51 protein-coding genes and 1 riboswitch (1 of these 52 only partly in view) are annotated in these 56,271 nt (G+C 63.6%); of the genes, 29 read left to right on the top strand and 22 right to left on the bottom strand.

The window, feature by feature from the left end:
• From H5P29_RS28970 to H5P29_RS28960, 3 genes are all read left to right on the top strand, one after another.
• Nucleotides 1-186, top strand: the end of a protein-coding gene (locus H5P29_RS28970) for an urease accessory protein UreD (protein ID WP_067967430.1). The gene continues 693 nt to the left of window position 1, outside the view; 186 of the gene's 879 nt are visible here — the last part of the coding sequence; its start codon lies off the left edge, out of view; it ends in the stop codon at nt 184-186.
• A gap of 45 nt (nt 187-231) precedes the next feature.
• A complete protein-coding gene (locus H5P29_RS28965; RefSeq protein ID WP_067967433.1) occupies nt 232-834 on the top strand; it encodes a HupE/UreJ family protein in 603 nt (200 codons plus the stop codon).
• 68 nt (nt 835-902) lie between these two features.
• Nucleotides 903-1,616, top strand: a complete 714-nt coding sequence (locus H5P29_RS28960; RefSeq protein WP_067967436.1) for an XRE family transcriptional regulator — start codon at nt 903-905, stop codon at nt 1,614-1,616.
• Nucleotides 1,617-1,643: 27 nt separating this feature from the next.
• Here the strand turns inward: H5P29_RS28960 and pta are convergent, their stop codons facing one another.
• The 8 genes from pta to tauA all read right to left on the bottom strand — a co-directional run bounded on the left by pta (nt 1,644) and on the right by tauA (nt 10,282).
• Entirely contained in the window at nt 1,644-2,642 is a 999-nt protein-coding gene (pta, locus tag H5P29_RS28955; protein ID WP_067967440.1) for a phosphate acetyltransferase, read from the bottom strand.
• Entirely contained in the window at nt 2,642-3,673 is a 1,032-nt protein-coding gene (locus H5P29_RS28950) for a YeiH family protein (protein ID WP_067967443.1), read from the bottom strand. The genes pta and H5P29_RS28950 overlap by 1 nt, the downstream gene beginning before the upstream one ends.
• A gap of 74 nt (nt 3,674-3,747) precedes the next feature.
• Nucleotides 3,748-5,523, bottom strand: coding sequence for a sulfoacetaldehyde acetyltransferase (gene xsc, locus H5P29_RS28945; protein WP_067967446.1), 1,776 nt, complete (start codon nt 5,521-5,523; stop codon nt 3,748-3,750).
• Nucleotides 5,524-5,591: 68 nt separating this feature from the next.
• On the bottom strand, nt 5,592-6,992 hold the full coding sequence (locus tag H5P29_RS28940; protein ID WP_067967449.1) for an FAD-binding oxidoreductase: 1,401 nt from the start codon (nt 6,990-6,992) through the stop codon (nt 5,592-5,594).
• A gap of 23 nt (nt 6,993-7,015) precedes the next feature.
• Nucleotides 7,016-7,402 carry a nuclear transport factor 2 family protein gene (locus H5P29_RS28935; protein WP_154384476.1) on the bottom strand — a complete coding sequence of 129 codons (387 nt, stop codon included), beginning with the start codon at nt 7,400-7,402 and terminating at the stop codon, nt 7,016-7,018.
• Between the two features lie 144 nt (nt 7,403-7,546).
• On the bottom strand, nt 7,547-8,374 hold the full coding sequence (locus H5P29_RS28930; protein WP_154384477.1) for an ABC transporter permease subunit: 828 nt from the start codon (nt 8,372-8,374) through the stop codon (nt 7,547-7,549).
• Nucleotides 8,367-9,179 (bottom strand): taurine ABC transporter ATP-binding protein, encoded by an 813-nt coding sequence (locus H5P29_RS28925; protein WP_067968425.1) that lies wholly within the window; start codon nt 9,177-9,179, stop codon nt 8,367-8,369. The genes H5P29_RS28930 and H5P29_RS28925 overlap by 8 nt, the downstream gene beginning before the upstream one ends.
• Before the next feature lie 83 nt (nt 9,180-9,262).
• Nucleotides 9,263-10,282: a taurine ABC transporter substrate-binding protein gene (gene tauA / locus H5P29_RS28920; RefSeq protein WP_067967457.1), complete on the bottom strand. Its 1,020-nt coding sequence runs from the start codon at nt 10,280-10,282 to the stop codon at nt 9,263-9,265.
• Between the two features lie 155 nt (nt 10,283-10,437).
• Between tauA and H5P29_RS28915 the strand changes: the two genes are divergently transcribed.
• Nucleotides 10,438-11,922, top strand: a complete 1,485-nt coding sequence (locus H5P29_RS28915; protein WP_067967460.1) for a PLP-dependent aminotransferase family protein — start codon at nt 10,438-10,440, stop codon at nt 11,920-11,922.
• A gap of 16 nt (nt 11,923-11,938) precedes the next feature.
• Here H5P29_RS28915 and H5P29_RS28910 read toward each other — a convergent pair whose 3' ends face one another.
• On the bottom strand, nt 11,939-12,235 hold the full coding sequence (locus H5P29_RS28910; RefSeq protein WP_154384478.1) for a hypothetical protein: 297 nt from the start codon (nt 12,233-12,235) through the stop codon (nt 11,939-11,941).
• A 169-nt stretch (nt 12,236-12,404) separates the two neighbouring features.
• On the opposite strand from H5P29_RS28910, the gene H5P29_RS28905 reads away from it, so the two are divergent.
• The 12 genes from H5P29_RS28905 (at nt 12,405) to H5P29_RS28850 (ending at nt 26,198) form a co-directional block, all read left to right on the top strand.
• On the top strand, nt 12,405-13,565 hold the full coding sequence (locus H5P29_RS28905; protein WP_067967465.1) for a mandelate racemase/muconate lactonizing enzyme family protein: 1,161 nt from the start codon (nt 12,405-12,407) through the stop codon (nt 13,563-13,565).
• A gap of 36 nt (nt 13,566-13,601) precedes the next feature.
• Nucleotides 13,602-14,774 carry a Xaa-Pro peptidase family protein gene (locus H5P29_RS28900; RefSeq protein WP_067967471.1) on the top strand — a complete coding sequence of 391 codons (1,173 nt, stop codon included), beginning with the start codon at nt 13,602-13,604 and terminating at the stop codon, nt 14,772-14,774.
• A gap of 153 nt (nt 14,775-14,927) precedes the next feature.
• Entirely contained in the window at nt 14,928-16,367 is a 1,440-nt protein-coding gene (locus H5P29_RS28895) for an amidohydrolase family protein (protein ID WP_154384479.1), read from the top strand.
• 66 nt (nt 16,368-16,433) lie between these two features.
• A riboswitch (glycine riboswitch) is annotated at nt 16,434-16,536 on the top strand.
• A gap of 145 nt (nt 16,537-16,681) precedes the next feature.
• Nucleotides 16,682-17,935, top strand: a complete 1,254-nt coding sequence (locus H5P29_RS28890; protein WP_067967483.1) for a D-amino acid dehydrogenase — start codon at nt 16,682-16,684, stop codon at nt 17,933-17,935.
• 10 nt (nt 17,936-17,945) lie between these two features.
• A complete protein-coding gene (locus H5P29_RS28885; RefSeq protein WP_371818664.1) occupies nt 17,946-20,150 on the top strand; it encodes a malate synthase G in 2,205 nt (734 codons plus the stop codon).
• 265 nt (nt 20,151-20,415) lie between these two features.
• Nucleotides 20,416-20,847, top strand: coding sequence for a heme-binding protein (locus tag H5P29_RS28880; protein ID WP_154387570.1), 432 nt, complete (start codon nt 20,416-20,418; stop codon nt 20,845-20,847).
• A gap of 164 nt (nt 20,848-21,011) precedes the next feature.
• Nucleotides 21,012-22,100 carry an NAD/NADP octopine/nopaline dehydrogenase family protein gene (locus H5P29_RS28875; RefSeq protein WP_154387569.1) on the top strand — a complete coding sequence of 363 codons (1,089 nt, stop codon included), beginning with the start codon at nt 21,012-21,014 and terminating at the stop codon, nt 22,098-22,100.
• On the top strand, nt 22,097-22,984 hold the full coding sequence (locus tag H5P29_RS28870) for a dipicolinate synthase subunit DpsA (protein WP_154387568.1): 888 nt from the start codon (nt 22,097-22,099) through the stop codon (nt 22,982-22,984). Before H5P29_RS28875 ends, H5P29_RS28870 begins: the two co-directional genes overlap by 4 nt.
• Nucleotides 22,984-24,330: a dihydroorotase family protein gene (locus tag H5P29_RS28865; RefSeq protein WP_154387567.1), complete on the top strand. Its 1,347-nt coding sequence runs from the start codon at nt 22,984-22,986 to the stop codon at nt 24,328-24,330. The genes H5P29_RS28870 and H5P29_RS28865 overlap by 1 nt, the downstream gene beginning before the upstream one ends.
• Nucleotides 24,327-25,010 (top strand): resolvase, encoded by a 684-nt coding sequence (locus H5P29_RS28860; protein ID WP_067967491.1) that lies wholly within the window; start codon nt 24,327-24,329, stop codon nt 25,008-25,010. The genes H5P29_RS28865 and H5P29_RS28860 overlap by 4 nt, the downstream gene beginning before the upstream one ends.
• Before the next feature lies 1 nt (nt 25,011).
• Nucleotides 25,012-25,209, top strand: a complete 198-nt coding sequence (locus tag H5P29_RS28855) for a 2-hydroxymuconate tautomerase (protein ID WP_018431063.1) — start codon at nt 25,012-25,014, stop codon at nt 25,207-25,209.
• A complete protein-coding gene (locus H5P29_RS28850) occupies nt 25,209-26,198 on the top strand; it encodes an isochorismatase family protein (RefSeq protein WP_115734576.1) in 990 nt (329 codons plus the stop codon). Before H5P29_RS28855 ends, H5P29_RS28850 begins: the two co-directional genes overlap by 1 nt.
• A gap of 77 nt (nt 26,199-26,275) precedes the next feature.
• Here H5P29_RS28850 and H5P29_RS28845 read toward each other — a convergent pair whose 3' ends face one another.
• Nucleotides 26,276-27,625 carry a cytosine deaminase gene (locus H5P29_RS28845; RefSeq protein WP_154387566.1) on the bottom strand — a complete coding sequence of 450 codons (1,350 nt, stop codon included), beginning with the start codon at nt 27,623-27,625 and terminating at the stop codon, nt 26,276-26,278.
• A 252-nt stretch (nt 27,626-27,877) separates the two neighbouring features.
• Between H5P29_RS28845 and H5P29_RS28840 the strand changes: the two genes are divergently transcribed.
• The 9 genes from H5P29_RS28840 (at nt 27,878) to H5P29_RS28800 (ending at nt 36,551) form a co-directional block, all read left to right on the top strand.
• Nucleotides 27,878-28,621: a GntR family transcriptional regulator gene (locus H5P29_RS28840; protein WP_154387565.1), complete on the top strand. Its 744-nt coding sequence runs from the start codon at nt 27,878-27,880 to the stop codon at nt 28,619-28,621.
• A gap of 25 nt (nt 28,622-28,646) precedes the next feature.
• Nucleotides 28,647-29,114, top strand: a complete 468-nt coding sequence (locus H5P29_RS28835; protein WP_067967501.1) for a RidA family protein — start codon at nt 28,647-28,649, stop codon at nt 29,112-29,114.
• Nucleotides 29,115-29,116: 2 nt separating this feature from the next.
• Nucleotides 29,117-30,115, top strand: a complete 999-nt coding sequence (locus H5P29_RS28830) for a GTP-binding protein (protein WP_154387564.1) — start codon at nt 29,117-29,119, stop codon at nt 30,113-30,115.
• Nucleotides 30,116-30,459: 344 nt separating this feature from the next.
• Nucleotides 30,460-31,452 carry an ABC transporter substrate-binding protein gene (locus H5P29_RS28825; protein WP_154387563.1) on the top strand — a complete coding sequence of 331 codons (993 nt, stop codon included), beginning with the start codon at nt 30,460-30,462 and terminating at the stop codon, nt 31,450-31,452.
• A 7-nt stretch (nt 31,453-31,459) separates the two neighbouring features.
• Nucleotides 31,460-32,290: an ABC transporter permease gene (locus H5P29_RS28820; RefSeq protein WP_246765459.1), complete on the top strand. Its 831-nt coding sequence runs from the start codon at nt 31,460-31,462 to the stop codon at nt 32,288-32,290.
• Nucleotides 32,291-32,361: 71 nt separating this feature from the next.
• A complete protein-coding gene (locus H5P29_RS28815; RefSeq protein ID WP_067967511.1) occupies nt 32,362-33,162 on the top strand; it encodes an ABC transporter ATP-binding protein in 801 nt (266 codons plus the stop codon).
• Nucleotides 33,163-33,362: 200 nt separating this feature from the next.
• Nucleotides 33,363-34,730, top strand: a complete 1,368-nt coding sequence (locus H5P29_RS28810; protein ID WP_185910443.1) for a Re/Si-specific NAD(P)(+) transhydrogenase subunit alpha — start codon at nt 33,363-33,365, stop codon at nt 34,728-34,730.
• Nucleotides 34,730-35,152 (top strand): proton-translocating transhydrogenase family protein, encoded by a 423-nt coding sequence (locus H5P29_RS28805; protein ID WP_067958142.1) that lies wholly within the window; start codon nt 34,730-34,732, stop codon nt 35,150-35,152. The genes H5P29_RS28810 and H5P29_RS28805 overlap by 1 nt, the downstream gene beginning before the upstream one ends.
• Before the next feature lies 1 nt (nt 35,153).
• Nucleotides 35,154-36,551 carry an NAD(P)(+) transhydrogenase (Re/Si-specific) subunit beta gene (locus tag H5P29_RS28800; RefSeq protein WP_067967517.1) on the top strand — a complete coding sequence of 466 codons (1,398 nt, stop codon included), beginning with the start codon at nt 35,154-35,156 and terminating at the stop codon, nt 36,549-36,551.
• A 99-nt stretch (nt 36,552-36,650) separates the two neighbouring features.
• On the opposite strand, the gene H5P29_RS28795 is transcribed toward H5P29_RS28800, so the two are convergent.
• From H5P29_RS28795 to H5P29_RS28760, 8 genes are all read right to left on the bottom strand, one after another.
• Complete coding sequence (locus tag H5P29_RS28795) at nt 36,651-37,889, bottom strand: phenylacetate--CoA ligase family protein (RefSeq protein ID WP_154384267.1); 1,239 nt, start codon at nt 37,887-37,889, stop codon at nt 36,651-36,653.
• A 67-nt stretch (nt 37,890-37,956) separates the two neighbouring features.
• Nucleotides 37,957-38,793: an ABC transporter ATP-binding protein gene (locus H5P29_RS28790; RefSeq protein WP_182574300.1), complete on the bottom strand. Its 837-nt coding sequence runs from the start codon at nt 38,791-38,793 to the stop codon at nt 37,957-37,959.
• A 62-nt stretch (nt 38,794-38,855) separates the two neighbouring features.
• Nucleotides 38,856-40,184 (bottom strand): ABC transporter substrate-binding protein, encoded by a 1,329-nt coding sequence (locus H5P29_RS28785; RefSeq protein WP_067967526.1) that lies wholly within the window; start codon nt 40,182-40,184, stop codon nt 38,856-38,858.
• A gap of 47 nt (nt 40,185-40,231) precedes the next feature.
• Nucleotides 40,232-41,308, bottom strand: a complete 1,077-nt coding sequence (locus tag H5P29_RS28780) for a branched-chain amino acid ABC transporter permease (RefSeq protein ID WP_154384268.1) — start codon at nt 41,306-41,308, stop codon at nt 40,232-40,234.
• A 4-nt stretch (nt 41,309-41,312) separates the two neighbouring features.
• The gene (locus H5P29_RS28775; RefSeq protein WP_067967535.1) at nt 41,313-42,287 is read right to left on the bottom strand and encodes a branched-chain amino acid ABC transporter permease; all 975 of its coding nucleotides are present in this window, start codon (nt 42,285-42,287) and stop codon (nt 41,313-41,315) included.
• A gap of 107 nt (nt 42,288-42,394) precedes the next feature.
• Entirely contained in the window at nt 42,395-43,174 is a 780-nt protein-coding gene (locus H5P29_RS28770) for an ABC transporter ATP-binding protein (RefSeq protein ID WP_067967538.1), read from the bottom strand.
• Nucleotides 43,171-45,057 (bottom strand): AMP-binding protein, encoded by a 1,887-nt coding sequence (locus H5P29_RS28765; RefSeq protein WP_246340743.1) that lies wholly within the window; start codon nt 45,055-45,057, stop codon nt 43,171-43,173. Before H5P29_RS28765 ends, H5P29_RS28770 begins: the two co-directional genes overlap by 4 nt.
• Before the next feature lie 307 nt (nt 45,058-45,364).
• The gene (locus H5P29_RS28760; protein WP_246765458.1) at nt 45,365-46,039 is read right to left on the bottom strand and encodes a Crp/Fnr family transcriptional regulator; all 675 of its coding nucleotides are present in this window, start codon (nt 46,037-46,039) and stop codon (nt 45,365-45,367) included.
• A 508-nt stretch (nt 46,040-46,547) separates the two neighbouring features.
• Here H5P29_RS28760 and H5P29_RS28755 point away from each other — a divergent pair.
• From H5P29_RS28755 to H5P29_RS28745, 3 genes are all read left to right on the top strand, one after another.
• The gene (locus H5P29_RS28755; RefSeq protein WP_246670704.1) at nt 46,548-47,231 is read left to right on the top strand and encodes an antitoxin Xre/MbcA/ParS toxin-binding domain-containing protein; all 684 of its coding nucleotides are present in this window, start codon (nt 46,548-46,550) and stop codon (nt 47,229-47,231) included.
• Between the two features lie 314 nt (nt 47,232-47,545).
• Nucleotides 47,546-48,586, top strand: coding sequence for a porin (locus H5P29_RS28750; RefSeq protein ID WP_067967547.1), 1,041 nt, complete (start codon nt 47,546-47,548; stop codon nt 48,584-48,586).
• Nucleotides 48,587-48,747: 161 nt separating this feature from the next.
• A complete protein-coding gene (locus H5P29_RS28745; RefSeq protein ID WP_067967550.1) occupies nt 48,748-49,512 on the top strand; it encodes an IclR family transcriptional regulator in 765 nt (254 codons plus the stop codon).
• 49 nt (nt 49,513-49,561) lie between these two features.
• Here H5P29_RS28745 and H5P29_RS28740 read toward each other — a convergent pair whose 3' ends face one another.
• The 3 genes from H5P29_RS28740 to H5P29_RS28730 form a co-directional block, all read right to left on the bottom strand.
• Nucleotides 49,562-50,746, bottom strand: coding sequence for a Rieske 2Fe-2S domain-containing protein (locus tag H5P29_RS28740; protein ID WP_154384269.1), 1,185 nt, complete (start codon nt 50,744-50,746; stop codon nt 49,562-49,564).
• 7 nt (nt 50,747-50,753) lie between these two features.
• Nucleotides 50,754-51,719 (bottom strand): PDR/VanB family oxidoreductase, encoded by a 966-nt coding sequence (locus tag H5P29_RS28735; protein ID WP_154384270.1) that lies wholly within the window; start codon nt 51,717-51,719, stop codon nt 50,754-50,756.
• Between the two features lie 70 nt (nt 51,720-51,789).
• The gene (locus H5P29_RS28730; RefSeq protein ID WP_210252500.1) at nt 51,790-53,457 is read right to left on the bottom strand and encodes a thiamine pyrophosphate-binding protein; all 1,668 of its coding nucleotides are present in this window, start codon (nt 53,455-53,457) and stop codon (nt 51,790-51,792) included.
• 316 nt (nt 53,458-53,773) lie between these two features.
• Between H5P29_RS28730 and H5P29_RS28725 the strand changes: the two genes are divergently transcribed.
• Complete coding sequence (locus tag H5P29_RS28725; RefSeq protein WP_067967554.1) at nt 53,774-54,958, top strand: amino acid aminotransferase; 1,185 nt, start codon at nt 53,774-53,776, stop codon at nt 54,956-54,958.
• 128 nt (nt 54,959-55,086) lie between these two features.
• On the opposite strand, the gene H5P29_RS28720 is transcribed toward H5P29_RS28725, so the two are convergent.
• Complete coding sequence (locus tag H5P29_RS28720; RefSeq protein ID WP_067967557.1) at nt 55,087-56,259, bottom strand: 4-hydroxybenzoate 3-monooxygenase; 1,173 nt, start codon at nt 56,257-56,259, stop codon at nt 55,087-55,089.
• Between the last annotated feature and the right edge of the window lie 12 nt (nt 56,260-56,271).

Here is a 56,271-nt window from a genome sequence, read left to right as displayed (position 1 = left end):
GAGCTCGCCGGTCTCGGTCGAGCGGAACGCCAGGTCGCCGGCATCACCGCGCTGCCCAATGGAGCAGGCTGGGGCGTGCGCTGCCTGGCGGCGGACGCGATCGCGGCGCGCGGCATCGCCAACGATCTCTTTGCGCTCGCAGTGGTTGCGGCCTTCGGCCAGCAACCTGCGCGGCGGCGCAAATGACGACCAATTCGCATCTGATCTGTGAATGATGAAAGGAACAGGATCATGAACAGCAAATCTCTCATTCGGACAGCGGCACTGGCCGCCTTCTTACTGGCGCCCGGTCTCGCCAGTGCCCACACCGGCATCGGCCATGTCGAAGGTTTCGCCCACGGCTTTGCCCATCCGCTCGGCGGGCTCGACCATGTGCTCGCCATGGTGATGGTTGGGCTCTTTGCCGCCCAGCTGGGCGGCCGGGCCCGCTGGCTCGTTCCGGCAAGCTTCGTGTCCGTGATGATCCTGGGTGGCGCACTTGGTCTTGCCGGCATTGCCGTGCCGTTCGTCGAACTCGGCATCGGCCTGTCGATCGTCGTTCTCGGTGGTGTCGTCGCCTTCAACCTGCGCGCCGGAGTGGCGGCGGCCATGGCGCTGGTCGGCTTCTTCGCGGTCTTCCATGGCTATGCCCACGGCGCCGAGATGCCCGAAAGTGCTAGCGGTCTGGCCTATGGCGCAGGCTTTGTGCTGGCGACGGCGATGCTGCACGCGGCCGGACTTGGCTTCGGCCTGGCTCTCGACGGCAAGGCCGGCGTACGTGGAGCGGTCGTGGTCCGTTCGCTTGGCGCGCTCGCCGCTTTCGCCGGTATAGGCGTGGTGACCGGCCTCGTCTGAGACAGGCAGTTTCAGCGGCCGCCCCCACAGGGCGGCGGCTGCAGGCTTAAAAGCAACGAGGTGCCAGGATGAGCAGTTCAGTTCTCACGCGTCCGGCTCGCGCCGCGGGCTTCCTTGCGCGCGGAGCTACGGCATTCGCCAGGACGGCCGCGCCGGCTGCGCTTCAGCAGGATCCGCACGCGGTCCGGGCACCCAGCGAGAACGAACTGCAGGCCGCGATCGGGCGCGAGGTACGGGCCTGCCGCAAGCGCCGCGGCATGACGGCAACCGAGCTTGCGGGGGCGGCAAACATCTCGGTCGGTATGATGTCGAAAATCGAAAACGGTGTCATCTCGGCGTCGCTGACCACGCTGCAGGCCCTGTCCCAGGCGCTTGGCGTCCCGATGACCGCGCTGCTCAGAAGCTTCGAGGACGAGCGCAGCGCGGTCTTCGTCCGGGCGGGCACAGGCGTCGAGGTGGAGCGGCGCGGCACCCGCGCCGGCCACCATTACAATCTGCTCGGCTACATCGGCTCGTCATCCAGCACTGTCTCCGTCGAGCCCTATCTCATCACCTTGACCAGCCACACCGACACCTTCCCGCTGTTCCAGCACGCGGGTATGGAATTCCTCTACCTGCTCGAGGGCGAGATCACCTATCGCCACGGCCCAACGCTCTATCACATGTCGCCCGGCGACAGCTTGTTCTTCGAAGCCGACACCCCACACGGTCCCGAACAACTGACAAAGCTGCCGATAAGGTTTCTGTCGATCATCTCTTACCCGCAGGGCGGAGAAGACTGACTTGCCACATGGCTGGTGTCGGTCCCCTTACCGGACCTGCGCCTGAACCACCGTCACCGCGATCATGTGAAAGGCGTCCTCTGCCGTGCAGCCGCGAGAGAGGTCGTTGGCCGGCTTGGCCAGGCCCTGGAGGATCGGGCCGATGGCGTCGGCGCCGCCGATGCGCTGGGCGATCTTGTAGCCGATGTTGGCGGCGTCGAGATTGGGGAAGACGAAGACATTGGCTTCGCCATGCAGCGCCGAATTGGGCGCCTTGGAGGCGCTGACGGCTTCGACGAAGGCAGTGTCGAACTGCAGCTCGCCGTCGATGACAAGGTCGGGATCGGCGGCGTGTGCCAGCCGGGTTGCCTCGACCACCTTGGAGACGCGCTCGTGGGCAGCACTGCCATTGGTCGAGAACGACAGCATCGCCACCTTGGCCGGTGCGCCGGCGAGCGCCTGGTAGGAGCGGGCGGACATGCGGGCGATGTCGGCGAGGCCGGCGGCATCGGGATCGACCACCAGGCCGCAGTCGGCGAAGACGAAGGCGCCCTTCTTGGCGTGATGGGGTTGGCACAGCATCATCAGGAAGAAGCTCGACACCAGCCCGACGCCCGGCGCCTTGCCAATCGTCTGCAACGCCGCCCGCACGGTATCGGCAGTGGTGGCGACAGCGCCGCCCACTGTGCCGTCGGCCTCGCCTTCGCGCACCATCATGGCGGCAAAGACAAGGGGGGAGCGCAGCGCCTCGACAGCCGAGGCTTCGTCGACACCCTTGGTCTTGCGGAGCTCGAAATAGGCATTGGCGAGGCGCGACGCCAGCGCGGAGGAAACAGGGTCTTCGATACGGAGATCGAGCTGGCTCGCGCCGGCGTCCGCAAGTGCCTGTTCGATGATGCCGCGGTTGCCGACCAGAGTGATCTCGGCGACGCCCTCGTGGCTGGCCCGGATCGCAGCTTCGACGATACGCGGGTCCTCGCCTTCGGGGAGAACGATGCGCCTGGGGGCCTGTTTCGCCGTGGCGAGGATGCGTTCCAGCGGTTTCATCAGGCGTGCCCCAGATAATAGATGCCAGCGAGGATGAAGAGGCCGATGAAGATGGTCTCGGCGACGATAAGGGCGACCGCGTCGCCGCCGACGTCGAGCACACGGCGTAATGAGGTCTTCATGCCGACGGCGACGATACCGGCGAGCAGGGCCCAGCGCGACGTCTCCATGCCGACCTTCGACACCGCCTCCGGAATGAGGCCGAAGGAGTTGATGGCGGCGAGAATGAGGAAGGCGATGACGAAACCGGGCAGCAGCGGCGGGCGCTTGCCGCTCTCGCCGACCGAGCCGACATTGCGGGTGGCGAGCGAAAAGATCAGCACGACCGGTGCCAGCATGGTGACGCGGATGAGCTTGACCAGCGTCGCCGTCTCACCCGCCTCTGGCGAGACCGAAAAACCGGCGCCGACGACCTGGGCGACGTCGTGGATGGTGCCGCCGAAGAAGATGCCGGTGGCGCGCGCGTCGAGGCCGATGGCCTGGGCGATCATCGGGTAGAAGATCATGGCGAGTGTCGACAGCACCGTCACCGACAGCACGGTGAAGATCAGGTTGCGCTCGGAGAACTCGTTCTTGGGTAATACTGCGGCGATTGCCATGGCGGCCGAGGCGCCGCAGATGGCGACCGAGCCGGAGGTAATGAGGGCAAGGCGCCAGCCGCGGCCGAGAAGTTTGGCGGCGGCGAGGCCGAACAGGATGGTCGCGGCGATGGCGGCAACCAGAAGCAGGATGGTGCTGGCGCCAAGCCCGATCAGCAAATCGACGCTGATGCGCATGCCGAGCAGGGCGACACCGATTCGCAACACTTTCTTGGCGCAGAAGTCGATGCCGGCGACGCAGCGGCCTTCCTCGGACAGGAAGTGGAAAGCGATGCCGAGCAGCAGTGCCATCAGCATCGCCGGTGCACCGTAGTGATCGGAGAGGAACTGTGCCGCGATCGCCACCGCAGCGGTGACGGCAAGGCCGGGCCAGTAGACCTGCACCACCGAAGGCAGGCCATTGAAACGTTGTGTCGCAGCGGCGGTGTTCATTCAATCATTCCCGGTCAAGAAGGTGTTGGCAGACCGCCCGCCCGGCGAACCGGGCGGACGCTTTTGCAGCGAGGTCAGGCGCGCTTCTGGGGGCGCATGTCGGCGCGGTCGATGCCAGCCACCGGCACCGGCTTCTTCATCGCGTCGCGGCGGAAGGGCTCGCCGAGTTCCTGGTTAAGCACGACCTCGACGAAGGTGGTGATGCCCTTGGCCTGGTCGTCGATGGCCTTGGCCAGCGCCTCGGTCAGCTTGGCCGTGGTGTCGACGACGACACCCTTCAGGCCGCAGCCCTCCGCCACCTTCGCGTAGCTGAGGTTGGGGTTGAGTTCGGTGCCGACGAAGTTGTTGGAATACCACAGCGTGGTGTTCCGCTTCTCTGCACCCCACTGGTAGTTGCGGAAGATCACCATGGTGATCGCCGGCCAGCCTTCACGGCCGATCGCACCCATCTCGTTCATCGAGATGCCGAAAGCGCCATCTCCGGCGAAGCCGACCACCGGCACGTCGGGGCAGCCGATCTTGGCGCCGACGATCGACGGGAAGCCATAGCCGCAAGGGCCGAACATGCCCGGTGCGAGATATTTCCGGCCCTGTTCGAAGCTCGGATAGGCGTTGCCGATGGCGCAGTTGTTGCCGATGTCGGTGGAGATGATCGCTTCCTTGGGCAGGGCCGCCTGGATCGCACGCCAGGCCTGGCGTGGCGACATGCGGTCGGCCTCGCGCAGGCGGGCGGTGGCGTTCCATTCGGTGCCGACGTCGTCCTCTTCGTGGTCCATCGACGACAGCTGCTGCAGCCAGGCCGAGCGGTTCTGGTGGATCGCCGCCTTGCGCTGCTCGCGGCCTTCATTGCCGGCCGAGGGCGTCAGTTGCTCGAGGATCTGGCGGGCGACCTGCTTGGCGTCGCCGCAGATGCCGACGGAAACCTTCTTGGTCAGACCGATGCGATCGGCATTGATGTCGACCTGGATGATCGCGGCATTCTTCGGCCAGTAGTCGATGCCGTAGCCGGGCAAGGTCGAGAACGGGTTGAGGCGGGTGCCGAGCGCCAACACCACGTCTGCCTTGGCGATCAGCTCCATCGCTGCCTTCGAGCCGTTGTAGCCGAGCGGTCCTGCGGCGAGACGGTGGCTGCCGGGGAAGGCGTCATTGTGCTGGTAACCGCAGCAGACCGGCGCGTCGAGACGCTCGGCCAGCGCCATGGATTCGTTGATGGCGTTGCCGATGACGACGCCGGCTCCGTTCAGGATGACCGGGAACTTTGCTTCCGACAGCAGGCGCGCTGCTTCCGTGATCGCCTGCGGGCCACCGGCGGGGCGCTCGAAACGCACGATAGAGGGCAGGTCGACGTCGATGACATGGGTCCAGAAGTCGCGGGGGATGTTGATCTGCGCTGGGGCGCAACCGCGCCAGGCCTTCTCGATGACGCGGTTCAGCACCTCGGGAATACGTGAGGGATCCCGCACCTCTTCCTGGTAGCAGACCATCTCCTCGAACATCGCCATCTGGTCGACTTCCTGGAAGCCGCCCTGGCCGATGGTCTTGTTGGCTGCCTGCGGCGTGACCATGAGCAGCGGCGTGTGGTTCCAGTAGGCCGTTTTCATCGCGGTGATGAAGCCCGTCACACCCGGGCCGTTCTGGCCGATGGCCATGGACATGGTGCCGGTGGCGCGGCTGAAGCCGTCGGCCATCATGCCGGCATTGGTCTCATGCGCGCAGTCCCAGAACTTGATGCCGGCCTTGGGGAACAGGTCCGACACCGGCATCATGGCCGAGCCGATGATGCCGAAGGCATGCTCGATGCCGTGCATCTGCAAGACTTTGACGAAAGCTTCTTCGGTGGTCATTTTCATTTTCTGGGTTCCTTTCGATGGGGGCAGGTCTGGTCTTGGGAGTCGGGTCCGATTTTTGGGCCGATGCGCTAGAGGATTTCGTCCTTGAGGTAATACCAGCGGTACATTCCCCACTGGCCGAGGCGCCGAAACGGTGTCAGCAACCCGTGGCTGGGCAACGGGGAGGTGAAGATCGGCAGGTCGAGTTCGCCGCCCTTGCCGGCGACCATCTGGGCCATGCGGCGGCCGGCCTGGGCCGAGTACATGACGCCGTTGCCGCCATAGCCCATGGCGTAGAACAGCTGTTGCTTAGGATCGGGCCGGAAGATGCGGGGCATCATGTCGTGGCTGACGTCGACCCAGCCCCACCAGGAGTAGTCTACATCGATGCCGCGCAGGATCGGAAACTTGCGGTAGAGCCCTTCGAGCAAACGGTCGAGGTGACTTGCATTGACTGCGTCCCGCCCCGTAATGGCGCTGCGGCTGCCGATCTGCACACGCCCGTCGGGCAGCATCCGGTAGTAGTGGCGCAGCGTGCGTGTGTCGGTGAGCGGGATGCGGGTCTGGAAGTTCAGCGTCTCGCGCTCGCTGTCCGTCAGCGGCCGCGTCACGATCGAGTTGGACAGGATCGGCATCAGCCGGTGGCGCGTCAGCTCGTGCAGGCCGGGCGAGGTGTAGCCGGCGGTGGCGATGCAGACTGCGCGCGCCCTGACGATGCCGCCCGGCGTGCGCAGGTGATGTATGCCGCCCTTGATTTCGCTGCCGAGGACTGGGCTTGAGGTGTGCACTTTCGCACCCAGCTTGCGGGCGAGCCTGAGATAGCCGAAGGCGAGCTTGGCGGCATGAATGCCCATGCCGTCGGGCTCGTACATCGCGCCCTTGGCTTCGGCGTCGCGAACGAAATCGCTGTGGACCTCGTCGCGGCCGACCATGCGGGCGCGGTAGCCGAAGATGTCGTTGAGCAGGCGCGTTTCCTTTTCCAGCGCCGGCAGAACCTTGTCGCGATGGGCGATGTAGAGATGGCCGCCATCCTGAGGATCGCAGTCGATCTCGGGCTGGCTGATCAGGTCGCGAAACAGGTCGAAGGCTTCCGCTATCTCGACATGCATTTTTCTGGCGACGTCGACGCCCCAGCGCTCGATCCACTGCGAACGCTTGAGCCGGCCGGCCGAAATCTGCGCCTGGCCGCCATTGCGGGTCGAGCAGCCCCAGGCGACGCCATTTGCTTCCAGCACCGTCGCCTTGATGCCGTGCTCCTTGGCCAGATGAATGGCACAGGACAGGCCGGTATAGCCCGAGCCGATGATGGCGACATCGACGTCGATGTCCTGCGTGACGGGGCCGTCGTCTTCCGGCTGCGGGCCGGCGGTGGCGATCCAGTAGGTCGGCGCGTAGTCCTTGCCGGCGCCCGGGTTTTGTGCATGGACCGGGTCATAGGCCGGATCGAACGGCAGACGTTGTGCCGCGGACCTCAAGAGTTGATGTTCCATTGACGTGGTCCTCCCGAGACCGCTCAGGCACCAGCCGCAATCAGCGGCCGGTTCTTGCGGAAGGCCTGCTTGCGGACGATCTTGCCGTCATCGAGCGTGAACAGATCGCAGCCCTCTGCTTCGACGCGGCTGCCGTCGACGTTGGTGCCGGTGAACGTCCATTCCGAGACGGCGCGGTCGCCATGGACGAAGTGGCCATGATGGGCCCAGTGCGCGTCCGGCATCGCTTTCCAGACGCCGCTGAAAGCAGCGGCGATCGCCTCGGTACCTTCGAAGCGGGTGCCGTAGGCCTCTGGGCCGGCGACGCCGTTGAAGACGCAGTTGCCGGCGAAGAACTCCATGACGCCGTCGATGTCGTGGCGGTTGAAAGCGTCGAAGAGGCGAGCCAGGCCGTCGGCGGTGAGTGACATGTCGTGGTCCTCGTATCTGTACGGCAGAGCCTTTGGGCATGGCTTCGCCGTGGCCGGACAAGCCGGCGGATTGGTCTGTCTGTTGGTAAGATCAGGTTTGGCGTCAGCCTGGTGGCGACGTCGCCGGGTGTGCAAGTTTTGGCATCAGATCTTGCCCTTCCAGGGGATCATCGCCTTTTCCAGGTAGCGCAGCATGAGGTCGAAGGCGAAGGCGAAGATGCCGATGACGATGATGCCCATGATGACCGTATCGCTGGCGAGATACTCGGCGGCGTTCAGCACCATGAAGCCGAGACCGCGGTGGGCGGCGACCATTTCGGCGGCGACGAGCGTGGTCCAGCCGACGCCGATGCCGATGCGCATGCCGGTGAAGATCTCGGGCAGGGCGGCCTTCAGGATCACCTGGGAGATGACCTGGGCGCGGGTGGCGCCCATGGCATAGGCGGCATGGATCTGTTCGGTCGACACCGAGCGGACGCCGGCACGGGCGGCGATCGCCATGGGCGCGAAGATGGCGAGATAGATCAGGAACACCTTCGGGAATTCACCGATGCCGAGCCAGATGATGATCAAGGGCAGATAGGCGAGCGGCGGCAGTGGCCGGTAGAACTCGATGATCGGGTCGAACAGGCCGCGCACCGTGCGGTTGACGCCCATCAGGATGCCGACCGGAACGGCTGTGACCAGCGCCAGGAAGAAGGCGCCGAGCACACGGCCAAGGCTGGCCAGCGTGTGCTGGATGAGCGTCGAGTTGGAAACGCCATCGGTCATGGCGACGACGAACTTGTCCCACACGGCAAGCGGCGAGGGCAGGAACAGCGGCTGGACCCAGCCCATCTCGGTGATCAGCAGCCAGAGACCGAACAGCACAAGCGCCGTGATCAGGCTGATATGGCCGCTCATGCCGTCGCCCGGCGCGCCATAGATCTTGCCCGGGCGTACGGACTTGGCCCGTGAGAGGCGCTCAAGCATGGAGGTGTTCCGGATTGCCGGACTGGCGCTCGTCGCCGTAGATGATGCCGAGGATCTGCTCGCGCATGTCGATGAAATCGCGGCTGGATTTGATTGCACGTGCGTTGCCCTCCTCAAGGAAGCGCCGATTGAAATCGAGCTCATAGGTGTGGGTGATGCGGCCCGGGCGCGGCGACATGACGATCAGCCGGGAGCCGAGGAAAAGTGCTTCTTCGACGCTGTGCGTGATGAAGAAGAACATCTTGTTGGTCAGCTGCCAGACCTTGAGCAGCAGCTCCTGGATGGTCTCGCGGGTGAGCGCGTCGAGCGCCGCCATCGGCTCGTCCATCAGAAGCATCGCCGGGTCGCAGGTCAGCGCACGGGCGATGCCGACGCGCTGCTGCATGCCGCCGGACAGGTGGTAGATCATGTGGCGGTGAAAATCCTGCAGGCCGACAAGGGCGAGATTCTTGGTCGCCAGCTCGCGCCGGGTCGCCTTGTCTATGCCACGCAGCTTGAGCCCGAATTCGGTGTTGTCGATGACATTCAACCAGGGCAGCAGCGCGTGCTTCTGGAAGACGACGCCACGGTCGGCGCCTGGGCCGACGACTTGACGTCCGCCAAGTGTGATATCACCGTCGGTTGGTGTCATGAAGCCGGCCATCAGGTTGAGCAGTGTGGTCTTGCCGCAGCCCGAGGCACCGAGGGCGACGACGAAATCGCCGCTCTTGACCTCGAGGTTCACGCCCTTGAGCGCAATCACCGCCTGGTCGGAGTAGAGGCCTGGATAGGTCAGGCTGACATTGCTGACGTTGAGGGTTTCCATCGCGTCGAGCCTTTCGAAGAAAATGCAATCGAGTGGTGGAGAAAGTGCCGCCGACCGGCATCCGACCGGCGGCACGTCCAATGTTACTTGGATGCGTCCTTGGCGTAGCTACTGTTGACGAAGGGCGCGTAGTCGTCGAGCGCCTTGTCGATCTGCTTCTGGGCAACGAGGAACTTGGCGCTTTCATTCAATGCCTTGATGGCGCCTCCGCCGAGCCATGTTTCGGATGCCTGTTCGTCGGCATTGGGGAACGACAGCAGGTTGAGCGCTTCGACCGCACCTGCGCCGTCACCGCCGATCAGCTTGACGATGCCCTGCACCTGAGGCGAGTCCGCCGTCCAGCTTGCCTTGTTCTTGTTGTAGTCGGCGTAGGATTCAGACAGCACCTTGGTGAAGGCGGCCATGAACTTCGGGTTCTCGGCGGCCCACTTCTTGTCGGCGACAAGGCCGTCGAAGGTCGGTACGCTGGCAGCACCGATGGTCTCTGAATCGGCGATGGTCTTGCCGTTCTTGAGCAATTCGGTCAGTGCCGGCGGCCAGACATAGGCGGCGTCGATGTCGCCACGCTGCCAGGCGGCGATGATCTGCGGCGGCTTCATGTTGAGGATGTTGACCTCGCGCGGATCGATCTTCCACACCTGCTCGAGGCCGACAAGAAGATGGAAGTGCGAGGTCGACACGAACGGTACGCCGACATTCTTGCCCTTCAGATCCTCGGGCTTTTCGATGCCCGAGCCGTTGCGGACGGCGAGCGCCTCCGACTTGCCGATATTGTCGAGGATCCAGAACAGTTCGAGATTGACGCCGCGCGTGGCGGCGGCGGTGGTGCCGGTCGAGCCGATCACGCCGATCGGCACGCTGCCGGAGGCGAGAGCCGTCGAGATGTCGCCGCCCGAGCTGAACTGGCGCCAGTCGACGGTGTAGCCCGCTTCCTTGGCGGCGGCGTCGAAACGTCCGTCGGCGATGGCCGTGACGAACGGCCCGACGATCTGCTGATAGCCGACGACGACCGTCGTTTCGGCATAAGCGAGACAGGAGGTGAAGACGCCGGCCGCTATGGTTGCGGCGCCGGCCAAATGCTTGAAATGCTTAAAGTGTATCATCGTTACCCTCTTGTTTTGTTAGCCACCGGTTATTCCGGGAACTTGCCGGCTTTGATGCCGGTCTTGGTTCTGGACATAGGGTTAAATGGAACCTTTGAATTGCCTTATATCCAGATTGGAAGTTGAATGACTCCAGATTGAACCTGCGTGGGACCATGGCACAGGCGACAGTTTCGGAGACGATCTTCTTTCTCGACCGAGCGAGCCGCATCGGCCTGCAGGCGCAGATCCGCGAGACCGTGGTCTCGGCGGTGCTGTCTGGCCGGCTGCAGCCTGGCGCTCAGCTGCCCTCGACCCGCAAGCTTGCTGAATATCTGAACATTTCGCGCATCACGGTGACGCTTGCCTATCAGGAACTGGCGTCTCAGGGTTATGTCGAAACCGCCAGCCGAAGCTCCTATCGTGTTGCCGGCAACCCGCCGACGACCGTGCTCGAAGCGGCGGTGTCCGGCGTCGGCGCAGACGAAATCGACTGGTCGATGAAACTGCGGTCGAGTTTCATCGTTGCCAAGCAGATGCGCAAGCCGCTCGACTGGCGCCGCTATCCTTATCCGTTCCTCTACGGCCAGATGGACCCGTCGCTGTTCGATCTCGGCGCCTGGCGCGACTGTGCCCGGCGTGCGCTGGCGCGCGAGGATTTTGAACTGATGGCCGGCGACTTTGCCGCTGCCGACGACGTGCAGCTTGTCAACTACATCTGCTCCAGGACGTTGCCCAGTCGCGGCATTCGCGCCACGCCTGATGAAATCCTCGTCACGGTGGGAGCGCAGAATGCACTGTGGATCGTCACCCAGCTGCTGCTGCGGCAGGGCGCGCACGCCGTGTGCGAGAACCCCTGCCACCCTGACATGAGCGCATCGCTCAAGCTGAGCGGTGCAGACGTGACGGCCATCGACGTGGACAAGGAAGGCCTGCCGCCCGAGGTCCTGCCTGCCAAGGTCGACGCGGTCTTCGTCACGCCGAGCCACCATTCGCCGACCGGCGCCACCATGCCCGTCGAGCGCCGCGCAGCACTCCTGGCAGCTGCCGCCAGCAGGGACTTCATCATCGTCGAGGACGACTATGAGTTCGAGATGAGCTTTCTCGCGCCGCCGTCTCCGGCGCTGAAGTCCTTCGATCGCAGCGGTCGGGTGTTCTACATCGGCAGCTTTTCCAAATCGCTTTTTCCGGGCCTGCGGCTGGGCTATCTCGTGGCGCCGGCGCCGGTCATCCGTGAGGCGCGAGCGTTGCGTGCCCTGATGCTGCGTCATCCACCCGGCCATCTCCAGCGCACTGCAGCCTACTTCCTCGCGCTCGGCCACCACGATGCGGTGCTGCACCGCATGCGTGGCGAATACCACAAGCGCCACATCGTCATGGCCGAAGCGCTGAAGCGCGAAGGCTTCACCATCGCCGGATCGTCAGCCTTTGGCGGCACCTCGTTCTGGGTCGAGGGGCCCGATGGGCTGGATGCGGACCTTTTGATGAACGAACTCAAGCAGGACGGCGTGCTGATTGAATCCGGCTCGCCGTTCTTTCCCGATGCGGACGGGCCGTGCCGCTTCTTCCGCATGGGGTATTCGTCGATCCCGCGCGACAATATCGCCGAGGGTGTTGTCCGTGTGCGGGCAAGGATGAATCGGCTGCTGGCACAGGCTTAGATCGGGACCTGCCGCTCTATTCGACCACTTCGTAGACGTGGCGCTCAAAGCGCTCGAGCAGCGTGTGCATCCGCTTGCGTGCGGCTTCGAAGTCGGGCGATGCTGCGCGTGCAGCCCGGTCGGCGTCATAAGCTTCCCTTGAGGCGAAGCTGCATTCCCAGCGTATGTCAGGTCCGTTTCCTTCCGTCCGCACAAGGATGCGCCCGGGATCCAGGCCGAGTTGGCGCCTGATCTCTGTCGCCTTGCGGCGCTGCTTCAGAACCTCATCCGCCTGATCCTCTTTGGCGAAATAATTGGTCGCTTCGACAATCATCTTTTCCTCCGCTGCCTTCCTACCATGCATCACGGCCGTTTCGGTCGGCCATGAAAAATCGATCCCGGGATCGCTTGACATCCAAAAATATGATCATAAAGTGTGATCACACTAGATGATCGCATCGTACAGAGATGCCTCCGCGGTGACAAGGAAAAGGTAGAGACCGGTGCCCACGATCAAGTCCATCGAAACGCTCATTGTTCAACTGCCGACGCGGCGCGAGCACAAATGGGCCGGCCTGACCGAGGTCATCGGTCGCTATGTCATGGTCAAGATGACCGACAGCGACGGCCGGGTCGGCTGGGGCGAGGCGCCGGCGCTGAAGGACTGGGGCGGTGAGTTCGGCCGCTACTTCGGCGAGTCCGCCATGATCACCCGCAGCGTCATCGAGACCTACCTGGCGCCTGCCGTCATCGGTCTCGAACTCGGCAATTTTGCCGAGCTTCATGCCCGCATGGATGCCATCATCCGCGGCTATCCCTATTCCAAGGCGGCCGTCGAGTTCGCGGCCTATGACCTCGCCGGCCGCTGGCTGAACGTTCCCGTTCATACGTTGCTCGGCGGCAAGGCGCGCGACAAGGTCGCCATCACCCATTCGATCGGCCTGATCTCGATCGAAGAGGCCAAGGTCGAGGCAGCCAAGCTTGCTGCCGAAGGCATCAAGACGATCAAGGTCAAGATCGGCGTCGACCCGGCGCGCGACGTCAAGATGGTCGCGGCAGTCCGCGAGGCTGCAGGCGAGGCGATGGAAATCTGCGTCGACGCCAATGAGGGCTACAAGACGCCTGGCGAGGCGGTGCAGACCGTGCGCCAGATGGAAAAGTACCGGCTCAAATATGTCGAGCAGCCGGTGATGGGCATCGAGCGCATCGCCGAAGTTGGCCGCCGCATCGACGCGCCCGTCATGGCCGACGAGTCGGCATGGAACGCCCATGACGCCATCCAGATCATCCAGAATGGCGGTATCCAGATCGTCTCGATCTACACCACCAAGGCCGGTGGCTTGTACAAGGCGATGGAAGTCGGCGCGGTCTGCCGCGCCGCCGGCATCATCTGCAACGTCAACGGCTCGATCGAAACAGGCATCGGCAACCTCGCCAACGTCCAGGTCGCGGCTGCATCGCCGGCAGCGACGTTGTCCTGCGTCATCCCGATCTCGACACCGGCCGAGGCGCAGCATGGTCAGGTCGGCGGCATCTATTACAAGGACGACCTTTTGGTCGAGCCGATGCAGGTCGTCGACGGTGCGGTCGTCGTGCCGTCGGGGCCGGGCATGGGCATCGATGTCGACCTCGCCAAGGTCGAAAAATACCGCGTGCGCGACTGAGCGCCGGTCAAGAAACTCAAGGAGAGGAACCAAATCATGCGGGCAGAAATCGTAGCCAAGCAGGTGAGGGCAATGGCCGAGCATGGGCTCGACGCCATCATCTGCTCGTCGCCCGAGAACTTCGCCTATACCACAGGCTTCGTCGTGCCGTCGCAGCCGCTGATCCGCCACCGCCATGCGATGACCATCGTCACAGCGGACGGCCGCACCGCGATCTTCGGCGTCGACATGGAAGCATCAACGATCAAGCGCCGCTTGCCTGACATGCCGGCCCGTATCTGGGCCGAATTCTCCGACGATCCGATGCTGGTGCTGGCAGACCAGCTCGCCGGCCTCGGCCTTGGCAAGGCGCGCATCGGCCTTGAGATGGACTATCTGCCGGCCGGCGATTTCGCCCGGCTGATCGCGGCGATGCCCGGCGCGCGGTTCGAGCATGCCGAGCCGATCCTGGCGCGGCTGCGCCAGATCAAGACGGCTGAAGAGGTCGCATTGCTTAGCAAGCTTTCTCGGATCGCCGACCAGGCGATCACCGACACGCTGGCGGTGGTCGATGCCGGCGACTCCGAGATGGACATTGCCGGTCATTTGACCCGCAACGTCTATTCGCTTGGCGCCGAACACTTCAAGCTGCTGATCGTCGCTACCGGCGAGCGGTCGGTGCTGCCCAATGTCGGCCCGTCCGACCGCATCCTCAAGCGTGGCGATGTCTGCCGCGTCGAGATCTTCTCGGTCATCAACGGCTACCAGGCCGGCGTCTGCCGCACGGCCATCGTCGGCGAGGCGCCGCCCATGGCCGACAAGATCTGGGCTCACCTGGTCGAGTGCAAGTATGAGATCATGGAGAAGGTGAAGCCCGGTGCGAGCTGTCGCGAGATCTACGACGCCTTCATCGCCAAGCTCGCCAAGCTCAACCTGCCGCCGATCTCGTTCGTTGGCCACGGCATTGGCCTGCACCTGCACGAAGACCCCTATCTCGGCCTGACGCCGGTGCTCGGCAAGCCGGGCAGCGACGCGCCGCTGGAAGAGAACATGGTGCTTGGTTTCGAGCCGCTCTGCTACGACACCGGCTATGGCTACGGCATGCAGAACAAGGACATGCTTCTGGTGACGTCGAAGGGATCGGAGCTGTTGTCCGATTACGCCGACACCGACAAGCTGATCCTTTGCGGCACCGCCAAGCAGGGCGGCAAGGTCAAGGCGGTGGCCTAAGGGCTACCGCTTGCGAAATGGCGGCCGGGGTGGTTGTTGGCCCGGTCGTCGCGTTCCGCTCGGAAGAGTGTGCGAATGCTCGGATATCGCCCGCTGTCACGGACCGGCGACGCGATCGGGAGGGTCCGTGGGTAAAGCATTGGGTGGAGCCGCATGCGTACGCTGATCGAAAATCTGAACTTCGCTTTCACCGTCGACAAGAACGACACGGTGCTGCGCAATGCGAGCGTGGTGGTCGAGAACGACCGCATCGCCGACATCGGAGCGGCCGACGATGTGGCATCGCGCCACAAGGGCAAGAGCTTCGACAAGGTCATCGACGGCACCATGCTGGGGATCTGCCCGGGCTTCGTCGACAGCCACGTGCATTTGTCCGAGACCCTTTCCCGCGCGGTCTTCCCCGATAATCTCAACACCCGCGCCTGGGTGTTCCACTGGGCCAAGCCGTTCTACGCTCACATAACGGAGGAAGACGAATATTGGGGCGCGCTGCTCGGCATCACCGAGATGCTGCGCTGCGGCACCACCTGCTTCCTCGACATGGGCTCGCAATACGATCCCGGCATCGTCATCCGCGCCATGGACAAGACCGGCATCCGCGGCATCACCGGCCGCCACGCCGCCGATAATCGCCCGTCGGAGCTGCCGCGCGGCTGGACCGAGGAAATGGCCGAGCATCACTTCTTCCCCGACGCGCAGACGGCGCTGAAGGTGCTCGAGGAAAACGTGCTGCGCTACAACAACACGCTCGACGGTCGTGCCCGCTGCTGGGTCAACATCGAGGGCAAGGAGCCCTGCAGCCTCGAACTGCATGTCGGTGCCGTGGCGCTGGCCGAGAAGCTGGGCGTCGGCACCACCTACCACCTGGCGACTTCGATCGAGGAGGCCAAGGTCTGCGAGAGCAAGTATGGCTGCTGGCCGATCACCCGCGTCGACAATGCCGGCGGCATCCGCAAGAACCTGGTCATCGCTCACGGCGCAGCCGTGTCGGATGAGGAGGTCAAGCTTCTGGCCGAGCGCGGCGCCAGCGTTGCCTTCTGCCCGTGCTCGTCGTTCAAGCTCGGCAAGGGCGCCACGTCGATCGGCAAGTACCCCGAGATGGTCAGGGCCGGCGTCAAGGTCGGCCTCGGCACCGACGGTGTCTCGGCCGCCGGTAACATGAACCTGATGCGGCAGATGCTCGTCGTTGCCGGCATGTTCAAGGATGCGCGGCTGAAGCCCGACATCTTCACTGCCCGCGATGCGCTGCGCGCCGCCACCATCGAGGGCGCGCGCGCCCTGATGTGGGACGACGAGATCGGCTCGCTGGAGATCGGCAAGAAGGCCGATTTCATTCTGTTCGATCTCGACCATGTCGAGTGGACGCCGTTCTACGATCCGCTGCAGGCGCTGGTGTTCTCGGCCTCGACGGCCTCGATCACTCAGACCTGGGTCGACGGCAAGGCGGTCTATGTCGACGGCAAGGTGCAGGGTGTCGACGAAGCGGGCATCCGCCGCAAGGCGCGCGAGCTGGCGGCTGCCGCCGTGGTGCGCGCTGGCCTGCACGAGGAAGACGTCGAGACGACCACGACACTGTACGACGAAGGCAACTGAGGGCTGGAGCTTGCCGCGTCTCGCGTTGCGGAAGGGTGCGGCACCAGCTATGAAGGCATACGTTCAAGAGGCTGCATGGGAGAGATCGGCCGCTGCGAGATGACACCGGCCGACGCCGACGGAGCAACCCCCCAGGAAACTCTCAGGCAAAAGTGACCATGCAGTTGAACGATCTGGAGAGAGGCGCCTCGAGCGTCCACCGAAGGGGAAAGCCGCACCGGCAAGGCTGACGCGGTTAAGCTCTCAGGTACAGCGACAGATTGGGGAAAACAGCGGGCTTCGGCCCGCACCCAACTTTGTTCGCGGAGAGTGAAATGCCCCATATTGCCGTTATCGGCGCCGGTATCACCGGCGTCACCACTGCCTATGCCCTTCTGGAGCGCGGCTACACCGTCACTGTCGTCGACCGCCAGCGTTATGCCGCGATGGAGACGTCGTTCGCCAATGGCGGCCAGCTGTCGGCCAGCAACGCCGAGGTCTGGAACCACTGGTCGACCTTGCTCAAGGGCATCAAGTGGATGCTACGCAGTGATGCGCCGCTGCTGATGAATCCCCGGCCTACTTGGCACAAATATGCCTGGCTGGCTGAGTTCGTCTCAAATATCGCAAATTACCGCGACAACACGGTGGAGACGACGCGGCTGGCGATTGCCGCGCGCAAGCACCTGTTTGCGATTGCCGAGCGCGAGAACATCGACTTCGACCATGTCCGTCGCGGCATCCTGCATTTCTACTGGGACAGACCGAGCTTCCAGCACGCGCTGAAGGTCAATGCGATGCTGGTCGAGGGCGGTCTCGACCGCCGGCCGGTGACGGCGGAGGAGGTAAAGTCGATCGAGCCGACGTTAAATGGCGATTTTCATGGCGGCTTCTACACGCCGTCGGACTCGACCGGCGACATCCACAAGTTCACCTTCGGCCTCGCCAAGGCCTGCGAACGGCGCGGTGCGCGCTTCGTCTTCGACGCCAATGTCGAGCGTATCGCCCGGGATGGCGTGTTTTGCATCGGCTATACGACGTCAGGTGCCGACGGCCAGCCCGACTACAGGGTCGTCGAGGCCGACGGCATCGTCATCTGCGCCGGTTCCGCCAGTCGCCATTTCGCAGCGATGCTCGGCGACCGGGTCAATGTCTACCCGGTCAAGGGCTATTCCATCACAGTGCATCTCGACGACGAGCGCAGCCAGGTTGCCGCGCCCTGGGTCAGCCTGCTCGACGACCGCGCCAAGATCGTCACCAGCCGCCTTGGCGCCGGGCGCTTCCGGGTTGCCGGCACCGCCGAGTTCAACGGCATGAACAGAGACATTCGCGATGACCGCGTCAGACCGCTGGTCGACTGGACACGCATGCTGTTCCCGGATGTCGACACCAACAGGGTCGTGCCCTGGGCAGGTCTCAGGCCGATGATGCCCAACATGATGCCAAGGGTCGGCAAGGGCCGCCAGTCCGGCGTGTTCTACAATACCGGCCATGGTCATCTCGGCTGGACGCTGTCGGCCGCTACAGCCCAGATGGTCGCGGAGACCGTTTCGGGCGAGTTCCGCACCGACGCTGCACTTGCAGCCTGACCCGGGAGTTATGACGATGAACATGATGAACCGGATAAACGACAGCGTCTCCCTTCATGGCCTTTCTGTTGCGCGCGAGCTCCACGACTTCGTGGTCGCGGAGGCTCTGCCAGGGACGGGTGTCGATGCGGAGGCCTTCTGGAAGGGTTTTGCCGCGATCGTGCATGATCTGGCGCCGAAGAACCGGGCGCTGTTGGAGAAGCGCGACGACTTCCAGCTCAAGCTCGACGCCTGGTACCGCAAGCATGGCGCCCCGCACGACATGGCCGCCTACAAGGCGTTCCTGAGCGAGATCGGTTATCTTGTGCCGGAAGGTCCGGCCTTTGCCGTTACCACCGACAATGTCGATCCCGAGATCGCCACCGTCGCCGGACCGCAGCTGGTCGTGCCGGTCATGAATGCGCGTTATGCGCTGAACGCCGCCAATGCGCGCTGGGGTTCGCTCTATGACGCGCTCTACGGCACCGACGCGATTTCCGACGCCGACGGTGCCGAGAAGACCAAGGGCTACAACCCCAAGCGTGGCCAAAAGGTCATCGCCTGGGCCAAGGCGTTCCTGGATCAGTCAGCACCGCTGGCTCAGGGCAGCTGGAGCGACGTGACCGGGCTGTCGATTGTCGACGGCAAGCTCGTGCTGGCCAATGCGTCTGGTTCGGTTGCGCTGGGCGACGGCAAACAATTCGCCGGCTATCGTGGTGCTGCCGGCAATCCAGATGCGGTGCTGCTGGTCAAGAACGGCCTGCATGTCGAGGTGGTGGTCGACAGAGACAGTGCGATCGGCAAGACCGATCCGGCCGGCATCTCCGACATGATCCTGGAGTCCGCACTCACCACCATCCAGGACTGCGAGGATTCGGTCGCAGCAGTCGACGCCGAAGACAAGGTCGCCGTCTACCGCAACTGGCTCGGCCTGATGAAGGGCGATCTCGCGGAAAGCTTCGACAAGGGCGGCAAGCTTGTCACCCGCAAGCTCAATGCCGACCGTGCCTATACCGGTGCCGATGGCAAGACCGTCTCGCTGCCCGGCCGCTCGCTGATGCTGGTGCGCAATGTCGGCCACCTGATGACCAATCCCGCGATCCATGACCGTGACGGCCACGAGGTGCCCGAAGGCATCATGGATGCGGCAATCACCGCTTTGATCGCCCTGCACGACGTTGGAGCCAAGGGCCGTCGCATGAACTCCCGCGCCGGCTCGATGTATGTGGTCAAGCCGAAGATGCATGGCCCCGAGGAAGTGGCCTTTGCCGTCGAGATCTTCGACCGCGTCGAGCGCCTCGTCGGCATGCCCAGAAAGACCATCAAGATGGGCATCATGGACGAGGAGCGGCGCACCACGATCAACCTCAGGGAATGCATCCGTGCCGCCAAGGAACGTGTGGTGTTCATCAACACCGGGTTCCTCGACCGCACCGGCGACGAAATCCACAGCTCGATGGAAGCCGGCCCCATGGTGCGCAAGGGCGACATGAAGCAGGCGCCATGGATCAATGCCTACGAGGCCTGGAACGTCGACACCGGTCTCGAATGCGGCCTGTCGGGCCATGCCCAGATCGGCAAGGGCATGTGGGCGATGCCCGACCTGATGGCAGCGATGCTGGAGCAGAAGATCGCTCACCCCAAGGCTGGCGCCAACACCGCCTGGGTGCCGTCGCCGACGGCGGCGACGCTGCATGCCACCCACTACCACAAGGTCGACGTGCATGCCGTCCAGGCCGAGCTGAAGAGCCGGCCCAAGGCGCGGCTCGACGACATCCTGTCGGTGCCTGTGGTCGTCCGTCCCAACTGGACGCCCGACGAGATCCAGCGCGAGCTCGACAACAATGCGCAGGGCATCCTGGGTTATGTCGTGCGCTGGATCGACCAGGGCGTCGGCTGTTCCAAGGTTCCCGACATCAACGACGTCGGGCTGATGGAAGACCGCGCCACCTTGCGCATCTCGTCCCAGCACATCGCCAACTGGCTGCGCCACGACGTCTGCTCGCACATCCAGGTGATGGATTCGCTGCAGCGCATGGCGGCGATCGTCGACCGGCAGAATGTCGGCGATCCGCTCTACAAGCCGATGGCGCCGGAGTTCGACCAGTCGACCGCCTTCCGCGCTGCCTGCGACCTCGTCTTCGAAGGCCGCGCCCAGCCCAACGGCTACACCGAACCGGTCCTCCACAAGCGCAGGCTCGAACTCAAGGCGAAGATGAGGGCAAGGTCCCACTAAGTTCAGCGGAGCTCAGGGCCGGCTGCTGCGTTCGACGGGGAGATCAGCCTCGTCGTCGGCAGTGCCCATTCTGCCCGGTCGAAGGCGCAACACCCCTACCTCGGCGATTGGCTGCGGCGCCCATAATGGCTTGCTCCCCCCTGAGGGGAGATGGCCGCGAGGCCAGCGGGCGCGCGCAAGCGCCCCGACTCAGAATCTGCGGGCCAAGGTGATCGCTATCAGCCAGCGGCCCTGCACGCCCTCACGAATCCCAAAGGAGAAAGACATGACCGACCTGACACTCGCTGCCGCCAACACCATCATCATGGCCGCCCTCGCCAAGGGCGCGGACGCCAGGATGAAACCTTTGACGGTCGCCGTGCTTGATGCCGGCGGCCATCTCAAGGCATTCCAGAAGCAGGACGGCGCCTCGATGCTGCGCTACGAGATCGCTTCCGGCAAGGCCTATGGCGCGCTCGCTGTCGGCATGGGTTCGCGCTGGCTCGACCAGACGGCGAAGGAGCGGCCGCACTTCATGGAAGGCCTCAACGCCGTCTCCGGCGGCCGCATCGTGCCGGTGCCCGGCGGTGTGCTGATCCGCGACCAGGCGGGCAAACTCATCGGCGCGGTCGGCATCACGGGCGATACGTCAGACAATGACGAACTCGCGGCAATCGCAGGTATCGAGGCGGCGGGGCTCAGGCATCAGGCAGCTTGAACAGCGGGAAGCACATTCTTCCGCTTGACAATTCTCAGTGTGATCATAAAGTGTGATCAAACTAGTTGGTGGTTATCAATTGGCGCGAGGGGCGGGGAGGAGTACCCGTTCCGAGCATGAGGTCGTGCGGCCGGCAAGCCGTAGCTCGGCCCCCGGAGGAGAGAATGAAAGTTGCAGTATTAGGAGCGGGTGCGGGCGGTGCAGCCTCGGTCGCAGAGTTGGTCCAGGCCGGTAATGACGTCCATTTCTGGGCGCGTTCGGCCGAAACGTTGGAGCCGCATGTCAAGCTGGGTGGTGTCGCCTATGAAGGCAAGCTCGGCGAGGGCGTGGCGAAGCCGGCGCTGATTACCACCGATCTCAAGGCAGCGATCGATGGCGTCGATGTCGCCGTCGTCGTCCTGCCGACCTTCTCGCACTCGGCGATCGCATCGGCGCTGGCCGCTGCCGGCTGGTCGTCGACCAGGCCGGTCGTGCTCAACCCTGGCCACACCGGCGGTGCGCTGGAATTCGCCGAGACGTTTTCGCGCACCGGCCGTGCAGCTCCCCCCGTCGTCGAGTTCTCGACCCTGACCTATGTCGCACGCAAGTACCGCCCCGATGGCGTCACCGTCTCCGGCCGCGCCAAGCAGCTCAAGGCCGCGGCGCTGAAGGGCGGCTCCGAGGTGCTGGAGATCGCGGGAAAACTCTATCCGGGCCTTACCCCGGTTGCCGACGTGATCGCTTCCGACCTCTCCAACGTCAACATGGTCCTGCATCCGCCGGCGGCTGTCCTTGCCGCTGCCTGGGTCGAGGCGACTGGCGGCAACTTCACCTTCTACGTCGATGCGATGACCCCCGGCGTCGCCCGCGTCATGAAACAGCTCGACAACGAGCGTTTGGCGGTGGCCAGGGCCTTCGGGCATGATCTGCCCAACCTCGTCGAGGAGATGAAGCTGCTCGGTACGGTCGAGGCCGATGTCACCGACACCAGCGATTTCCGCGCGGCGATTGCCGGCGGCGAGGCCAACAAGCGCATCAAGGGTCCGGATTCGCTCGAATACCGCTACTACAAGGAAGATTTCGGCCACGGCCTGCTGCCATTCCTTGAATTCGCGAAGATCGCAGGCGTCGAAACGCCCGTGGCGCATTCGCTCTACAGCCTGGCGCAGATCGCCGTTGGCACCAATTATCGCAAGGGCGGTCGCACCGCCGAGGCGATGGGTATCGCCGGCATGTCTCGGGATCAGGTCATTCAGAAGGTGAGGGCGAAATGAGCTGGAACAACACAGTCATCGCCGTCGTCGCCGGCGACGCCCGCGAACAGGAGATTGCCCGCTGCGCCGTCCGCGCCGGCGCCACCGTCCGTGCTTACGGTTTTCCCTGGCCGGAGGAGGGCATCGAGGGCGTCTATCACGCCAAGGATGCCGCCGACGCGCTGAAAGGTGCCGACATCGCGCTGTTCCCGATCCCGGGCATCACCGCCGAAGGTGCGCTCTTTGCGCCAAAGTGCCCTGAAAAGATCATCCCGACGCGCGAGATGCTGGAGGGCATGCGCAAGCCGGGCCACATCATCCTCGGCTGGGCCGATGGCAATCTGAAGGGGCATTGCGAAGCGCTCGGCATTACGCTGCACGAATATGAATGGGACGTCGACCTGATGCTGCTGCGCGGCCCGGCGATCGTCGAGGGTGTGCTCAAGGTGATCATCGAGAACACCCAGATCACCATTCATAAATCCAACATCTGTCTCGTCGGCCAGGGCACCATCGGCTCGCTTCTGACCAACACGCTGGTGGCGCTCGGCGCTCACGTCCATGTCGCGGCCCGCAATCCGGTTCAGCGTGCAGCGGCTTATGCGGCGGGCGCGGAATCGCTGACGCTCGAACAATTGCCCGAATTCCTGCCCAGGATGGACATCGTTATCGGCAGCGTGCCGAAGCGGCTGCTCGATCGCGACCAGCTCAAGCTGTTGCCCAAACATGCGTTGTTGGTCGATGTCGCGGCCCCACCCGGCACCATTGACAGGGAGGCGGCGGCCGAACTCGGGCTGAAGGCGATCTGGGCTCGCGGCATGGGCGCACGTGCGCCGATCACCGTTGGTCGCAGCCAGTGGAGCGGCATCTCAAGACGCATTGAAGGCATATTGGAGCAGAAGTGATGAAGGCGGATCTGGTCATCAAGAACGCGCGGGTGGTTCGCCACGACGGCGAATTCCACGGCGGCGTCGCGGTCAAGGACGGCAAGATCGTGCTGACCGGCGCCGACGAGGTGCTGCCCGACGCGAAGCGTACCATCGACGCCGAGGGCAAGGTGCTGATGCCCGGCCTGATCGACCCGCACTGCCATCTCGGTGTGAAGTTTCCCTATCCCGAGGACATGCGGACCGAGACGGCGGCCGCGGCTTCGGGCGGCGTCACCACGGCGCTGCTCTACATCCGCAACCTCAAGGAATCCTATCTGCCGTTTTACGAGGAGCGGAAGGCGTTGGGCGAGGAGAACTCGGTCATCGACTTCGGCTTTCACTTCGGCATCCAGCGCGAGGAGCACATTGCCGAGATCCCCGAGATCGTCGCCAGGACCGGCGTGAAGTCGTTCAAGTGCTATTTCGGCTACGAGCCCGACAATCCGATCGGCATCGTGCCGGCGACGGACGGCTGGGTCTACGCGGCAATGCGCATCCTGTCGAAGATCCCCGGCGGCGTTATCAACGTCCATTGCGAGAACACCCAGATCGCCTCGTGGATCAAGAAGGAGATCGCCGCGACCGGACGCCAGGACCTCGGCGCCTATACGGAATCGCGCCCGGCCTTCTGCGAGGTCGAGACGATCAGGCGTATGATCTTCCTGGCCGAAAAGACCGGCTGCTCGCTGCATCTGGTGCATACCTCGGTCGGCATGGGCCCGGTGCTGGCCGCAGAGGCGCAGTCGCGCGGCGTCCACGTCACGGTCGAGACATGCCCGCATTACCTGACGCGCACCTGCTATGACGAGGATCTGGACATGCGCGCCAAGATCTCGCCGCCGCTGCGCGACCGCAACGAACTCGAAGGCCTGTGGGCCGGCATGCTCAACGGCTCGGTCTACAGCCTCGGCACCGATCACGTGCCGTTCCTGCCCAAGAAGCTCGAGGATTTGTGGACGGAATTCCCCGGCGTCGTCAGCTTCCCGTGGGAGCTGTCGCTGATGCTGCATTTCGGCGTGCACCAGCGTGGGCTGCCGCTCAGTCGCCTTGTCGAGCTCAACTCATTCAATCCGGCGCGGCGTTTCGGCCTTTGGCCACGCAAGGGCCATATTGACGTCGGCTTTGACGCCGATCTCGTGCTGGTCGATCTCGACGAGGAGCGTACGGTTACCCACACCGGCAAGGGCACCTGCATCTATGAAGGCTGGAAGCTCAAGGGGTGGCCGGTGATGACGATCGCTCGCGGCGATGTGGTCTACGAAAACGGCGTGGTTGCCGACAGCCACTATGGTCGCGGCCGCTGCGTGACGGTGCCGTCATGACCCAAGGGGTCTCCGATCATCTCGACCTGGCCGGTCGCATTTCGCTGACACCGGCGCGTCTGCCGGTGCGTGAGGCGGTCGACAGGATCGTCGCCCGCAAGTCGACGATCCGCCAGGAGAGGCTGTCGGGGATCCACAATCCATGGGGCCATTGCATCGGCCTGACTGATCCGTGGAGCTTTCTCGACCTGTGCGAGAGCGCTCTCGTGATCGATGCCGCGAAGACGGTCATCGGGCCTGATGTCATCCTCTGGGACAGCGAGTTTTTTCCCGAGGCAGGCCGTTACGGCGAGTTTGTCGGCGAGGGTCGCGAAGGTCGCTACTGGCCGGTGACGCCGCTGGCTGGCGCCGTGGTGCTGGTGGCCGTCGGCAGGAAAACCCCGGAGGTCAGGGCAGTCGGGCTGGAGGAAATAGGTTCCGACGTGCTCGCGAGCTTTGATGCTTCGGAGCCGCTCTATGTCGTCAGGCTGATGCCTGCGACGAGCCGCTTCGAGCGCGATCCAAACCATGCGGCCAACCGCGCCTGCATGGAAGAGCAGGTGCTGGTCAATTACTCGAACCGCCCGCTGTGGCTGCTCTCGGGCACCGACCGGGCCAACAACGATCTGGTTTCGGGCTTTGCGCCGGCCGTGCCCGTATGGGCCTCCGGCGCGATGCCCAGCGAAAGAGAGGAGAAATAACATGCCGTTCGTCGTCGTAGAGATGTGGGAGGGGCGCACTGTCGAGCAGAAGCGCAACCTCGTGAAAGCCATTACCAAGGCCATGGTCGAGGAAGCCGCCTGCAAGCCTGATCACCTGCATGTGGTGATCCATGAGACGCCCAAGGACAGCTGGGGTCGCGGCGGCGTGCTCGGCATCGACATGGTGGAGCACAAGTGATGGCGCTCGACGTTCTCGATTATCGCAAGTCGGCACTGCTGGTCATCGACCTGCAAAACGCCTTCATCCACGAAAAGGGCACACTCGGTGTTTCCGGCGTCGACACCAAGCGCCTGTCGGCGATCGTGCCGCCGCTGGCCAAGCTGATCAAGCGCTGCCAGGACACCGGCATCCCGGTCATCTGGACGATGCAGGAGCACTTCGCGGTCGACCAGAACCGAGCTAAGAAGAAGCTGCTCGGCCATACAGCGCGCCGCAAGCAGGTGTCGGCGCTGGCCGGCAGCTGGGACGAGCAGATCATCGACGAGCTGAAGCCGCTGGCCGATTTCGATCCGGCCTTCGTCATCCGCAAGCACCGCTTCGGCGCCTTCTACGAGACGCGCCTCGAAATGATGCTGAAGATGCTCGGCACCCAGCACCTGTTTGTCACCGGTGCGACCACCAACGCCTGCGTCGAGACCTCGATCCGCGAGGCCTATCTGCGTGACCTCGACGTGATTGCCGTCGATGACTGCGTGTCGGGCGTCAATGCCGAATGGGAAGCCACTGCCAAGCAGGTCTGGAAGCAGTATTTCTGCGAGATCGCCCACTCGTCCGAGGTCCTCGACTGGATCGGCGAGCAGGTCAAGCCGCGTGTCACCAACTATGGCCACCAGCTGATCATGGTCAACGACATCGACACGTCGGTGGCCTTCTACACCAACCAGCTCGGCTTCACGATCCGTCCAGCCAAGCCGCTGGCCGACGGCCGTCCGTTCACCGCCTTCCACCAGGGCATTGCGCTGATCCACGGCAAGGCTTCGGACCACCGCCAGCTCGATCACATCGCCTTCGAGGTCAACGATGTGCGCGCCATGGATGCCAGGCTGAAGAAGGCCGGGGTCAAGTACTACACCGACCTGCATGATGGGCCCTATGGCCTGACCATCTACATCGCCGACCCCGACGGCACCAAGGTCGAGCTCTACCAGGTCGGCGCCTCGGCCTGATCCGCTCGTATGTACTGATGTAAAAAGGCCGCCGGATTTCGGCGGCCTTTTTTCTTGGTCGCTGACGTCGTCCCGGCTCAGCCGAGCGCCAGGCCTTCAAGCCCGTCGAGTTCGGCGTAGGAAGGCAGTGAGGTCGAAATCGGTGTCCCATTGCGGATGACGATGCGGTTGCTCTCCGCGCGCGAAAGCACCTCCGACCAGCTGCGGCCTTCATAGAGAATGAAATCAGCGGGTTGCCCCTCAGCGATGCCGCCCTTGGCTCCGAGACCCATGACCTCGGCCGGGGTCGTGGTCACGGCCCTGATCCAGTCGCCACTCGGGTGGTCGAGATGTAGTACGCGCGTGCCCAGGCGGAACGTGTCGAGCATGTCGAGATCGCCGTAGGAATGGAACGGGTCGCGCGTGTTGTCGGAGGCGAGCGCCACCGCGATGCCGCGCTTTTTCATCTCGTGCAGCAAGGTCACGCCGCGCCATCTCGGGGTCGCGCCATTGCGGCGGTCCTGCAGATAGAGGTTGCAGGTCGGCAGCGCCACGACGGCAACGCTCGCGGTCGCGACCGTGTCCAGCGTTGCATCGACGATTGCCTCATCCTGCACCGCCAGTGAACAGCAATGTCCGACCAGCACCTTGCCGGCAAATGATGCGCGGAGCTTGGCCTCGGCGATGCGCCGAAGCGCGTCGGCTGTTGGGTCGGAGGTCTCGTCGGCGTGGAAGTCGAGATCCAGGCCGTTCCTGGCCGCGGCAGCAAACATGCGGTCGAGCAGGTGGTCGATGTCGGGAGCAGGATAGGCAACCGCCCCGAGCGTGCCGCCGGCGGCAGCCACCCGCCTGGCCATGCTGTTGAGGAAGGCGTCGTCGCGGGCCATGTCTATGGGAAACAGGCAGGAGGCCTGCAGGTCGATGCGACCGCGCCAATGCTGCCGGAGTTCCGTGAACACCGGCCAGGAAATGGCGTCTTGCGGCGGCTGCGAGTCGATGTGGGTGCGTATCGCCGAAGTGCCGTGGTGGAAAGCCGAGCGCAAGGCAAAGTCCATGCGCTTGAACACATCCGCGGCAGACCAGTTGGTGGTCCGGTCGGCGCGCGTCGCGGCCAGAGCGCGTTCGAACGTGCCGTTGGCCGTCGGCGTACGCGGCAAGATGTGGCCTTTGTCCAGATGGGTGTGGCAATCGACGAAGGTCGGCAGCATGACCCGGCCGCCGGCATCGATGATGGGCAGGCGGTCATCTGTTGCGGTGGGCTCGCGGCGCGCAGGAGTTGTTGCCAATATCCTGCCGTGCTCTACAGTCAGGTCAGCAAGAAAGAACCCTGCGGCATCCATGGCACTCCAGTTTGTCACCGCACTGTTGAGACGCACGTTGCGTAGCACGTACCGGCTCATCCTTGCGCCCGCGGCGAGCTGTTCGTGCAATACAAGCTGTGCAGTCATGGACGGCCCTTCCTGGGGCTGATGCGATGCCTAAGTGCTTCAGGCGCTCGCGATGTTTGTTGGCGAACCAGCCGGGCAGTTAAAGGTTGCCGTTTCGGCAAAGATCATTTATTGATCACAATATGAGATCACAGATTGCGGCCTGTCAACTTCTGCCCCCGGCCGGCGACTGTCTGCGGCAAGCTCGCCGCCTGACGCCGTTCCTCGTACAGCGCAAATCTTGAGGAACCTTGCGAGCGGCGGAGAAACAGAATGCGGATAGACAAGACTGAGGACGCCAGCAACGGCGGCACCGAAACGGCCAAGAAGGAGCGCGGCCATGTCCACGGGCATGTGCTGCGTTACATGCGCCGCGGCTTGATGGTCGGTGCCTTCCTGCCCGGCCAGGTGATGAGCCTGCGCAAGCTGGCCGCCGGCTTCGGCACCAGTCCCATGCCGGTGCGCGAAGTGCTGAGCCGCCTGGTTGCAGCCAATGCGCTCGAGGAAACCAAGGGCGGTTCGGTGCGCGTGCCCAGGCTGAGCCCGGAAAAGCTGAGCGACCTGTTTGCCGTGCGCGAGATGCTGGAGGGAATGGCGGCCGAGCTTGCCGCCAAGAGGGCGTCGCCGGCGCTGATCAACGAACTCGCTGCGATCAACAAGCAGCTCATGGTGGCGATCGAAAAGCGTGACATTCTCAACTGCCTTTCCTTCAACCAGAAATTCCATTTCACGCTCTATGAGGCGGCCGCGTCCGATGTGCTGATGCCGCTGATCGAGTCGCTGTGGCTGCAGTTCGGCCCGACAATGTACATGTCCTTGCTGATCCCCTCGATGCCATGGAATGCGTCGGACCATGAGGACATCCTTGCGGCGCTGAAGGACGGCAATGCCGCCGCTGCCAAGAAGGGCATCGTTCACGACATCCGTACCACCTGCAAGGCGTTGCTCAGCGTTGCCGGTTCGCAAGGCATCGAGCTGCCCTTCGCGCAAGGGGCGGATCTGCAATTCGATTACTGACATCACGATCTGGGAGGATCCCGCCATGGTGGGAAAAGTTGAACAGAACCTTGCTCGCCTGGGCATCAGCCTGCCGGCGACCGTTGCACCTGCCGCCAACTACGTGCCGGCCCGCCGCCTGGGCAACCAGGTCTATGTCTCGGGCCAGGTTCCCGCCGAAGGCGGCAAGGACAAGTTCACCGGCAAGCTCGGCTCCGATTTCACCGTCGAGGAGGGCCAGGCAGCCGCGCGGCTCTGCGCAGTCAACATCCTGGCACAGCTCAAGCAGGCGCTTGACGGCGATCTCGACCGCGTCGTGGGGGTCATCCGTCTCGGCGGCTTCGTCAATGCCGAGCCCGACTTCAAGGATCATCCCAAGGTCATCAACGGTGCCTCCGACCTGATGGTCGAGGTGTTCGGCGAGGCTGGCCGTCATGCCCGTGCCGCCGTCGGCTGCTACTCGCTGCCGCGCAATGTGCCGGTCGAAGTGGATGCCATATTCGAGGTCAACTGACCATGTTGCCTGCCGCTGCGACGACTGACGACAGAATCCCGGTTCATGTGCTGACCGGGTTCCTGGGCAGCGGCAAGACGACCTTCCTCAGGCATCTTCTGGGTGAGCCTGAGCTTGCCGATACGGCCGTGATCATCAACGAGTTCGGCGAAGTCGGGCTCGACCATCTGCTGGTGCGCGAGGTTTCCGAAGACGCCGTGCTGTTGTCTTCGGGCTGCCTGTGCTGCGCCGTGCGCGATGATCTCGTATCCACTCTGGCGGACCTTCTGGCGATGGTCCGTCGTGGCGAGGTGGCGCCGTTCCGCCGGGTCGTGGTAGAGACCACGGGCCTCGCCGATCCCGCGCCGATCATGCAGGCGGTCATGAGCGATATCAAGCTCCGCCGCGGCTATCGGGCGGGCAGTATCGTTGCCACCGTCGACGGCGTCAGCGGCGCCAACAGCATCGGCAGTTTTGCCGAGGCCGTCCAGCAGGTTGCGCTCGCCGACTGCGTGGTGATCACCAAGTCAGACCTTGTCGAACCATGGCGGCTGGATGCGCTTGGCCAGGAGGTCGGCAAGTTGAACCCTCAGGTTCGCCAGCTTGTTTCCAGTCGCAGTTCCATGCCCGGCGCCGGCGATATCTTCCGTTACGACGAGGACTGGGAACCGCGCCACTTCGAGATGGCCGAAACGCCGATGGCGGGGCAGCACAGCGATGGCATCGAGACCTTTGCCGTCGAGATCGACAGGGAGGTCGACTGGCCGGCCTTTGTCGACTGGCTCGAATTGCTGCTGGCCGGCCGCGGTCAATCGATCCTGCGGGTCAAAGGGTTGCTGGCGGTCAAGGGTGATCCCCGGCCGGTTGTCATCCACGGTGTCCAGCACGTCGTCTACCCGCCCGAATATTTGCCGCGCTGGCCGCAGGATGCGGCGCGCGCCTGGCTGGTGTTCATTGCCCGCAACCTGAGCCGAAGCGCCATCGTACGCTCGTTGCCGAGCACCTTCGCCGTTGCCAATTGACTGCGCTCGTTTCGCATTTTTCAGGCAGTTCCAGGACGTTCATTGATCTGTGATCGCGCTCGCCCGGCAACGGGCGGGGTTTCGTCGTCTCGACGCGTGGTGAATCCGCCAGCAATTTCCGATGCTTGCCGCCAAGGCAGTAGGTTCACGCCGAGACATTGATCGAACACGCGAATTCGTGCGCCGCTTCACCCGATTCATCGCTTGACAATCATGAAATGTGATCACACTATGAGATCAAGAATGAGGATTGAGAGCGAAAGCTGTCGCGCCTCGTTCCGGGGAGAGAGGCAGGCCTTCGGGCCATAGGGGCGCCCGCAAGGTGCTCGTTAGGGAGGAGAGAAATGTTGTACGCCACAGGTCTCATTCGCGGCACGGCGCTCATCGCCACGGCTGCTGTCGCCACCGTTCTTGCCAGCCACAGCGCCATGGCAGAAGACGTCAACGTCCGCTTCAGCTGGAAGCTGAAGGGCGAATATGGCTTCTTCTATCTCGGCGAGCAGAAGGGCCTCTACAAGGATGCCGGGGTGACGCTGAAGCTCGGCGAAGGCGCCGGCTCGCAGGCCGCACTCGGTTCGCTGATCCAGGGCCAAGAAGACGCCGTTATCCTGCCCGGCATCTTCGCCATCTCGGCGATCCAGAAGGGCATGCCGGTCAAGATCATCGCGCTCTACCAGCCTGAATCGCCGATCGCGCTGATCTCGCATCCCGACAAGGCGGTGACGACCCCGAAGGATCTCGAAGGCAAGACCATTGCCCACGCCGTCGGCGAGACCGGCACTTCCTATCTCGGCGCCTTCTGCGAGATCAACAAGATCGACTGCAGCAAGGTCTCGAAGGTCCAGATGGACTCGCAGTCGCGCGTGCCGCAGTTCCTGCAGAAGCAGGTCGACGTCGTCAGCGTGTACAAGACCAACGACCTGCCGGTGCTTGAGGACAAGACCGGAACCAAGTTTCCGACCCTCGATCTGACCGAGTTCGGCCTGGCCGTACCGGGCATGGCGGTTGTCGCCAGCGATGACGGCATCGCCAAGAAGGGCCCGGCGCTCAGGAGCTTCCTCGCTGCCAACGCCAAGGCGATCGCGATGACGAAGGTCGATCCGGCCGCCGCCACCGCCGCGCTCAAGGCCGTCTGGCAGGCGGGTCCGTCCGACAAGGTGGTGCAGCAGCAGATCGAAGCGACCTCGGCATCGATCCATTCGCCTGCCGGCACGCCGATCGGCCACATCGACGAGAAGGCGATTGCCGACGCCATCAAGCTGATCGGCAGCGTCGAGGAAATCGGCGACGCCAAGCCGATGTCGTCCTTTTATACCAATGAACTTCTGACGCAGTGAGGCTACGGTGGCGAGCACGGATGTAATCGGCGCCGCGCAGGCGCAGAAGAAGCAAGGCAAGGGCATGAGCAGGAAAAAATCACGTGGGCCATGGCTGGAGCGCTATTCGGCGCTGATCCTGGCGGTTGTGCTGCTTGGCGCCTGGCAGGTGCTGGTCCCGCTTTCCGGGCTTTCGGAGTTCGTTCTGCCGACGCCGCTGGCAATCGCCACACGGATCGGCAACGAGATCCCTCTGCTCGCCACCCACGCCTATGTCACGCTGTTCGAAGTCGTCGCAGGCTTTGCCATGGGCGTCATGATCGGCATCCCGCTGGCGCTGGCGATCTTTTATTCCAGGGCCTTCGAGCGTGCGATCTACCCGATCCTGGTCGCATTGCAGACGGTGCCCAAGGTGGCGCTGGCGCCGCTGCTTGTGCTTTATCTCGGCTATGGCTGGGCACCCAAGATCACGCTGGCCTTCCTGATCTCGTTCTTCCCGATCGTCATCTCGACGGTCGTCGGCCTGCAGTCGCTCGACAAGAACCTGGTCAACCTGGTCCGCTCGATGGGCGCCAGCGAATGGCAGACCTTCTTCAAGGTCCGTCTGCCGGCAGCTCTGCCCAACATCTTCGGCGGCTTCAAGGTTGCGGTGTCGCTGGCGGTCATCGGTGCAGTCATCGGCGAATATGTCGCTGCCGAACGTGGCCTCGGCTATCTGCAGTTGCAAGCCAACTCGCTGTTCGACACGACGCTCAACTTCGCCACAGTGGTGACGATCTCCGGCCTCGGCGTGATGCTCTACTTCATCATCGACACGATCGAAGCCCGCGTCACCTACAAGCGCGACGCTGCCAAATAGCCAGGCCGCAAGTAATCAGTTCGGCCGCCTGTGCGGCCGAACAACGACAACAGCTTCAGTGAGGCAATCCCATGAGTGCCACTACCCAGATGGGCGCGGCGGTCGACATTTCGCGGCTTTCCAAGATCTACAAGACACGCGAGGACGATGACGTCCTTGCCCTCGACAAGATCGATCTCAAGATCGAACCCGGCAGCTTCGTTGCCGTCGTCGGTCCCAGCGGTTGTGGCAAGAGCACGCTGCTGTCGCTTCTCGCCGGCCTGACGCCTGCCTCGACGGGCAGCATCGCCATTGACGGCGACGGCGTCAGCCGGCCGCATCCGAAGACCGGCGTGGTCTTCCAGTCGGATCTGCTGCTCTACTGGCGCACGGTGCTCGACAACATCCTGTTGCCGATCGAGATCAAGAAGCTCGACGTCGCCAAGTACCGCGCGCGCGCCGAGGAACTGCTGGCCCAGGTCGGCCTGGCCGGCTTCGGCAACAAGTACCCTTCGGAACTTTCCGGCGGCATGCGCCAGCGCGTGGCGATCTGCCGGGCGCTGATCCAGGAGCCGGGTCTGCTTCTGATGGACGAGCCCTTCGGCGCGCTCGACGCACTGACCCGTGAACAGATGATCATGGACCTGCAGTCGATGTGGCTGCGCCTGCGCAATACGGTGCTGTTCATCACTCACGGCATCGACGAGGCCGTGTTCCTCGCCGACCGCGTCCTGGTGATGTCGCCCCGCCCGGGCCGCGTCGACCTCGACCTCAAGATCGACCTGCCCAGGCCGCGCCAGTGGAGCAAGACTCACGAGGACAAGGACTACCACGCCTATGTCCGGCAGATCCGAGCGATCTTCGAGGCCAAGGGCATTCTCGTCGCCCACTAGACCAGCAGTCCGAAATCGGAAGTGATTTTCGGATAGGATCAGCACGGCGCCTAAGCTTTGCTGCATCCTTGGCGCCTCCTTATGGACGCGCGGCTCTCTAGTCGGTTCGGCCGATCCGCAAAATCGGCATATACGGCAGTAACGGCATCAACGCCGCCGGGAGGCTTCCCGGCGGGCGAACATTTGCGCGGAGACCTCGGATGTCCGGGACGATATTCATACCCAGAGAGTTGGATGCGATTGAGAGCCGTGTGGGGGCTTCACCGGATACGGTGAAACGCCTTGTGGGTCTTGGCTTCGAGGTTGTTGTCGAGACGGGTGCAGGCACCTTGTCGCGCATTCCCGACGCCGATTATGCGGCGGTGGGGGCTGTCATCGGCAAGGCCGGCGATGCCGCCAAGGCCGATGTGGTGCTCAAGGTGCGCCGTCCTTCGGAGGCCGAGGTCAAGGGCTACAAGCCGGGTGCTGCCGTGCTTGCCACCATGGATCCTTATGGCAACGAGGCCGGTGTGGCGGCGATGGCCAAGGCGGGGGTGACGGCGTTTGCCATGGAGTTCATGCCGCGCATCACCCGAGCCCAGGTGATGGACGTGTTGTCGTCGCAGGCAAATCTCGCCGGCTATCAGGCGGTCATCGACGGTGCCGCCGAATATGACCGGGCGCTGCCGATGATGATGACGGCAGCCGGCACGGTTCCTGCTGCCAAGGTGTTCATCATGGGCGTCGGCGTTGCCGGCCTGCAGGCGATCGCCACCGCACGCCGCATGGGCGCGATCGTGACTGCCACCGACGTGCGTCCGGCGGTCAAGGAGCAGGTCGCCTCGCTCGGCGCCAAGTTCCTCGCCGTCGAGGACGAGGAGTTCAAGGCAGCGGAGACCGCCGGCGGTTACGCCAAGGAGATGTCCAAGGAGTACCAGGCCAAGCAGGCGGCGCTGACCGCCGAGCACATCGCCAAGCAGGACATCGTGATTACCACGGCACTCATCCCGGGCCGTCCGGCGCCGAAGCTGGTGTCTGCGGCAATGGTCGCCTCGATGAAGCCGGGTTCGGTGCTTGTCGACCTCGCCGTCGAGCGCGGCGGCAATGTCGAGGGTGCGGTGCCGGGCAAGGTCGTGACCACGGCCAATGGGGCAAAGATCGTCGGCCATCTCAACGTGCCGGGCCGGGTCGCTGCCTCCGCCTCGCTGCTTTACGCCAAGAACCTGTTCGCCTTCCTCGAGACCATGGTCGACAAGACCACCAAGCAGATCGCCATCAACCGCGACGACGAGCTGGTCAAGGCGACCATGCTGACCGATGGCGGCAAGGTGGTGCATCCGAACTTCGCCAATGCGGCAGCGGCTGCGGCTGCGGCTGCGGACAAGCCAAAGCCGATCGTGGCCGGCCAGAACCGCGGTGACGACCCGGCGAGCGATAGTGCAACTCCTGCCAAGGCAACGGCGAAGAAGCCGGCCGCCGCCAAAGCGGACAAACCGGCGGCTGCGAAAAAGCCCGCTGCCCAAAAAGCCACTGCCAAGAAGTCGGCGCCAAGCGCCGGCGCGAAGACATCATCTGAGGGAGACGCGTGATGGAAGGTCTTCAGAAAGCCCTCGACCAGCTCGACCAGGCGGTCGCCGCCGTCCGGCTCGGCGTCCAGGATCTCGCCACATCTGAAGGTGCGGCCGAAGCTGCCGGCAATGCGGCACATGCCGTCACCGGCGGGGCGGTCGACCCGTTCGTGTTTCGCTTCGCCATCTTCGTTTTGGCGATCTTCGTCGGCTATTACGTCGTCTGGTCGGTGACGCCGGCCCTGCACACGCCGCTGATGGCCGTCACCAACGCCATCTCCTCGGTCATCGTCGTCGGTGCGCTGCTGGCCGTCGGCATCGCCGCTTCCGGCCTTGCCACCGGCTTCGGCTTCGTCGCCCTGGTGCTGGCCTCGGTCAACATCTTCGGTGGCTTCCTCGTCACCCAGCGCATGCTGGCGATGTACAAGAAGAAGGACAAGTGACGTGACCCTGAACCTCGCTTCCTTCCTCTATCTCGTCTCCGGCATCCTGTTCATCCTGGCGCTGCGTGGCCTGTCGCATCCGACCACCAGCCGCAAGGGCAACACCTACGGCATGATCGGCATGGGCATCGCCATCGTGACCACGCTGGCGCTGGCCAAGCCCTCTGCCGGCGGCCTCGGCCTGATCGTGCTCGGCCTCGTCATCGGCGGCGGCGTCGGTGCGGTCACTGCCCGGCGCATCGCCATGACCTCGATGCCGCAGCTGGTCGCTGCCTTCCACAGCCTCGTCGGTCTGGCCGCCGTCATGGTCGCAGCCGCAGCCATCTATGCACCCGAAAGCTTCGGCATCGGTGCCGTCGGCGCCATCCACGGCCAGGCGCTGGTCGAGATGAGCCTTGGCGTTGCCATCGGCGCCATCACGTTTACCGGCTCGGTCATCGCCTTCCTCAAGCTCGATGGCCGCATGTCGGGCAAGCCGATCATGCTGCCGGCCCGCCACCTGATCAACGCTGCCCTCGGCATCGGCCTGGTCGTGCTGATCGTGCTGTTGGTCACCACCCAGTCGACGACCATCTTCTGGCTGATCGTGGCATTGTCGCTTGTGCTCGGCGTACTCCTGATCATCCCGATCGGCGGCGCCGACATGCCTGTCGTGGTGTCGATGCTCAACTCCTATTCGGGCTGGGCAGCTGCGGCACTCGGCTTCACGCTGGGCAATCTCGCGCTGATCATCACCGGTGCGCTGGTCGGCTCGTCGGGTGCGATCCTGTCCTACATCATGTGCAAGGGCATGAACCGCTCGTTCATCTCGGTCATTCTTGGCGGCTTCGGCGGCGAGACGGCGGCAGCTGTCGACGACGGCATCCAGCGCACGGTCAAGACAGGTGCCGCTGACGACGCGGCCTATCTGATGATGAACGCCCAGAAGGTCATCATCGTGCCGGGCTACGGCATGGCTGTGGCCCAGGCCCAGCATGCGCTGCGCGAGATGGCCGACAAGCTCAAGGCCAATGGCGTGGAAGTCAAATACGCCATCCACCCGGTCGCCGGCCGCATGCCCGGTCACATGAACGTGCTGCTCGCCGAGGCCAACGTGCCTTATGACGAGGTCTTCGAGCTCGAAGACATCAACTCGGAGTTCTCGCAGGCCGACGTCGCTTATGTCATCGGCGCCAACGACGTCACCAACCCGTCGGCACGTGACGACAAGAACTCGCCGATCTATGGCATGCCGATCCTCGACGTCGACAAGGCCCGCACCTGCCTGTTCGTCAAGCGCAGCCTCGGCTCCGGCTATGCCGGCATCGACAACACGCTGTTCTACAAGGACGGCACCATGATGCTGCTCGGCGACGCCAAGAAGATGACCGAAGAAATCGTCAAGGCCATGGATCACTGAGACAACACATCAGCCCATCCACACCCCGACAAACAAAAGCCCGGCATCGCCCGGGCTTTTTTCTACAGACGGTGCTTGCTGGCGAGCTTCTGCCTTGGATTATTCGATCGGCCGCTCGTCGGCGATGACCTTGCCGTCATTGGGCAAGGTGCCGGGGGCGACGATTTCGACGCCGCCGCGCATCTTGGTCGCTGCCTGCAAAGCCGCCTCGAGTTCTGCTTGCAGCCCGCCGTTGGCTGAACCGGTTTCGGCCTTCAGCAGCATGACGTCCTGTTCGGCCTGGCGACTGACGACGAGGCGAAGCCGGCCAAGGGCGGGGAATTTTCTTCCTATGGCGGCGATCTGGGCCGGGTCGACGAACATGCCCTTGATCTTGGTGCGCTGGTCGGCGCGACCCATCCAGCCGGCGAGCCGCATGTTGGTGCGGCCGCAGGCGCTCGGGCCGGGCAGGACACGCGACAGGTCGCCTGTGCCGAAACGCAGCAGCGGGTATTCCGGGCTGAGCCGTGTCACGACGACTTCGCCGACGTCGCCATCTGGGACAGTCTCGTTGGTGCCCGGGCGCACGATCTCGACGATCAGGCCTTCGTTGACGACAAGGCCCGAGCGCGCCGCCGTTTCATAGGCGGCGACGCCGAGTTCGGCGGTGGCGTAGGCCTGGTAGGCGTCGATGCCGGCGTTGACGATCTCCTGCTGCAGCGTGGCCGGAAACGCTGCGCCCGAAACCAGCGCGTGCCGGAACGGGCTGGCAGCTCCTGATGCCGCCATGCGGTCGAGCAGGATCTTGAGAAAATCCGGCGTGCCGATGTAGCCGGTGGGCTTCAGCACTGTGATCGCCTCGACCTGTTGTTCGGTGTTGCCGACACCAGCGGGGATCACTGCGCAGCCGAGCGCGTGTGCGCCGGCTTCCATCATGTGTCCGCCTGGGGTCAGGTGGTAGCTGAAGGCGTTGTGGACGACGTCTTCTCCACGCATGCCCGAGGCGAACAGGGCGCGGGCTGAGCCCCACCAGTCGTCGCTGCGTCCCTCCGGATCGAAGATCGGTCCGGGGGAAACGAGCAGGCGCTTGAGTGCGCCGGGCCTGGTGGGCGTGAGGCCGGCGAAAGGCGGGTTCTCGGTCTGCAAGGCAAGCAGCTCGCTTTTGCGGATGACCGGCACTTGCTGCAGGGCAGTGCGGTCGATGAGGCTATCAGGCGCAATCCCCTCGAGCTGCCGGCGCAGGGCCGGCGTCGCGGACAGCGCGGCGTCGATAAGCGAACGCAGCTGGGCAAAAAGTGCCGCCTCGCGGGCCGCTGGATCCTGGGTTTCCCCGGCATCGTAATATGCGTTCGTCACCATGGTTCACCTGGAGTTTGGACAAGGGGCAGGGCGCTGCCGTGGCTAGTCCCGCGCTGCCCGGAACAGATTATGCCAGCCAGCGCTTGCGCCGCTTGTAGCTCTTGACCTCGCGGAACGACTTGCGGCCCTCGCCGCCAATGCCGAGATAGAATTCCTTGACGTCCTCATTGTCGCGCAGGGAGGCGGCGTCGCCATCCATGACGATGCGCCCGGTCTCCATGATGTAGCCATAGGTGGCGTATTTCAGCGCCATGTTGGTGTTCTGCTCGGCCACCAGGAACGACACGCCCTGCTTGCTGTTCAGATCCTTGACGATCTCGAAGATCTCGTCGACCACCTGAGGCGCCAGCCCCATCGACGGCTCGTCGAGCAGGATCATCTTGGGTCGGCTCATCATCGCGCGGCCGATGGCGCACATCTGCTGCTCGCCGCCCGAGGTGTAGCCGGCCATCGATGAGCGGCGCTGCTTCAGCCTGGGGAAATAGTCGTAGATCATGTCGAGATCGTCGCGGATGGCACGGTTGCCGTCGCGACGCGTGAAGGCGCCGGTGAGCAGGTTTTCCTCGATCGACAGATGGCCGAAGCAGTGGCGTCCCTCCATCACCTGAATGCAGCCGCGCCGCACCAGTTCGTTTGGGCTTAGTCGGTCGACGCGGTCGCCGTCGAACTCGATCGAGCCCTTAGTGACTTCGCCGCGCTCGGCCCTGAGCAGGTTGGAGATCGCCTTGAGCGTCGTCGTCTTGCCGGCGCCGTTGGCCCCCAGGATGGCGACGATGCCGCCTTGCGGCACATCAAGCGACACGCCCTTGAGGACGAGGATGACGTGATCGTAGATCACCTCGATATTGTTGACCGACAGCATCGGCCGGGCCGGCTCGACCGCTTTGGAAGCATGTTCAGACATCAGCAAGCTCCGGGTCATCGTCCCTTCCCCATGTGGGGAAGGGACTGGGTTCAGGGTGAGCCTCAGGAGGCGTCGCAGGCCTCGGAACGGGCCGGCCATGGCGCGTTCTTCTCGGCATAGGCCTTGGCGTCGGCATCGAGCAGCGGACCGACCTTGTCGCTCAGCGGCGCGATGTAGTCGGACACCTTTTCATAGGTCGTGCCGTTCCAGCTCTGGACGAAGGTCGAGAAGTGACCGTTGTGATCGGTGCAGGAGAGCTTGACTGCACCGGTGAAGCCCTCGAGGCCGATTTCCTTGAGCCGGGCGTCGTCGATGTTGAGGCCCTCGAGACCGCGGCGTACGTCCTCGCCGGTGACGACCTTGTTGCCGGTGATTTCCTGGGCTCTGCGGATCGCCTCGGCAATCAGCATCGAATTGTAGATGCCGCGGTTGTAGAGAACCTGGCCGACCTTGTCCTTGCCCGAGACCTGGCTCTTGCCGGCGTCGACGACGTGCTTCTGGATATCGGCAAGCAGCGGGAAGTCTGCGCCCACGGCATGCCAGTTCAGCGTCTTGAAGCCCTTGGCGCCATCGCCGGCGCCCTTGGCGTCATCCTCGCTCGGCCACCAGATCGAGATGAACTTCTCCATCGGGTAGTTGGTCTTGACAGCTTCCTTGACGGCGGTGGCGTTGAGCGCGCCCCAGCCATAGAGGATCATGTAGTCAGGCTTGTCGCGGCGGACGCTCAGCCATTGCGACGACTGGTTCTGCATGTCGGCGGCTGCAACCGGATACAGCTTGGCTTCGAAGCCGAGTTCCTTCGACAGCTGCTCGATCAGCGGCAGCGGCTCGCGGCCGAAGCTGGCGTCGAGATAGATGTAGCCGATCTTCTTGCCCTTGAGCTTCTCTATGCCGCCGCCTTCCTGCGTCGCGATGTATTGCAGGATCTGGGTGAAGCCGTCCCAGTAAGTCGCTGGCGGATTGAAGATCCAGGGGAAGGTGTCGCCCTTGGCCGAGGCCGACAAGCCGTAGGCCATCGACAGCACGGGAATCTTGTCCACGGCTGCCTTGGGGATCAGCGGCAAGGTGATGCCGGTCGACCACGGATTGACGATGACCGGCTTCTTGGGCTTCACCGATTCATAACATTCGAGGCCCTTCTTGGTGTCGTAGCCGGTCTCGCATTCCTCGACGATCAGCTTGACGCCGCCGATGCCACCGTCGCGCTCGTTGAGTAGCGTCAGGTAGTCGTGCATGCCGTTGGCGATCGGCGTGCCGGAGCCGGCGAACGGGCCGGTGCGGTAGGTGAACAGCGGCACGTAGATCGAGTCCTCGGCCTGCGCGTCGTGGACGGCGGGCAAGGTCAGCACTGCTGTTGCGGAAAGTGCGTATAACCAGTTCTTGAGTGACATGACGTTCTCCTCCCTACTTGTTTGCATTTCCGTCTTGTGGGCAGCCCCTAGTAAGGGAAGGGCCACACACGAAGCTTCTGCTTGGCGATCTGCCAGAGCCGCGCGAGGCCGTGCGGTTCGACGATCAGGAAAAAGATGATGAGGGCACCGACGATCAGATAGGTCAGGTGCTCGACGGTCGCGGCTGCGATCGGCAGGCCGAGCGCCTCGGGAAGCCCGCGGATGACGATCGGCAGGATGTGGATGAGCGCGGCGCCGAAGAAGCTGCCGATCATCGAGCCAAGACCGCCGATGATGACCATGAACAACAGCAGGAACGACAGCTTGATGTCGAAGGCCGACGGCTCGGCGGCGCCGAGCCACAGGAACACCATCAGCGCGCCCGAGACGCCGCAATAGAAGGATGACACGGCGAAGGCCAACAGCTTTGCCGGCAGCAGGCGGATGCCCATCAGTTGGGCGGCGATGTCCATGTCCCGCACTGCCATCCAGGTGCGGCCGATCCGACCGTGAACGATGTTGGAGGCAAGCAGGGTCATGACCACGACGATGACGAGCACGATCAGATAGCGTGTCACCGGCGTGGCCGACGGGCCGGTGATGGCGAGGCCGAACAAGGTGCGCGCCGGCACCTCGATGGCGCCTGACGGATTGTCGTTGTAGAGCCAGCTGATGCGGACGAAGCACCATTGCAGGAAGAACTGTGCGGCGAGCGTCGCGACCGCGAGATAGAAGCCCTTGATACGCAGCGACGGCAGGCCGAACAGCACGCCGATGCCGGCTGCGAAGAAGCCCGAGCAGAGAATCCAGACCAGGATGTTGACGCCCGGAAAGATCGTCGAAAGCTTGTAGGCGGCATAGGCGCCGACGCCCATGAAGGCTGCCGAGCCCAGGGACAACAGGCCGGTGTAGCCGACGAGGATGTTGAGCCCGATCGCGCCGAGCGACAAGATCAGAAACGGCACCATGACCGAGGCGAGCAGGAACTCGTTGCCGAACAAAGGCACGACGACGAAGGCAACGAGCAGGATGGCGGCCAGGCCGAGCCTGTCCTGCAGGATCGGGAACACCGCCTGGTCGGCCGCGTAGCTTTGTTTGAACTGGCCCGTCTCGCGATAGAACATGGTGTCAGATCCGCTCGATTATCTTGTCGCCGAACAGGCCTTGCGGCCGGTACAGCAGGAACAGCAGAGCGATGGCATAGGCGAACCAGCTTTCGATGCCGCCGCCGAGCAAAGGCCCCCAGTAGAACTCGCCGAGTTTCTCGCCGATGCCGATGATCAGGCCGCCGACGATCGCGCCGGGCACCGAGGTCAGTCCGCCCAGCACCAGAACGGGCAGCGCCTTGAGGGCCACGATCTCGAGCGCGAAGGAGACGTCGGAGCGGGCACCCCACATGATGCCTGTCACCAGCGCGACCAGGCCTGCGGCGAACCAGACGATGACCCAGATCTGGTTGAGCGAAATGCCGACCGAAAGTGCTGCCTTGTGACTGTCGGCCACGGCACGCAACGCCCGGCCGATGCGGGTCTTCTGGAAGAACAGGGCGAGCCCGACGATCATCGCTGACGCGATGATCGCGGCGGCGATGTCGATCTTCTGGAAACTGACGAGGCCGCCGAGCATCTCGACGTCGACCGAACCGCTGGGCAGGAACAGTTCGCTTGTTATCATCTGCTTGGGGTCGCCGCCGAACACCATCTCGCCGAGGCCGATCAGCACATAGGTGATGCCGAAGGTCGCCATGAACAGGATGATGTCGGGCTGGTTGACCAACGGCCTGAGCACGACACGTTCGACCAGCATCGCCAGCACGAACATCACCCCTGCGGTCAGGATCAGGGCGACGAAGGCGGCCGCGTGACCCGAGAAACCTGCTGCCGAGAACTTCTCGTAGAAGCCGACGAGAGTGAGCGCCGAAAACACCACCATGATGCCCTGGGCAAAATTGAACACGCCCGAGGCCTTGAAGATGAGCACGAAGCCAAGCGCGATCAGCGCATAGAGCACTCCGGAGACCAGCCCTTCCCAAAGGGTCTGCACCAGCAGGTCGGGCATCTGCACCATCTGGACGAAGGGGTCGATGAAGATGTTGTAGAGCATCTGTTACCCCCCCCCTCAGCCGAGCCGGCAGATGGCGCGAGCCGGCCGGCATGTCGTGCGTCTCGTGTTCATGCGGAATTTCTCTCTTCCACCAGACTGCTGCATGCTCAGTGCCCCACGCCGAGATAGGCTTCGATGACCTTCGGGTCGGCCTTGACCACCTCGGGCGTGCCGTCGGCGATCTTGTGCCCGTATTCGAGCACCACCACGCGATCGGACAGGTCCATCACCACGCCCATGTCGTGTTCGATGAGAGCGATGGTGGTGCCAAAGTGCTTGTTGAGGTCGAGGATGTAGCGGCACATGTCCTCCTTCTCCTCGATGTTCATGCCGGCCATCGGCTCGTCGAGCAGCAGGAGCTCCGGCTCCATCGCAAGCGCCCGGCCGAGCTCGACGCGCTTCTGCAGGCCGTAGGGCAGCTTGCCGACAGGCGTCTTGCGGATCGACTCGATCTGCAGGAAGTCGATGATGTCTTCGACCACGCGGCGGTGTTCGATCTCCTCGCGCATCGCCGGCCCGTAACGCAGCATCTGCCAGAACAGGCCGCGGTGCATTTTCAGCGTGCGGCCGACCATGATGTTGTCGAGCGTGGTCATGCCCTTGAACAGCGCCACGTTCTGGAACGTGCGGGCGATGCCCTGGCTCGCTGCCTGGTAGGGCCGCATGCGCGGACGCGTCTTTCCCTTGTAGGTGATGCGGCCGTGCTGGGGGTGATAGAAGCCGTTGACGACGTTCAGCATCGAGGTCTTGCCGGCGCCGTTGGGGCCGATGATGGCGCGGATCTCGCCCTTGCGGATGTCGAAGGAGACATCGGTGATGGCTTTCACCCCGCCGAACGACAAGGATACGCCATCGACCGCCAGCAGGGTTTCCGATGTCGCGGTCATGCGGCGGCCTCGAGCTTTGCGGTTGGCATCGCCTTGGTGTCGGCGATGCGGACCCGGGCCGAGATCACGCCCTTGCGACCGTCTTCGAAGGTCACTTCGGTCGAGATGTCGGCAGCGCCGGCACCGTTGTAGAGCGCGTCGACCAGCGGCTTGTAGCGTTCGGCGATGAAGCCGCGCCGCACCTTCTGGGTGCGGGTCATCTCGCCGTCGTCGGCGTCGAGTTCCTTGTGCAGGATCAGGAAGCGATGGATCTGGGCGGCAGCCATGCGCGGCTCGGCCGCGAGTGCCCGGTTCACCTCGGCGACATGCTCGATGAACATCGCATAGACCTCGGGCCGCTGTGCCAGTTCCTGGTACGAGCCGTAGGCGATGTTCTTGCGCTCGGCCCAGTTGCCGACCGCCGTGAGGTCGATGTTGAGCATCACGGTGACGAAGTCGCGGTCCTGGCCGAAGGCCACGGCTTCCTTGATGTTGGGGAAGAATTTCAGCTTGTTTTCGATGTATTTCGGCGCAAACAGCGCGCCCGACCTCAGCTTGCCGACATCCTTGGCCCGGTCGATGATGTTGAGGTGGCCGTCGGGGTCGAAGAAGCCGGCGTCGCCCGTCCTCACATAGCCATCTGACGTTACCGTCTCGGCCGTCTTTTCCGCGTCCTTGTAATAGCCGACGAATTGGCCCGGCGAGCGGTAGAGCACCTCCCCGTCGTCGGTGATACGAATGTCGACATTGGGTGTTGCCGGCCCGACAGTGCCCGCACGGATCTGCCCGTCCGGCTGCGCGGTGACATAAAGGAATGCTTCGGTCTGCCCATAGAGCTGCTTCAGGTTGAGGCCGAGCGAGCGATAGAACGAAAACAGATCCGGGCCGATCGCCTCGCCGGCAGTGTAGGCGACCCGGATGCGAGAAAAGCCGAGTACGTTCTTCAGCGGCGCGTAGACCAGCAGGTTGCCAATGGCATAGCCGAGGCGAGCACGAAGCGGGACGTCCTTGCCGTCGAGGATCTGTTCGCCCCAGCGTTTGGCTATGCCGATGAAGTAGTTGAACATCGAGCGCTTCAGCGCGCCGGCATCTTCCATGCGGATGGTGATGCGGGTCAGCAGGGTTTCAAACACCCGTGGCGGCGCGAAATAGAAGCTCGGGCCGATCTCCTGGGTATCCGCCTCGGCGGTCTCGCGACTTTCGGGACAGGCGATGCAGAAGCCGGCGACCAGCGACTGTGCATAGTTGAGATAGTGGTCGCCGACCCATGCCAGCGGCAGGTAGGCAAGCACCTCGTCGCGGTCGGTCAGCTTGTCGAAGGTGACGGTATCGCGCGCCGCCGCAATCGAGCCGCCGGCAGTCAGCAGCACGCCCTTGGAGCGACCTGTCGTGCCCGAGGTGTAGAGGATGATCGAGATGTCGCTGGCCTGGCCATGATCGCGCTCGGCGTCGATTGCGGCGCGCGCAGTAGCGTCGGAAGCCAACAGGGCACGGCCGTTTGCTATGATGGTGTCGATGGCGTGAAGCCGGCTGTGATCATAATCGCGCAGGCCGCGCGGCTCGTCATAAAGCACGGTGCGGAGCTTAGGCACACGATCTTGGACCGAGATCAGCTTGTCGACCTGCTCCTGGTCCTGCACCGCCGCAAATGCGACGTCGGCATGGTCGAGCACATAGGCCATCTCGTCGGCAACTGCGTCGGCGTAGACAGGGACAGGGATGGCGCCCAGCCACTGCGCGGCGAGAATGGTCCAGTACATGGCCGGCCGGTTTTCGCCGATGACCGCGATCGTCGCGCCGCGCTCGAGACCCAGCTGCTGCAAGCCGGTCGCATAGGCGCGGATTGTCTCGGCCAGTTCGCTCCAGCTCCACGTCCGCCAGATGCCAAGATCCTTGTGGCGCATCGCCGGACGGTCTGGCCGCACTTGTGCGTGCTCGCACAACAGCTTGGCAAACGTGTCGTGTCCGCGCGTCTCGCTCCCTTGTGCCAAAGGCACACCTCCCGTTTCGTTCCCTCGTATGCCGCCGGGTATTCCCGGTCGTTGCATCGAGGCTCGCAACCTTGGCAGGCTTTTTCAAGGGCTGGCTTGACAGACACCACGCCAATGTTCAGTCTTGGCTACCGGCCTTGTGTCGTCGAGCCGCTAAAATTCCCCTAAATTATTGATTTTGCTGTGCTGCCGGCGCTGGCGGACACCAAGCGCCGCGGTGCTACTCGCCGTAGTGGCGCAGCTTGTCGAGGTCCAGGATCGTCACGCCGCCACCTTCACTGCGGAGCAATCCTTCCTTTTCCAGCTCCTGCAGGATTCGGTTGGCGACAGGCCGCGACACGCCGGCCAGCAAGCCGATCTCTTCCTGACTGATATCGATGTGTTTGCCGACGAATGGGCTGATCACCGGGTTGAACAGCGAGGCCAGACTGCGCGCTACCTTGCCGGTCGAATCGAGCGTGCGGTCATGCTCCACCTGCGCAATGAACTGCCCAAGCCGCTCATTGATGAGCCGCACCAGCAACCGGTCGAAGGCGACGCTGTTTTCGAACAGCCAGAAGAATGTCGCGCGATTGAGAAGCGCCACCTGCGTGCGGCGCAGTGCAAGGACGTCATACTGGCGAGGCTCGTCCTTGAGCAGAGACCCTTCGCCGAACCAGCAGCTTGGCGGCAGGCCGGCATAGGTCACCGCCTTGCCCGAGGTGGTGATCGAACCCAGCCGCAGCAGGCCGCTGACCACACCTATCCAGTTGTCTATGCGATCGCCGCGATGGATGAAATAGGTGCCCGGCTCAAGGACGCGCAGCATGATGCCGCGTCGTGCACGCTCGCGCTCGTCCTCCGGCAGTTCGCGCGCCCAGAACACCGAGGCCAGAAATTGCTCCGGGCTTATCACGCGCGCTCCCATTCCTCATGACGAGTCGTGCGTACCATGTCTTTGTCACGCTCGCCATGCCGCGTGTGTGGCCGCGTGGTGTGCCGGTCGCTTCCCCACCCAGGCGCGTCGCCCATGCCCGTGGGGAATGTTAGCGGGCGCTCAAAGAATGGCAGGGGCATCGTCCGGATCGACTATGCCAACTGTGCAGAAGTCATTGTAGGCATGATCTGCCAGCAGCATCGATTGGACGACGGAGCCTGGCCGAGCAGCCCCGACCGCGGAGGAGCCTCATGGGTGCGGATCGTGGCGCGGATCGCATCGAGGGGAGGGTATCGATGAACGCTGTCTTGCATATGCGCGGCCGACGACCGGGCCTGGGGCGTACTGCTGCAGGCCTTGTCTGGCGTTGAGCCGGCCTCGTTAGCCGCCCGTCGATCGACGGGGCGAGCTTCGCAAGGATCGGCGGTGCCCCACGATCGGATCTCCAGCTTGATGCTTTATTTTGCATTGGCAAGGATTAATGGAAATGGTCGAAGACATTCATGCGCACGGCATTAGCCTTGTCAACAAGTACACTGAATTCTTCATCAGTGAGCTGAAGAATATATTCGCCGCCGACAGTGAAACCATTGGTTGGCCGGCGCGGCAGCGGAGATTGCTCGATGTCACGGCCCGTCCGGCGGCGCAGCCGCCGAGCAGCATATCGCCCGAACTGCCTGACCTTGCCTCGCAATTCATCCGTGCCCTTGCTGTCGAGGCGTCCCGCCAGTGCCTGGCAAATGAGGGTGGCGATCCTGGCATGCTGGCGCAGCCGTCGGCCCCATCGATGCAGCAAGTCACGCTCCGCGGTGGTGACCTCGACTCCATGACCATCGAGGAGTGGGCGGGTCGCGTCGCTGGCGCCACCTATCTGGAAGAAAATCTCCGCATACCGCGGTCCACTTTGCATCGATGGTTCCGCTGCAACGAGGTCATCGCATTGCGAAAGGGGCGGCAGCGCCACGTATTCCCCCTGGCGCAGTTTGTCGACGGAAGGCCAGCGTCGGGTATTCGCGACGTGCTCGCCCATATCACCCATCCGCGGCAGGCCTGGCACTGGATGATCCATCCTTCGCCGGTGCTCAATGGCCGGACCCCGATCGATTTGCTCAAGCAAGACCTGGTCGGCGACGTCGTTTCGGCTGCAAAAGAACACTCCTTGATGTCATAGGCTCTGTCGAGCGTCCTCCTGGAGAGATTTTCTTGCAATGACTTTGTCAAAAATAACGTTTCATTTGTGCCAAATGTATTCATCGTTTCATTTGTACAGTATTGTTGTTGTTTTTATATCACGTAACTAGGCGATTCGTCGATTTTGTGACGCGATGTCAAATTTTGATGTTTATCAATCCTGTCGGATAGAGATATTCAAGCTGGCCGGAAACGAAAATCAAAAAGCCGTTTCTGTCTGATCGGTGCCGAAGTTGCTTTCAATATAAGAAAGTACTCTGTGCCATTTGGATTAATTCTACTGGAGGTTGGATAATGAATATCAAGAGCATTCTTCTCGGCTCTGCTGCGGCTCTGCTCGCAGTTTCTGGTGCCCGTGCGGCCGACGCTGTCGTCGTCGCCGAACCGGAGCCGATGGAATATGTCCGCATCTGCGACGTCTACGGCGCGGGCTTCTACTACATCCCCGGCACCGAGACCTGCCTCAAGGTCGGCGGCCTGGTTCGCTACCAGATCGACTGGAAGGACACCGATGACGGCTGGAAGAAGTATTCGGCTGCCCGCCTCAAGCTTGATGCCCGTTCGGAGACCGAATACGGCACCTTCCGTCGCTACATCGAACTGCACTGGCAGAACGACGGCGGCACGCAGGGGCCGTCCGGTTACAGCGATACCACCGACATGTGGATCCGCTATGCCTACTTCGAAGTCGGCGGTCTGATGATCGGTCGCAACGACACGCTGTTCGACGGCGGCATCGACGGTGAGTTCGACAAGGGCGGCGGTGCCTTCATCAACCAGATCCGCTACACCTTCGACGCCGGCAACGGCATCGCCGTGTCAGTCGGCCTGGAAGAAGAAGCCAACAACTTCGACTACATGCCGCTCGTGACCGGCAAGGTCTCGATCGCCCAGGGCTGGGGTTCGGTCAACCTGTACGCAGCTTATGACGATCGCTTCTCCGAGTTCGCGCTGAAGGGCATCGTCAACGTCAAGGCAACCGATGCCCTGACGCTGCAGGCGGTCGCCACCTACGAGTCGGGTGCGACCTGGCTCGGTCTGCTGGCCCCCTATTCGGGTTACGACTGGTCGATCGGCGGCTATGTGAAGTACCAGGTCAACGAAAGCCTGTCGGTCGGTGCCGGCGGCCAGTACTTCGGCGACCGTCACTACGGCGACTTCGTCACCGGCCGGACCGTCGACCTGAACGCCAACGACTGGGCCATCGGTGCTGTCGTCGACTACAAGATTGTCGAGAACCTGAACGCCAAGCTGGCCGTCAACTACAACGATGGCGACAGCTATCCGGTCGACGGCTCGTTCTCAGGCTTCCTGCGCCTCGACGCGTCGTTCTAAGCGTCTATCTGAACTGATCTTGGCAAACCCGGCTTCCAGTCGCCGGGTTTGTCTTTTTCCGCCGACGAACCCAGGGAATTTTCAAGGCGGTTGTCTCGAATTTCGTGAATACTTCTTGCTATGCGTGACATATAACGGGCCATGCGCAGCGGAAGAACAGCATGAGACGGTCGAGCCAGGACAATGACGACGAGCAAGGATCCTCGTCAACAGTAAAAAGCGTCGAGGTCGCGGTCCAGATTCTCGATGCGCTGGCCGACGCACCGGGGCCGGTGCGCGTGACCGAGCTCGCCCGCTCGCTCGATATGACCAAGGCCAGGGTGTCCAGGCACCTGCAGACGCTGACGCGGCTCGGTCTCGTCGACCACGCCCGAGAGGGCGAGGGCTATGTCTTCGGTCGCAAGCTGTTCAAATTCGGCAGAGCCGCCGTCTACCGCAGCAATGTCGTCGAGATCGCGCGGCCCTATCTCAACGAGCTGTGCGCGCAAACAGGCCATACGGCCTTGCTGACAACGCCGATCAAGGGCGGCGCGATGGTCGTGCACGCCGTGCCCAACCCGTTCGAACCTGGCATCATGGTGCAGCCGGGTATGGTGCTGAGCTTGCCGGGATCGCCGGCAGCCCGGCTGTTCTATTATTTCGAAAACAAGAAGCCGGTGCCGCCGCGGGTCGTCGAGAACCTGACGGCCTACGGCGTCGACTTCGAGACCGACACGCGCGGCAACGGGCTTGGTGGCATCGCCGCCCCGATCTTCGAGGCCGACGGCCAGGTCTGTGCCGCGCTCGGCGTCATCCTGTCGTCGTCGCTGCTGGTGCCTGAGCCCGATGTCCAGCTGCTGGCAACCGTGAGATCGGTCGCAAGCGAAATCCAGAAGCGTTATGCCGACGGCGTCAACCCGGCCCTGATGCCGAAGCAATCCAGCTAAACCAGATCAGCTTTGCCGGCCCGCAGGGCGGTTGCGCCCCGGCGACCGGTTAGATGCCCTTGGCGATCGTTCGCGATCCGGCCTCGAGCTCGACCAGCGCTCTGGTCGGATCGAAGACGACCCCGATCGGATCCTTGCCGTTGGCAACGGCGTCGACCTGCTGACGCAGGACCCGGCGCAGCATGCCGATGCCCTGGTCGGTCGAGGTCAGGTTTTCCTCGGAGTGGAAGGTGATCGGCCCCTGGCCGACCTGCGCCTCATAGTCGCCCGGCAGCCTCTGATGCTCCTGCTCCGTCAGCTCGTGCCAGAGCTTGCCGGCATATTTCGAGCGGATCTTGGCCAGAGTGCCGGCTTCGCTGACGCGGCCGACCGAATAGATCCGGAACGACATATCGTCCATCGGCAGCACCCAGCCGAGCAGGCTGCACGGGCCGTCGACGGTTGCGACCGGGCTTGCCACCGCGCGCACTGTCGGGATCACGGCCTCGGTGATGCGCTGATGCTCGCCGGCTTCGACATCGCGCAGCTGCAGGCTGGAGACGCCGCGCGGCGTGTAGTGGAAGCTCACACGCGGCATCAGGCTCATTTTGGAGTTGAACTGGTCACCGCTGAAGGAGCCGTGCAGGATCGGCACATGGAACGGGTCGAGCACATTTTCATAGTGCTGCAGCCAGTTGCAATCGACGATGACCGGCCCGCCGCTGCCGATGCTGCTGTCATCGGTTTCGAGGAATTCGCCGGCCTCGAGCGTCTCCAGCACATCATAGCTCGGCAGCACGGGTTTGCGGTCGAGCGGGCCCATATAGGCAAAGATCAGGCCGTATTTTTCCTCCAGCGGATAATGCGGCTGGCGGATATGTCCGCGGGTCTTCGCACCCATTTCGGGCTCGCAAGGCTGTTCCAGGCAGTTGCCTTCGGTATCGAACAGCCAGCCGTGATAGCAGCAGCGAATGCCCTGCTCCTCGACCCGGCCATAATAGAGCGATGCGCCGCGATGGGCGCAGCGTGGATGCACGAGGCCGGGCCGGCCGGTGCCGTCGCGAAACAGGATAAGCTCCTCGCCCAGCGCCATGATTTTTCGCGGCGTGGCGGTGGCGTCTCCCGACAGTCCGACCGGGTGCCAATAGCGCCGCAGCAGTTCGCCCATCGGCGTTCCACGCCCGACTTCGGTCAGCTCGGCGAAATATGTCGGCTTGGGCAAGGCGTAGGCCGATCCGTCTTTTGTCATTGTCATTCCTCCCCTAGCGGTCGAGCCGCAACAGTGCTGTCGTGGCGCGTGAGCAGCAGATCATCATCGTGTTGCCGGCCGCACGTTCCGCGTCGCTGAGAACCTTGTCGCGGTGGTCGGGCACACCCTCCAGCACGCGGGTTTCGCATGTGCCGCAGACGCCGTTGCGACAGGACGAGGGCGCATGCACCCCGGCCTGTTCGAGCGCATCGAGGATTGTCTGGTCGGCACCGATCTGGATCGAGAGCCCCGACTTGTTCAGGACGACAATGAAGCCGCCATCATCGGCGGCCGGTACGGTTGGCGTGAAGGATTCGGAATGCACGGTCGAGGGATCGCGCGACGAGGCGGCGTCCAGGAACGCAGCGAGCATCGGCGCGGGACCACAGCAGTAGAGCTGTGCATCCGGCGTTGCCTGAGCGACGATGCGCGCGATATCGAGAAGACCATCCTTTTCGCTGTCGACGTGAAGCTGGATGTTGTCGCTGAGCGCCGAGAGCTCGTCGAGAAGTGCGCATTCGGCTCGCGAACGCACAGCATAATGTAGCGTCCAGTCAGCCCCTGCCTCGTGCAGCTGTCGCGCCATGGCCAGCAGGGGCGTGATGCCGATGCCACCTGCAATCAGGATCGACGTGGCTCTGGAGTCCGCAAGCGCGAAGGTCGAACGGGGCTGCGAAATCCTGATCCGATCGCCGGGCCGCGCATTTGTATGCAGCCAGCGCGAACCGCCGCGTGTTGCCCGGTCGAGTGCGACGGCGATGCGGTAGTCTGAAGCATGGGGCGCACCGATCAGAGAGTATTGCCGCACCAGACCATCGGGAAGATGGACGTCGATATGGGCGCCCGCGTCGAAGGAAGGCAGGGGCGCGCCGTTGGTAGGCCTGAGATCGTATGAGAGGACCGTCGGCGTTTCGTAGGAAATCCGACGGACGATCACCTCGATTGTCGCGTCGGCAGTCTGCTGGTGACCGTCGTTCATTTTTGCGGCCATCCCAAGCCGTTCGAGGAGGCCCGGCCGCGCGTCCGCGGGATGCCGGGCCCGGTGAGGTTCAGCCCAGCGGGTTGGCTGGTGGCGTGACGGGCGAGGGTACGAAGGGGTGGATCAGCGCCCAGGGGCTCGGCATCTCGCTGACCGAGACGGCAATCAGGGCCGGGCCGTTGCTGTCTTTTGCCCGCACAAGTGCGTCGTGAAGTCCCGATGGTGAGTCCACCTTTTCGAAGGGCAGGCCGAAGGCGCTTGCCAGATGGGCGAAGTCCGGGTTGGCGAGTTCGACCGCGAAGGTGTCGCCGAAGGTGCGCTGCTGGATGCGGCGGACATTGCCGTAGTGGCCGTCGACGAAGACCACGACCGACATGTTGCAGCCGTCGCGCGCCAACGTCGCCAGTTCCTGCATGCCCCAGCCGAAGCCGCCGTCGCCATTGAGCGAAACGACGCGCCGGTCCGGATTGCCGTGGGCGGCACCGAGTGCGGTGTTGAAGCCGTAGCCCAGTGTGCCCTGGTAGCCCGGGGTGACGTAAGAATTGGCGGCATGGACGGGGAAGGCGATGTTGGAGAAGTAGCCGACCTGGGTCAGTTCGCTGACGAGGATGTCGTCCTTGGCCATGCTGGAGCGAATGGCCCTGACATAGTCGGTTTGCGGCTGGATGGCATCGGTCTGCGATGCGGACCAGGCCTTGACCTTGCCGATCTTGTCTGATGACGAAGCTCGTATTTCGGACGGCAGAGCTGCGAGCAGGGCTTCGGCGGCGGCGGTTGCGTCCGACAGCACCAGGCAGCCCGGCGTGCGGGGTGCTCCGGCGGCACGCGCATCAACATTGACATAGACGTATCTGGTGTCGCCGCTGGCATGGGTCGGCTTGGCGATGCCGTCGATGAACCGGGTTCCGACCGCAACGATGACATCGGCATGCGGGAACACCGCGCGTCCGCCAAGTGATGTCAGGGCAAGCGGGTGGTTGTCATCAAGCAGACCGCGTGCGCCGTCAGTCATGACGACAGGCGCCTGCAACCGCTCGGCGAGCGCCTGGATGGCCTTGCCGGCACCTGATGCGGCGGCACCGCCGCCGACCTGGATGACGGGGAACTTCGCCTGCGCCAGGATGGCGGCCGCTTCCTCGATGGTGTCGGGCTGCGGTTCGAGGCGGCTGAATTCGGCGCGCGGCAAGACTTTCGTCACGCCCTTGGCCTGCAGCACGTCAGGCGGCAATTCGATGGCGACCGGGCGTGGATGGCCCGAGCGCAGCTGCACGAAGGCTTCATGGACAAGCGCGGGAACGTCTTCGGGGCGATGAGCGATGCCGTGCCACTTGGTCAGCGACTTGAGGATGCCGCTCTGGTCGGGGATTTCGTGCAGCATGCCGTGCTTCTGACCGATCAGGGTCGAGGGAATCTGGCCCGAGATGCAGAGCACGCGCGAGCTGCAGGCATAGGCGGTGGCGAGGCCGGACAGAGCGTTGAGCACGCCGGGGCCTGGCACGACCATGAACACGCCTTCGCGGCCGGTGGTGCGGGCATAGCCGTCGGCCATGTAGGACGTCGCCTGCTCGTGGCGGGGCATGATGTAGCGAATGCGGTCCGGCTGGCTGCGGATGGCGTCAACCGCCCAGTCGAGCTGAATACCGGGAATGCCGAAAATATCGGTCACGCCTTCTTCCAGGAGTTGGGCGACCAACGCCTGTCCTCCGGTCAGCTCCATAGGTTCGTAGTTCCCGTTCACGCCGCTTTTCTCCGATTGGTTTCGCTTGCAGGGCGGGCTCTGACCCGAGGCCGTTTTGCCGGCCCAGGAGCGTCCCAGAACCCTGCGAAGAGTTACATGAAATGTAAAGTCGTCTCATAATGCGTTACATCGTCTCGCTAGTCAACGACAAAACGCGATAGCTGGTCCGAGTTGGAATCCGCTTGGGCTAGCTGTCGTGTAACATCAGGAAAAATGCTAGAGGACGCGCGCCACAAGAGGTCAGCTTGATGAGTTCGAGTTGACCATGTTCAATATGCGCGATAAAGTCTCATAATACGAGACAATAGAGGGTGATATGTTTTCAAATCTCTCCACGCCGACAGCCGACCCGCTGCTCGGAATGATGCAGCAGTTCCGCGACGACCCGAGCGCCGACAAGGTCGACCTCGGCATCGGCATCTACAAGGACGGGCAGGGCAACGCGCCGGTGCTGGCAACGGTCAAACAGGCGGAATCCTTCCTGGTGGAGAACCAGAAGTCGAAGGCTTATGTCTCTTCGGCCGGCAACGAGGACTATAACCGCCTGACGCGGGAACTCATCTTCGGCGCCAATAGCGGACTGCTTGCGCGGTCGCAGGCGATCCAGACGCCGGGCGGCACTGGTGCGTTGCGTGTCGCAGGCGATTTCGCCCACAGCGTGAAGCCGGGCGCCAAGGTCTTCCTGCCGGATCCGACCTGGCCGAACCATCCTTCTCTGCTGGCCGCTGCTGGCCTCCAGGTGGTCCGTTACCCCTATTACGATGTCGCGTCGGGCAAGCTGCAGTTCGACCGGATGATCGAGGCGCTGCGCGCCGCGGGTCCCGGCGACCTGGTGCTGTTCCACGGCTGCTGCCACAACCCCGGCGGCGCCGACCCGAGCCTGGCGCAGTGGGCCGAAATCGCCGAATTGCTCGCCTCGACCGGCGCCACCCCGCTGATCGACCTGGCCTATCTCGGTTTCGGCGACGGGCTGGCCGAGGATGCCGCCGGCGTCCGGCTCCTGGCCGAGCGCTTGCCGGAAATGCTGATTGCCAGCTCATATTCGAAGAACTTTGCGCTCTACCGCGAACGCGTTGGCGCGCTGACCTTGGTGGCCAAGGATGAGGCCACGGCCAGCCGCGCGCACGGCCACCTGTTGCCGGTCGTCCGCACCAACTATTCGATGCCGCCGGACCACGGTGCTTCGGTCGTCGCTCACATTCTTGGCAATGTGGCTCTGCGCACGACCTGGGAAGGCGAGGTCGCCGAAATGCGCGGACGCATCAACGGCATGCGCGAAAAGCTGGTGGCAGCGCTTGCAGGTCGCACGACGCGCGACTTCGGATTCCTCGGCGTACAGCGCGGCATGTTTGCCATGCTCGGCATCACCCCTGCCGACGCCGAGCGGATGAAGGTCGAGCACCATGTCCACATCACCAGCTCGGGTCGCGTCAACGTCGCCGGCTTGAACGACAGCAATGTCGGCCATGTCGCCAACGCCATCGTCGCGGTCTGTGGCTGACTTCGGTGGCGGCGGGCTTTGGTCCGCGTGAATGAAAGAAGGGCGGCGTTCCATCGGAACGCCGCCCTTTCCCTTTGAAGGCCTATCGCCGGGATCGGCTTGTCGCCGTGTTCCGGAATTGGTCCGGATCAGATTTCGTAAGGCAGGCCGAGCTGGGCCTTGCGCAGCCGCTGCTGGCCGATCTCGGTATTTCCCCAGTGGTTCAGCGTCTGGTACTGCATCCGGGTCTGGAAGCTCGTCTGGCCGGGGAAGATGTGCAGCGCCTCGCACATCGAGCAGGCCCAATGGACCGTCGGCCAGATCCGCCGCAGGCACATCTCCGAATAGCTGTCGAGCAGGGTGGTGTCGTTGGTCGTCAGCAAACGGCGGATCGCTTCGGCCATGATGCGCGCATCACCAACCGCGAGGTTAAGCCCCTTGCCGCCGCTCGGCGGAACGATATGTGCTGCGTCGCCGGCAATGGCCAGGCGGCCGTGGCGCATCTTCTCGCAGACATAGCCGCGCAGGCGCGCCACTGAGCGCTCGATGATCGGGCCGCGATTGAGCTGCGCTGCCGTGCCGTCGTCCATGCGGATGTCGAGTTCATCCCAGATCTGCTGGTCGCTCATCGCATTGGGGTCGGCGTCGGGTTCGACCTGCAGATAGAGCCGGCCGACCGACGCGGATCGGGCGGAGGCAACAGCCAGGCCGCGTGTTGAATGGGCAAAGCCGCGGCGGGCGGCAAGCGGCGCCGCCTCGGCCAGGATGCCGAGCCACGCAAACGGGTATTCGGTCAGGAAGACGTGCTCATCCGAGCCCGGAATGTGCCTGCGGCTGACGCCGTGGTAGCCGTCGCAGCCGGCGATGAACTGGCACTCCAGCACCTTATCTTCGCCATTATGGCGATAGTGGATGCGCGGAGCGTCCTCGATACCGTCGAGCCGCGATACGTCGGCTTCGAAGACGATCGGCAGGCCGTCGGCCTCGCGTTGAAGGATCAGGTCCTCGACGATCTTCTGCTGGCCGTAGGTGGTCAGGTGCCGACCGGTACCGTCGTCGAGCGAGATATCGGCCTTCTGCCTGTCCCAGCACAACTGCATCGAGCGCATCGGAATGCCCTCACGGTTGAGGCGCTCACCCATACCGTAGGTGCGCAGCGTGTCGACAGTACCCGATTCGAGAACGCCCGCCCGCACGCGCTCGAGCACATAGGCCCGCGTGCGTCGTTCGAGGATCACCGAGTCGATACCGTTGAGCTGGAGAATGCGCGCCACAAGCAGGCCGGCTGGCCCCGCGCCGATGATCCCGACCTGAGTTTTCATGAGTTCACCCAT

Source organism: Aminobacter sp. MDW-2 (genome assembly GCF_014250155.1).
GTDB classification, from domain to species: Bacteria; Pseudomonadota; Alphaproteobacteria; order Rhizobiales; family Rhizobiaceae; genus Aminobacter; species Aminobacter ciceronei.
The sequence above is the reverse complement of the archived record's forward strand: the minus strand, read 5'-3'. Positions and strand labels throughout refer to the sequence as shown.

What these genes read in the sequence shown, in the direction of transcription:
- H5P29_RS28965 (WP_067967433.1), top strand. Translation starts at nt 232, where the DNA reads ATGAACAGCAAATCTCTCATTCGGACAGCGGCACTGGCCGCCTTCTTA.
- H5P29_RS28960 (WP_067967436.1), top strand. Translation starts at nt 903, where the DNA reads ATGAGCAGTTCAGTTCTCACGCGTCCGGCTCGCGCCGCGGGCTTCCTT.
- pta (WP_067967440.1), bottom strand. Translation starts at nt 2,642, where the DNA reads ATGAAACCGCTGGAACGCATCCTCGCCACGGCGAAACAGGCCCCCAGG.
- H5P29_RS28950 (WP_067967443.1), bottom strand. Translation starts at nt 3,673, where the DNA reads ATGAACACCGCCGCTGCGACACAACGTTTCAATGGCCTGCCTTCGGTG.
- xsc (WP_067967446.1), bottom strand. Translation starts at nt 5,523, where the DNA reads ATGAAAATGACCACCGAAGAAGCTTTCGTCAAAGTCTTGCAGATGCAC.
- H5P29_RS28940 (WP_067967449.1), bottom strand. Translation starts at nt 6,992, where the DNA reads ATGGAACATCAACTCTTGAGGTCCGCGGCACAACGTCTGCCGTTCGAT.
- H5P29_RS28935 (WP_154384476.1), bottom strand. Translation starts at nt 7,402, where the DNA reads ATGTCACTCACCGCCGACGGCCTGGCTCGCCTCTTCGACGCTTTCAAC.
- H5P29_RS28930 (WP_154384477.1), bottom strand. Translation starts at nt 8,374, where the DNA reads ATGCTTGAGCGCCTCTCACGGGCCAAGTCCGTACGCCCGGGCAAGATC.
- H5P29_RS28925 (WP_067968425.1), bottom strand. Translation starts at nt 9,179, where the DNA reads ATGGAAACCCTCAACGTCAGCAATGTCAGCCTGACCTATCCAGGCCTC.
- tauA (WP_067967457.1), bottom strand. Translation starts at nt 10,282, where the DNA reads ATGATACACTTTAAGCATTTCAAGCATTTGGCCGGCGCCGCAACCATA.
- H5P29_RS28915 (WP_067967460.1), top strand. Translation starts at nt 10,438, where the DNA reads ATGGCACAGGCGACAGTTTCGGAGACGATCTTCTTTCTCGACCGAGCG.
- H5P29_RS28910 (WP_154384478.1), bottom strand. Translation starts at nt 12,235, where the DNA reads ATGATTGTCGAAGCGACCAATTATTTCGCCAAAGAGGATCAGGCGGAT.
- H5P29_RS28900 (WP_067967471.1), top strand. Translation starts at nt 13,602, where the DNA reads ATGCGGGCAGAAATCGTAGCCAAGCAGGTGAGGGCAATGGCCGAGCAT.
- H5P29_RS28895 (WP_154384479.1), top strand. Translation starts at nt 14,928, where the DNA reads ATGCGTACGCTGATCGAAAATCTGAACTTCGCTTTCACCGTCGACAAG.
- H5P29_RS28890 (WP_067967483.1), top strand. Translation starts at nt 16,682, where the DNA reads ATGCCCCATATTGCCGTTATCGGCGCCGGTATCACCGGCGTCACCACT.
- H5P29_RS28885 (WP_371818664.1), top strand. Translation starts at nt 17,946, where the DNA reads ATGACGATGAACATGATGAACCGGATAAACGACAGCGTCTCCCTTCAT.
- H5P29_RS28880 (WP_154387570.1), top strand. Translation starts at nt 20,416, where the DNA reads ATGACCGACCTGACACTCGCTGCCGCCAACACCATCATCATGGCCGCC.
- H5P29_RS28875 (WP_154387569.1), top strand. Translation starts at nt 21,012, where the DNA reads ATGAAAGTTGCAGTATTAGGAGCGGGTGCGGGCGGTGCAGCCTCGGTC.
- H5P29_RS28870 (WP_154387568.1), top strand. Translation starts at nt 22,097, where the DNA reads ATGAGCTGGAACAACACAGTCATCGCCGTCGTCGCCGGCGACGCCCGC.
- H5P29_RS28865 (WP_154387567.1), top strand. Translation starts at nt 22,984, where the DNA reads ATGAAGGCGGATCTGGTCATCAAGAACGCGCGGGTGGTTCGCCACGAC.
- H5P29_RS28860 (WP_067967491.1), top strand. Translation starts at nt 24,327, where the DNA reads ATGACCCAAGGGGTCTCCGATCATCTCGACCTGGCCGGTCGCATTTCG.
- H5P29_RS28855 (WP_018431063.1), top strand. Translation starts at nt 25,012, where the DNA reads ATGCCGTTCGTCGTCGTAGAGATGTGGGAGGGGCGCACTGTCGAGCAG.
- H5P29_RS28850 (WP_115734576.1), top strand. Translation starts at nt 25,209, where the DNA reads ATGGCGCTCGACGTTCTCGATTATCGCAAGTCGGCACTGCTGGTCATC.
- H5P29_RS28845 (WP_154387566.1), bottom strand. Translation starts at nt 27,625, where the DNA reads ATGACTGCACAGCTTGTATTGCACGAACAGCTCGCCGCGGGCGCAAGG.
- H5P29_RS28840 (WP_154387565.1), top strand. Translation starts at nt 27,878, where the DNA reads ATGCGGATAGACAAGACTGAGGACGCCAGCAACGGCGGCACCGAAACG.
- H5P29_RS28835 (WP_067967501.1), top strand. Translation starts at nt 28,647, where the DNA reads ATGGTGGGAAAAGTTGAACAGAACCTTGCTCGCCTGGGCATCAGCCTG.
- H5P29_RS28830 (WP_154387564.1), top strand. Translation starts at nt 29,117, where the DNA reads ATGTTGCCTGCCGCTGCGACGACTGACGACAGAATCCCGGTTCATGTG.
- H5P29_RS28825 (WP_154387563.1), top strand. Translation starts at nt 30,460, where the DNA reads ATGTTGTACGCCACAGGTCTCATTCGCGGCACGGCGCTCATCGCCACG.
- H5P29_RS28815 (WP_067967511.1), top strand. Translation starts at nt 32,362, where the DNA reads ATGAGTGCCACTACCCAGATGGGCGCGGCGGTCGACATTTCGCGGCTT.
- H5P29_RS28810 (WP_185910443.1), top strand. Translation starts at nt 33,363, where the DNA reads ATGTCCGGGACGATATTCATACCCAGAGAGTTGGATGCGATTGAGAGC.
- H5P29_RS28805 (WP_067958142.1), top strand. Translation starts at nt 34,730, where the DNA reads ATGGAAGGTCTTCAGAAAGCCCTCGACCAGCTCGACCAGGCGGTCGCC.
- H5P29_RS28795 (WP_154384267.1), bottom strand. Translation starts at nt 37,889, where the DNA reads ATGGTGACGAACGCATATTACGATGCCGGGGAAACCCAGGATCCAGCG.
- H5P29_RS28790 (WP_182574300.1), bottom strand. Translation starts at nt 38,793, where the DNA reads ATGTCTGAACATGCTTCCAAAGCGGTCGAGCCGGCCCGGCCGATGCTG.
- H5P29_RS28785 (WP_067967526.1), bottom strand. Translation starts at nt 40,184, where the DNA reads ATGTCACTCAAGAACTGGTTATACGCACTTTCCGCAACAGCAGTGCTG.
- H5P29_RS28780 (WP_154384268.1), bottom strand. Translation starts at nt 41,308, where the DNA reads ATGTTCTATCGCGAGACGGGCCAGTTCAAACAAAGCTACGCGGCCGAC.
- H5P29_RS28775 (WP_067967535.1), bottom strand. Translation starts at nt 42,287, where the DNA reads ATGCTCTACAACATCTTCATCGACCCCTTCGTCCAGATGGTGCAGATG.
- H5P29_RS28770 (WP_067967538.1), bottom strand. Translation starts at nt 43,174, where the DNA reads ATGACCGCGACATCGGAAACCCTGCTGGCGGTCGATGGCGTATCCTTG.
- H5P29_RS28765 (WP_246340743.1), bottom strand. Translation starts at nt 45,057, where the DNA reads ATGCGCCACAAGGATCTTGGCATCTGGCGGACGTGGAGCTGGAGCGAA.
- H5P29_RS28755 (WP_246670704.1), top strand. Translation starts at nt 46,548, where the DNA reads ATGGTCGAAGACATTCATGCGCACGGCATTAGCCTTGTCAACAAGTAC.
- H5P29_RS28750 (WP_067967547.1), top strand. Translation starts at nt 47,546, where the DNA reads ATGAATATCAAGAGCATTCTTCTCGGCTCTGCTGCGGCTCTGCTCGCA.
- H5P29_RS28745 (WP_067967550.1), top strand. Translation starts at nt 48,748, where the DNA reads ATGAGACGGTCGAGCCAGGACAATGACGACGAGCAAGGATCCTCGTCA.
- H5P29_RS28740 (WP_154384269.1), bottom strand. Translation starts at nt 50,746, where the DNA reads ATGACAATGACAAAAGACGGATCGGCCTACGCCTTGCCCAAGCCGACA.
- H5P29_RS28735 (WP_154384270.1), bottom strand. Translation starts at nt 51,719, where the DNA reads ATGAACGACGGTCACCAGCAGACTGCCGACGCGACAATCGAGGTGATC.
- H5P29_RS28725 (WP_067967554.1), top strand. Translation starts at nt 53,774, where the DNA reads ATGTTTTCAAATCTCTCCACGCCGACAGCCGACCCGCTGCTCGGAATG.
- H5P29_RS28720 (WP_067967557.1), bottom strand. Translation starts at nt 56,259, where the DNA reads ATGAAAACTCAGGTCGGGATCATCGGCGCGGGGCCAGCCGGCCTGCTT.